Annotated in this window: 58 protein-coding genes (2 of these 58 running past the window's edge); 42 read left to right on the top strand and 16 right to left on the bottom strand. The window is 52.4% G+C overall.

The genetic code is table 11. The annotated features are described in order from the left end of the window. Positions 1 to 1,181 carry the start of a DNA gyrase subunit A gene (gene gyrA / locus JMG82_RS10325; RefSeq protein WP_201352654.1) on the bottom strand. It extends 1,300 nt beyond the left edge of the window, so only the first 1,181 of its 2,481 coding nucleotides appear in the window; its start codon is at positions 1,179 to 1,181; its stop codon lies off the left edge, out of view. Between the two features lie 198 nt (positions 1,182 to 1,379). Here gyrA and JMG82_RS10330 point away from each other — a divergent pair, with 198 nt between their 5' ends. From JMG82_RS10330 to JMG82_RS10355, 6 genes are all read left to right on the top strand, one after another. Beyond that, a complete protein-coding gene (locus JMG82_RS10330; RefSeq protein WP_201352655.1) occupies positions 1,380 to 1,979 on the top strand; it encodes a hypothetical protein in 600 nt (199 codons plus the stop codon). A gap of 157 nt (positions 1,980 to 2,136) precedes the next feature. Continuing rightward, entirely contained in the window at positions 2,137 to 3,387 is a 1,251-nt protein-coding gene (locus JMG82_RS10335; protein WP_201352178.1) for an ammonium transporter, read from the top strand. A gap of 14 nt (positions 3,388 to 3,401) precedes the next feature. Continuing rightward, the gene (locus JMG82_RS10340) at positions 3,402 to 3,740 is read left to right on the top strand and encodes a P-II family nitrogen regulator (RefSeq protein ID WP_201352177.1); all 339 of its coding nucleotides are present in this window, start codon (positions 3,402 to 3,404) and stop codon (positions 3,738 to 3,740) included. A 211-nt stretch (positions 3,741 to 3,951) separates the two neighbouring features. After that, entirely contained in the window at positions 3,952 to 5,130 is a 1,179-nt protein-coding gene (locus JMG82_RS10345) for an ammonium transporter (protein WP_201352656.1), read from the top strand. 67 nt (positions 5,131 to 5,197) lie between these two features. Then, positions 5,198 to 5,536 (top strand): P-II family nitrogen regulator, encoded by a 339-nt coding sequence (locus tag JMG82_RS10350; RefSeq protein WP_201352657.1) that lies wholly within the window; start codon positions 5,198 to 5,200, stop codon positions 5,534 to 5,536. Between the two features lie 70 nt (positions 5,537 to 5,606). Then, positions 5,607 to 7,949, top strand: a complete 2,343-nt coding sequence (locus JMG82_RS10355; RefSeq protein ID WP_201352658.1) for an HD domain-containing phosphohydrolase — start codon at positions 5,607 to 5,609, stop codon at positions 7,947 to 7,949. Positions 7,950 to 7,961: 12 nt separating this feature from the next. Here JMG82_RS10355 and JMG82_RS10360 read toward each other — a convergent pair whose 3' ends face one another. The 4 genes from JMG82_RS10360 to JMG82_RS10375 all read right to left on the bottom strand — a co-directional run bounded on the left by JMG82_RS10360 (position 7,962) and on the right by JMG82_RS10375 (position 14,232). Further along, positions 7,962 to 10,109 carry a CHASE2 domain-containing protein gene (locus JMG82_RS10360; RefSeq protein ID WP_201352659.1) on the bottom strand — a complete coding sequence of 716 codons (2,148 nt, stop codon included), beginning with the start codon at positions 10,107 to 10,109 and terminating at the stop codon, positions 7,962 to 7,964. 37 nt (positions 10,110 to 10,146) lie between these two features. Then, on the bottom strand, positions 10,147 to 11,982 hold the full coding sequence (locus JMG82_RS10365; protein WP_201352660.1) for a FecR family protein: 1,836 nt from the start codon (positions 11,980 to 11,982) through the stop codon (positions 10,147 to 10,149). 1 nt (position 11,983) lies between these two features. Next, a complete protein-coding gene (locus tag JMG82_RS10370) occupies positions 11,984 to 13,333 on the bottom strand; it encodes a tetratricopeptide repeat protein (RefSeq protein ID WP_201352661.1) in 1,350 nt (449 codons plus the stop codon). A 266-nt stretch (positions 13,334 to 13,599) separates the two neighbouring features. Continuing rightward, positions 13,600 to 14,232, bottom strand: a complete 633-nt coding sequence (locus tag JMG82_RS10375) for a DedA family protein (protein ID WP_201352662.1) — start codon at positions 14,230 to 14,232, stop codon at positions 13,600 to 13,602. 77 nt (positions 14,233 to 14,309) lie between these two features. On the opposite strand from JMG82_RS10375, the gene pyrC reads away from it, so the two are divergent. From pyrC to JMG82_RS10405, 6 genes are read left to right on the top strand one after another with little or no spacing between them, the layout of a single operon-like run. Beyond that, complete coding sequence (pyrC, locus tag JMG82_RS10380; RefSeq protein ID WP_201352663.1) at positions 14,310 to 15,320, top strand: dihydroorotase; 1,011 nt, start codon at positions 14,310 to 14,312, stop codon at positions 15,318 to 15,320. After that, positions 15,310 to 15,966, top strand: coding sequence for a response regulator transcription factor (locus JMG82_RS10385; protein WP_201352664.1), 657 nt, complete (start codon positions 15,310 to 15,312; stop codon positions 15,964 to 15,966). The genes pyrC and JMG82_RS10385 overlap by 11 nt, the downstream gene beginning before the upstream one ends. 15 nt (positions 15,967 to 15,981) lie before the next feature. Continuing rightward, a complete protein-coding gene (locus JMG82_RS10390; protein WP_201352665.1) occupies positions 15,982 to 16,860 on the top strand; it encodes a sensor histidine kinase in 879 nt (292 codons plus the stop codon). Then, on the top strand, positions 16,850 to 17,290 hold the full coding sequence (gene exbB, locus JMG82_RS10395) for a TonB-system energizer ExbB (RefSeq protein WP_201352666.1): 441 nt from the start codon (positions 16,850 to 16,852) through the stop codon (positions 17,288 to 17,290). Before JMG82_RS10390 ends, exbB begins: the two co-directional genes overlap by 11 nt. Before the next feature lie 49 nt (positions 17,291 to 17,339). After that, positions 17,340 to 17,717 (top strand): ExbD/TolR family protein, encoded by a 378-nt coding sequence (locus JMG82_RS10400; RefSeq protein ID WP_201352667.1) that lies wholly within the window; start codon positions 17,340 to 17,342, stop codon positions 17,715 to 17,717. Between the two features lie 9 nt (positions 17,718 to 17,726). Beyond that, positions 17,727 to 18,182, top strand: a complete 456-nt coding sequence (locus tag JMG82_RS10405; protein WP_201352668.1) for a hypothetical protein — start codon at positions 17,727 to 17,729, stop codon at positions 18,180 to 18,182. Positions 18,183 to 18,196: 14 nt separating this feature from the next. On the opposite strand, the gene JMG82_RS10410 is transcribed toward JMG82_RS10405, so the two are convergent. Then, complete coding sequence (locus JMG82_RS10410) at positions 18,197 to 18,598, bottom strand: rhodanese-like domain-containing protein (protein WP_201352669.1); 402 nt, start codon at positions 18,596 to 18,598, stop codon at positions 18,197 to 18,199. A 170-nt stretch (positions 18,599 to 18,768) separates the two neighbouring features. Between JMG82_RS10410 and JMG82_RS10415 the strand changes: the two genes are divergently transcribed. Then, positions 18,769 to 19,209, top strand: a complete 441-nt coding sequence (locus JMG82_RS10415; protein ID WP_201352670.1) for an HvfX family Cu-binding RiPP maturation protein — start codon at positions 18,769 to 18,771, stop codon at positions 19,207 to 19,209. Between the two features lie 246 nt (positions 19,210 to 19,455). On the opposite strand, the gene JMG82_RS10420 is transcribed toward JMG82_RS10415, so the two are convergent. Beyond that, positions 19,456 to 20,172: a YiaD family glycine zipper/OmpA-like lipoprotein gene (locus tag JMG82_RS10420; RefSeq protein ID WP_236579135.1), complete on the bottom strand. Its 717-nt coding sequence runs from the start codon at positions 20,170 to 20,172 to the stop codon at positions 19,456 to 19,458. Between the two features lie 112 nt (positions 20,173 to 20,284). Between JMG82_RS10420 and JMG82_RS10425 the strand changes: the two genes are divergently transcribed. The 3 genes from JMG82_RS10425 (at position 20,285) to JMG82_RS10435 (ending at position 26,476) form a co-directional block, all read left to right on the top strand. Further along, the gene (locus JMG82_RS10425; RefSeq protein ID WP_236579136.1) at positions 20,285 to 23,239 is read left to right on the top strand and encodes a MutS-related protein; all 2,955 of its coding nucleotides are present in this window, start codon (positions 20,285 to 20,287) and stop codon (positions 23,237 to 23,239) included. Positions 23,240 to 23,309: 70 nt separating this feature from the next. Further along, complete coding sequence (locus JMG82_RS10430; protein WP_201352671.1) at positions 23,310 to 24,290, top strand: DUF2231 domain-containing protein; 981 nt, start codon at positions 23,310 to 23,312, stop codon at positions 24,288 to 24,290. After that, the gene (locus tag JMG82_RS10435) at positions 24,290 to 26,476 is read left to right on the top strand and encodes an IGHMBP2 family helicase (protein WP_201352672.1); all 2,187 of its coding nucleotides are present in this window, start codon (positions 24,290 to 24,292) and stop codon (positions 26,474 to 26,476) included. The genes JMG82_RS10430 and JMG82_RS10435 overlap by 1 nt, the downstream gene beginning before the upstream one ends. Positions 26,477 to 26,591: 115 nt before the next feature. Here the strand turns inward: JMG82_RS10435 and JMG82_RS10440 are convergent, their stop codons facing one another. Next, a complete protein-coding gene (locus tag JMG82_RS10440) occupies positions 26,592 to 27,116 on the bottom strand; it encodes a PAS domain-containing protein (RefSeq protein WP_201352673.1) in 525 nt (174 codons plus the stop codon). Positions 27,117 to 27,294: 178 nt separating this feature from the next. On the opposite strand from JMG82_RS10440, the gene nosZ reads away from it, so the two are divergent. The 18 genes from nosZ (at position 27,295) to JMG82_RS10530 (ending at position 43,069) form a co-directional block, all read left to right on the top strand. After that, a complete protein-coding gene (gene nosZ / locus JMG82_RS10445) occupies positions 27,295 to 29,898 on the top strand; it encodes a Sec-dependent nitrous-oxide reductase (protein WP_201352674.1) in 2,604 nt (867 codons plus the stop codon). Positions 29,899 to 30,079: 181 nt separating this feature from the next. Then, complete coding sequence (locus tag JMG82_RS10450; RefSeq protein WP_201352675.1) at positions 30,080 to 30,868, top strand: cytochrome C; 789 nt, start codon at positions 30,080 to 30,082, stop codon at positions 30,866 to 30,868. 12 nt (positions 30,869 to 30,880) lie between these two features. Next, positions 30,881 to 32,125 carry a nitrous oxide reductase family maturation protein NosD gene (locus tag JMG82_RS10455; RefSeq protein ID WP_201352676.1) on the top strand — a complete coding sequence of 415 codons (1,245 nt, stop codon included), beginning with the start codon at positions 30,881 to 30,883 and terminating at the stop codon, positions 32,123 to 32,125. Further along, positions 32,115 to 32,918 carry a 4Fe-4S dicluster domain-containing protein gene (locus JMG82_RS10460; protein ID WP_201352677.1) on the top strand — a complete coding sequence of 268 codons (804 nt, stop codon included), beginning with the start codon at positions 32,115 to 32,117 and terminating at the stop codon, positions 32,916 to 32,918. The genes JMG82_RS10455 and JMG82_RS10460 overlap by 11 nt, the downstream gene beginning before the upstream one ends. After that, complete coding sequence (locus JMG82_RS10465; protein WP_201352678.1) at positions 32,911 to 33,474, top strand: c-type cytochrome; 564 nt, start codon at positions 32,911 to 32,913, stop codon at positions 33,472 to 33,474. Before JMG82_RS10460 ends, JMG82_RS10465 begins: the two co-directional genes overlap by 8 nt. Further along, a complete protein-coding gene (locus tag JMG82_RS10470; RefSeq protein WP_201352679.1) occupies positions 33,471 to 33,995 on the top strand; it encodes a c-type cytochrome in 525 nt (174 codons plus the stop codon). The genes JMG82_RS10465 and JMG82_RS10470 overlap by 4 nt, the downstream gene beginning before the upstream one ends. A 30-nt stretch (positions 33,996 to 34,025) precedes the next feature. Continuing rightward, complete coding sequence (locus tag JMG82_RS10475) at positions 34,026 to 34,937, top strand: NapH/MauN family ferredoxin-type protein (RefSeq protein ID WP_201352680.1); 912 nt, start codon at positions 34,026 to 34,028, stop codon at positions 34,935 to 34,937. Continuing rightward, a complete protein-coding gene (locus tag JMG82_RS10480; protein ID WP_201352681.1) occupies positions 34,937 to 35,587 on the top strand; it encodes an ABC transporter ATP-binding protein in 651 nt (216 codons plus the stop codon). Before JMG82_RS10475 ends, JMG82_RS10480 begins: the two co-directional genes overlap by 1 nt. Further along, positions 35,574 to 36,152, top strand: a complete 579-nt coding sequence (locus tag JMG82_RS10485) for a nitrous oxide reductase accessory protein NosL (RefSeq protein WP_236579137.1) — start codon at positions 35,574 to 35,576, stop codon at positions 36,150 to 36,152. Before JMG82_RS10480 ends, JMG82_RS10485 begins: the two co-directional genes overlap by 14 nt. 75 nt (positions 36,153 to 36,227) lie before the next feature. Beyond that, positions 36,228 to 37,055 (top strand): ABC transporter permease, encoded by an 828-nt coding sequence (locus JMG82_RS10490; RefSeq protein WP_201352682.1) that lies wholly within the window; start codon positions 36,228 to 36,230, stop codon positions 37,053 to 37,055. A gap of 128 nt (positions 37,056 to 37,183) precedes the next feature. Continuing rightward, entirely contained in the window at positions 37,184 to 37,669 is a 486-nt protein-coding gene (locus tag JMG82_RS10495; protein ID WP_201352683.1) for a nitrous oxide reductase accessory protein NosL, read from the top strand. A gap of 49 nt (positions 37,670 to 37,718) precedes the next feature. Next, entirely contained in the window at positions 37,719 to 38,879 is a 1,161-nt protein-coding gene (locus JMG82_RS10500; protein WP_201352684.1) for a nitrous oxide reductase accessory protein NosL, read from the top strand. After that, positions 38,872 to 39,189, top strand: coding sequence for a hypothetical protein (locus tag JMG82_RS10505; protein ID WP_201352685.1), 318 nt, complete (start codon positions 38,872 to 38,874; stop codon positions 39,187 to 39,189). The genes JMG82_RS10500 and JMG82_RS10505 overlap by 8 nt, the downstream gene beginning before the upstream one ends. Beyond that, positions 39,186 to 40,355: an ABC transporter permease gene (locus JMG82_RS10510; protein ID WP_201352686.1), complete on the top strand. Its 1,170-nt coding sequence runs from the start codon at positions 39,186 to 39,188 to the stop codon at positions 40,353 to 40,355. The genes JMG82_RS10505 and JMG82_RS10510 overlap by 4 nt, the downstream gene beginning before the upstream one ends. A 157-nt stretch (positions 40,356 to 40,512) precedes the next feature. Further along, positions 40,513 to 41,199: an ABC transporter ATP-binding protein gene (locus tag JMG82_RS10515; RefSeq protein ID WP_201354422.1), complete on the top strand. Its 687-nt coding sequence runs from the start codon at positions 40,513 to 40,515 to the stop codon at positions 41,197 to 41,199. 112 nt (positions 41,200 to 41,311) lie between these two features. Further along, on the top strand, positions 41,312 to 42,271 hold the full coding sequence (locus tag JMG82_RS10520; protein WP_201352687.1) for a hypothetical protein: 960 nt from the start codon (positions 41,312 to 41,314) through the stop codon (positions 42,269 to 42,271). Further along, positions 42,268 to 42,744 (top strand): hypothetical protein, encoded by a 477-nt coding sequence (locus JMG82_RS10525; RefSeq protein WP_201352688.1) that lies wholly within the window; start codon positions 42,268 to 42,270, stop codon positions 42,742 to 42,744. Before JMG82_RS10520 ends, JMG82_RS10525 begins: the two co-directional genes overlap by 4 nt. Before the next feature lie 43 nt (positions 42,745 to 42,787). Then, positions 42,788 to 43,069 (top strand): hypothetical protein, encoded by a 282-nt coding sequence (locus JMG82_RS10530; protein ID WP_201352689.1) that lies wholly within the window; start codon positions 42,788 to 42,790, stop codon positions 43,067 to 43,069. A gap of 71 nt (positions 43,070 to 43,140) precedes the next feature. Here JMG82_RS10530 and JMG82_RS10535 read toward each other — a convergent pair whose 3' ends face one another. Then, positions 43,141 to 44,346, bottom strand: coding sequence for an NnrS family protein (locus tag JMG82_RS10535; protein ID WP_201352690.1), 1,206 nt, complete (start codon positions 44,344 to 44,346; stop codon positions 43,141 to 43,143). A 45-nt stretch (positions 44,347 to 44,391) separates the two neighbouring features. Continuing rightward, positions 44,392 to 46,323 (bottom strand): bifunctional diguanylate cyclase/phosphodiesterase, encoded by a 1,932-nt coding sequence (locus JMG82_RS10540; protein WP_201352691.1) that lies wholly within the window; start codon positions 46,321 to 46,323, stop codon positions 44,392 to 44,394. 226 nt (positions 46,324 to 46,549) lie between these two features. Between JMG82_RS10540 and JMG82_RS10545 the strand changes: the two genes are divergently transcribed. From JMG82_RS10545 to JMG82_RS10570, 6 genes are read left to right on the top strand one after another with little or no spacing between them, the layout of a single operon-like run. Then, positions 46,550 to 47,299 carry an energy transducer TonB gene (locus tag JMG82_RS10545; protein ID WP_201352692.1) on the top strand — a complete coding sequence of 250 codons (750 nt, stop codon included), beginning with the start codon at positions 46,550 to 46,552 and terminating at the stop codon, positions 47,297 to 47,299. An 8-nt stretch (positions 47,300 to 47,307) separates the two neighbouring features. Next, positions 47,308 to 47,835, top strand: a complete 528-nt coding sequence (locus JMG82_RS10550) for a MotA/TolQ/ExbB proton channel family protein (RefSeq protein ID WP_201352693.1) — start codon at positions 47,308 to 47,310, stop codon at positions 47,833 to 47,835. Next, a complete protein-coding gene (locus JMG82_RS10555) occupies positions 47,832 to 48,218 on the top strand; it encodes an ExbD/TolR family protein (protein ID WP_201352694.1) in 387 nt (128 codons plus the stop codon). Before JMG82_RS10550 ends, JMG82_RS10555 begins: the two co-directional genes overlap by 4 nt. A 10-nt stretch (positions 48,219 to 48,228) precedes the next feature. Next, positions 48,229 to 48,570 (top strand): hypothetical protein, encoded by a 342-nt coding sequence (locus JMG82_RS10560; RefSeq protein ID WP_201352695.1) that lies wholly within the window; start codon positions 48,229 to 48,231, stop codon positions 48,568 to 48,570. Between the two features lie 9 nt (positions 48,571 to 48,579). Then, a complete protein-coding gene (gene dapE / locus JMG82_RS10565) occupies positions 48,580 to 49,683 on the top strand; it encodes a succinyl-diaminopimelate desuccinylase (protein ID WP_201352696.1) in 1,104 nt (367 codons plus the stop codon). A 59-nt stretch (positions 49,684 to 49,742) separates the two neighbouring features. Then, positions 49,743 to 50,162: a thioredoxin family protein gene (locus JMG82_RS10570; RefSeq protein ID WP_201352697.1), complete on the top strand. Its 420-nt coding sequence runs from the start codon at positions 49,743 to 49,745 to the stop codon at positions 50,160 to 50,162. Here JMG82_RS10570 and JMG82_RS10575 read toward each other — a convergent pair. From JMG82_RS10575 to JMG82_RS10600, 6 genes are all read right to left on the bottom strand, one after another. Continuing rightward, on the bottom strand, positions 50,137 to 51,582 hold the full coding sequence (locus JMG82_RS10575) for an ATP-binding protein (protein ID WP_201352698.1): 1,446 nt from the start codon (positions 51,580 to 51,582) through the stop codon (positions 50,137 to 50,139). The two genes, JMG82_RS10570 and JMG82_RS10575, sit on opposite strands and share 26 nt — an antisense overlap. 2 nt (positions 51,583 to 51,584) lie before the next feature. Then, complete coding sequence (locus JMG82_RS10580) at positions 51,585 to 52,778, bottom strand: amidohydrolase (RefSeq protein WP_201352699.1); 1,194 nt, start codon at positions 52,776 to 52,778, stop codon at positions 51,585 to 51,587. A 90-nt stretch (positions 52,779 to 52,868) separates the two neighbouring features. Then, the gene (locus JMG82_RS10585; protein ID WP_201352700.1) at positions 52,869 to 53,876 is read right to left on the bottom strand and encodes an LPP20 family lipoprotein; all 1,008 of its coding nucleotides are present in this window, start codon (positions 53,874 to 53,876) and stop codon (positions 52,869 to 52,871) included. After that, on the bottom strand, positions 53,873 to 54,865 hold the full coding sequence (locus tag JMG82_RS10590; protein WP_201352701.1) for a CsgG/HfaB family protein: 993 nt from the start codon (positions 54,863 to 54,865) through the stop codon (positions 53,873 to 53,875). The genes JMG82_RS10585 and JMG82_RS10590 overlap by 4 nt, the downstream gene beginning before the upstream one ends. Continuing rightward, positions 54,862 to 55,443 (bottom strand): LPP20 family lipoprotein, encoded by a 582-nt coding sequence (locus tag JMG82_RS10595; RefSeq protein WP_201352702.1) that lies wholly within the window; start codon positions 55,441 to 55,443, stop codon positions 54,862 to 54,864. The genes JMG82_RS10590 and JMG82_RS10595 overlap by 4 nt, the downstream gene beginning before the upstream one ends. A 15-nt stretch (positions 55,444 to 55,458) precedes the next feature. Next, positions 55,459 to 55,626 carry a hypothetical protein gene (locus tag JMG82_RS10600; RefSeq protein WP_201352703.1) on the bottom strand — a complete coding sequence of 56 codons (168 nt, stop codon included), beginning with the start codon at positions 55,624 to 55,626 and terminating at the stop codon, positions 55,459 to 55,461. Between the two features lie 88 nt (positions 55,627 to 55,714). On the opposite strand from JMG82_RS10600, the gene JMG82_RS10605 reads away from it, so the two are divergent. Both JMG82_RS10605 and JMG82_RS10610 read left to right on the top strand, forming a co-directional pair. Next, entirely contained in the window at positions 55,715 to 56,221 is a 507-nt protein-coding gene (locus JMG82_RS10605; protein WP_201352704.1) for an asparaginase domain-containing protein, read from the top strand. Beyond that, on the top strand, positions 56,221 to 57,208 hold the beginning of the coding sequence (locus tag JMG82_RS10610; RefSeq protein ID WP_201352705.1) for a PD-(D/E)XK nuclease family protein. Its footprint extends 1,289 nt past the window's final position; only the first 988 of its 2,277 coding nucleotides appear in the window; it begins with the start codon at positions 56,221 to 56,223; its stop codon lies off the right edge, out of view. Before JMG82_RS10605 ends, JMG82_RS10610 begins: the two co-directional genes overlap by 1 nt.

Genomic DNA, 57,208 nt, shown 5'->3' on the forward strand with positions numbered 1-57,208 from the left:
ATTTCGTCGATATTGTCCAAAGCGATGCGCAGACCCTCCAGAATATGGGCACGGGCTTTCGCCTTTTCGAGCTCGAAGATGGTACGGCGGATGATGATGGTCTTGCGGTGCTGAATGAAAAGTTTCAGCAGTTCCATCAGAGTGAATATCTTCGGCTCCTTGTTCTCGATGGCGAGCAGGATAATGCCGAATGTCGTCTGCATCTGAGTCGATTTGAAGAGGTTGTTGAGGACAATTTCGCTCATCGTGTCTTTTTTGAGCTCGATGACGACCCGGATGCCCTCACGGTCGCTCTCGTCACGCACTTCGCTGATGCCTTCGATCGCTTTGTCCTTGGCGAGCTGGGCGATGTTTTCGATGAGTCGCGATTTGTTGACCTGGTAGGGAAGTTCGTCGATGACGATGACTTCACGGTTGCCTTTTTTCTCGATATGGGTTTTTGCGCGGACCTTGATGCGGCCGCGTCCCGTTTTATAGGCGTCCAGAATGCCTTTTCGGCCGAAGATGATGCCGCCGGTGGGAAAATCGGGTCCTTTGATATGCGCCAGAAGATCCTCCAGGTCGGCAGCCGGGTTGTCGATGAGGACCAGCAGCGCATCGATCAGTTCATCGAGGCGATGGGGCGGAATGTTGGTCGCCATACCGACGGCGATCCCGTTGGAGCCGTTGAGAAGCAGGTTGGGTACCCGGCTTGGCAGGACATCGGGTTCGTTCATCGTGTCGTCGTAGTTGGGGATGAAGTCGACCGTATCTTTCTCTATATCGCGCAGAAGCTCTTCGGCCAGACGGGTCATACGGGCTTCGGTGTAACGCATGGCGGCGGGATTATCGCCGTCGATGGAGCCGAAGTTGCCCTGGCCGTCGACCAGGGGAATGCGCATGGAAAAGTCCTGGGCCATCCGCACCAGGGCATCGTAAACCGCTGTGTCGCCGTGGGGATGATACTTACCGATGACGTCGCCGACGATGCGGGCACTCTTCTTGTAGGCGGCGCGGCTTGTGACGCCCAGCTCGTGCATGGCGTAAAGAATTCGGCGGTGGACCGGTTTGAGGCCGTCGCGGGCATCGGGCAGTGCCCGGCCGATGATGACACTCATGGAGTAATCGAGATAGCTTCCCTTGATACTCTCTTCGATCGATATCTCCTGGATATCTTCGCTTTCTTTGAACAGATCGGACATTCAAAACCTTTTGCTTTGAAAAAATTAAAATTGAAGTGATTCTATCCAAAAAATACTTAAGAGCGTATCTATCATAATTAATTGAATGTGCTTGAGTGGCCGGAAAAGTTTCGGGGCGATCGCGAAAGGTTGGGAGATTTCGTTTTGTTTTAATGTATCGGTGGCTATACTTAGCGTATCAGATGAAAGGAGTCGGGTATGAAAAGAGGAAAATGGATCGAAAGAACGCTTTTGGCGATGACGGCAACCGCTTTTTTGGGTATGTCGGCGGTGGCCGACGATGTGACGGAGACGATTGACGAAGCGCTGGCAGCCTACAAACAGGGAAACTACAGCCAGGCAGTGGAAGACCTGAACTATGCGGCGGAGTTGATTCGTCAGAAGAAAGGGCAGAGTCTCCAAGCGTACCTGCCTGCGCCCCTTCCGGGCTGGAAGGCGGGCGAAGCCGAAACCCAGACTGCCGCCACGGCGATGATGGGAGGCGGAACCGTCGTCAAGCGCCAATACACCAAAGGTGACAGCAGTATCGAAGTGCAGATCATCACCGATTCGCCGATGATGCAGACCGTGGCGATGATGATAGCGAGTCCGATGTTCGTCGGCGGCGGCGCGAAAATGATTCGCATCAATCGCCAGAAAGCGATCATCGACTATGACAAACAGGAACGTTCCGGCCAGATACAGATGGTGGCAGGTGAGAGGTACCTGATTGTCGTCCATGGAAACAATGTGAGTGAAAATGATCTGACAGCCTATGCCAAAGCTGTCGATGTAAAAAAACTCAACGCTATCAAATAACCACCGAACAGATCAAGACCAAGCAAGAGGAGGGAACTTTCCCCTCTCTCTTTCTCTTACAGATTTTTCCACCGCCTAAAAAATAGGCAACATCTTCCCCAAATCACTATCCGATTTTTCTATACTTGCAGCGTACAAAACTTTCCAAGGAGAATTCATGAAGAAATGGATACTGGCACTGCCTCTGCTTCCGGCCATGGCGTTCGCGGATGAGCTTAACAGCGGCGACACGGCCTGGATGATCGTCGCGACGGCTTTTGTCATGCTGATGACGCCGGCGGGACTGGCACTCTTCTACGGCGGCCTGACACGCGGCAAGAACGTGCTCAACACGATGGGCATGAGCCTGGCGGCCTACGCGGTCGGCACACTGGTCTGGGTGATCGCCGGCTACTCCATCGCCTTCGGCGACGGCGACTTCATCGGAACCGGCAAGCTGATGCTCTCGGGCATCGGCGCCGATACGTTGAGCGGGTCGATTCCCGAACTGCTCTTCGTCGCTTTCCAGGGGACTTTCGCCGCCATCACCGTGGCCATCGCCAGCGGTTCGATGATCGAGCGGGTCAAGTTCTCCACCTTCGTCGTCTTCGCGGCACTCTGGATTCTGGCGGTCTACGCACCGGTCACCCACTGGGCCTGGGGCGGCGGCGAGACACTCAACTTCGGCGAGATCGACTTCGCGGGCGGTACGGTCGTTCATATCAACGCGGGTGTCGCGGGCTTTGTCGTCGCGATGATTCTGGGACGCCGCAAAGATTACGAAAAAGCGGCCATCAAACCCTTCTCCCCCATCTTCGTGGTCCTGGGTGCGATGCTGCTGTGGTTCGGATGGTTCGGCTTCAACGCCGGGTCCGAAGTGGCGGCCGACGGTACGGCGGCTTCGGCGTTCCTGGTCACCAACGTGGCGGCCTCTTTGGGCGTCATCGGTTGGGTGCTGGGTGAGTGGATCGTCTTCAAAAAGCCCACACTCGTCGGCGGCGCTTCCGGTGCCGTCGCCGGTCTGGTCGCCATCACCCCCGCTTCCGGTACGGCCGGAGTGGGCGGCGCGATCATCATCGGCCTGGTCGGCGGCTTCCTGGGCTTCCTGGCCGTCTCCAAGATCAAGAAGATGTTCAAGGTCGACGATTCGCTGGATGCCTTCTGGGTCCACGGCCTGGTGGGTATCTGGGGCTCCATCGCCACGGCGCTCTTCATCGCCGAGTATGCGATGCCCGAAAACTACAGCCTGGGCAGCCAGCTTGTCAGCCAGCTCGAGGCGGTCGGTCTGACCGTTGTCTACAGCGGTGTCGTCACGGCGATCGTCTACTTCATCGCCTCGGCAGTCACCGGCGGCGGACGTGTGGACGAGGAGACCGAGACGATGGGTCTGGACGAAGCGGTCCACGGCGAACGCGCGATGAACCTGTAAGCAAGGAGCGATGAATGAAAAAGATCGAAGCGATTATCAAACCCTTCAAACTCGAAGACGTCAAGGATGCCCTCGCCGAAGCGGGCATCACCGGGATGACGGTCAGCGAAGTCAAAGGCTACGGCCGTCAGCAGGGCCACAGCGAACTCTACCGCGGTGCCGAGTATGTGGTCGATTTCCTGCCGAAAGTGAAACTCGAAGTCGTCGTCAAAGCCGAAGAGGTGGAGACGGTGACCCAAAAAATCGTCGAGACGGCCCGCACCGGCAAGATCGGCGACGGCAAGATCTTCGTCAGCGAGGTGGAGAAAGCGATCCGCATCCGCACCGGCGAAGAGGACGAAGAGGCGCTTTAGGAGCAGATAGAGCGGGCTTTGCCCCTCTGCCGCTTCCCGCTTTTTGCTTCTTGCTTCTTAACTTTATACATTGCCCATTTATTCAGCAGATTTTCTTCTGCGGTTCTCTTCGTAAAACCCAAACTGATTAAAATTTAATCATTCTGGAATTTACAAAATTTTTTATTATTAATATAATTTTCATATATCAATAATCTTCAAGGAGTCAGTGATGCAACCTGCCGATTTTTCCTACGTGATCGACACCCTTTTCCTCCTCTTCGCGATGACCCTTATCATTGTGATGGTGCCGGGTTTCGCGATGCTGGAAGCGGGCATTGTACGTACAAAGAACGTGACGGCCGTTTTGACGGTCAACACGATGATTTACGCGGTGGCTTCGATGGCCTTTTTGCTCATCGGCTACCAGTTGGCTTTCGGTACCTGGGAGACTGAGAGTGTCAGCAAGTGGGCCGCGTTTTTGTTTCAGATGGCCTTCGTCGGAAAGACAGTCAACATCATGAGCGGCGGCGTGAGCGAGCGCACCCGCATCATTCCCCTGATGCTCTTTACGGTTCTGATGGCGGCGGTCATCTATCCGCTGGTGGTCAACTGGACGTGGGGGGCCAATATGCTGAAGGATTCGTTCCTGGATATCAGCGGCATGCACGATTTGGCGGGATCAACCGTAATCCACTCCACCGGTGCATGGGCGCTTCTGGCCGCTATCCTGATCATCGGGCCAAGAAAAGGGCGCTACGTGGACAATCAGGTCCGTGTCATCCCGGCTTCCAACATCCCGTTGGTCGTATTGGGAGCGCTGCTGCTTTGGATCGGATGGTTCGGATTCAACGGCGGTTCGGTCGGATCGATCGCCAGCAAAGAGAATGCCGACACGGTGGCACTGACCATCATGAATACCAACACGGCGGGTCTGGCCGGCGCCATCATCGCGGCGATCATCGTCTACTTCCAGTATAAGAAGTTCGATATCACGATGATTCTCAACGGAGCGCTGGGCGGTTTGGTCGCCATCACCGCAGGTGCGGATGTTTTTGACATATACACTCCGATTCTTGTCGGTGTCATCGGCGGGGCGCTGGTGGTGTTCGCCGTTCCTTTTTTCGACCGGCTGCGAATCGATGATCCGGTCGGTGCGTTGTCTGTACACCTGGTCAACGGCATATGGGGAACCGTCGCTGTGGGAATATTTGCCAAGGATGTCTCGCTGATGGCACAGATCAAGGGCGTCGTGGTTGTCGGAATTTTTGCCTTTGTGGTATCATACATCACTCTATTTGTAATCAACAAATTCATAAAATTCAGAGCCAGCGACGACGACCAGACACAAGGTATCGACGTAAGCGAATGTGGCGTGGAAGCGTACCCGGAATTCAAGCGGGCTTTTTGATCTCTAGCCAATGAGTTTGAGATTGTAGACGGCGAATAGAAACTGGAACTTAATGGAGGAGAAAATAATGAAAAAGATTGAAGCGGTTATCAAACCTTTCAAACTGGAAGAGGTGAAGGATGCGCTGGCGGAAGCGGGCATTGCAGGTATGACGGTCAGTGAGGTCAAAGGCTACGGCCGGCAGGCCGGCCATACGGAACTCTACCGTGGAGCGGAGTATGTGGTCGATTTCATACCCAAAGTGAAAGTGGAAGTAGTGACCAAAGACCAGGATGTGGATATGGTGATCGAAAAGATCGTCAATGCCGCCCGTACCGGCAAGATCGGCGACGGGAAGATTTTCGTTACCGATGTGCAACGGGTGATTCGCATCCGAACCGGGGAAGAGGACGAAGAAGCGATTTAACAGGCTTCTTTAAACCATGGATGGTGTCAAATTTCTGGGAGCTTTTGGCGGGAAATCCCGGAAGAGGGGCTTGGTTTCTCTCAAAATCGCTTCCGACAAGGTGATCGATGCGGGCAATCTGATCAATGCTCTCGGTGAAGATGAGCTCGCCCGTATCGATCACATTTTCCTGACCCATTCCCATCTCGACCATATCAACGATATTCCTTATCTTCTTGACAACACTTTTCATCTGCGTTACAAACCTTTGAAAATCTACGGTACGCAAAAGACGCTCGAAAATCTTCACACTCATGTTTTCTGTAAAGAGATTTGGGTCGATTACACAAAGATTCCAATCAACGAAGCGGGGGATCCGGCAGTTGAACTGAATACATTGGAATATGGTATACCCGTTCGCTTCGGTTCTTTATCGATCAAGCCGGTACCCAATGAACATATCGAAGGGAGCTGTGCTTATGTGATAGAAAAAGATGGGGACGCACTGCTTTTTTCTTCCGACACCTGTCTTGCTCCTTCTTTGACGAAAGAGATCAATGCCAATAAAAGGATTCGGGCCGCTATTTTCGAACTCTCTTTTCCCGATGGCAAGGAAGATCTTGCGAAAAAAAGCATGCATCTTACACCATCTTTGCTTGAAAAGCAGCTGGCAACGCTGCAGCGCAGTGATGTGAAAATGTATGTTCACCATCTCAAACCCTCCTTTGTTCGCCAGATAGAAAAGGACTTGCAACGCAATCCAAAGCTGAAATCACGACATGTCAGAATCCTTAACGACGGGGATATGATAAGGTATGAAAAAGGCACACTCGTTGTCACCGGAGAAAAGGAGGATGCCGAAGAGAAATTTCTCCATCTGATTCATATCGGAACGATGTTGACCGAACAGACCGATAAGCAGAGGCTTTACGATACGATCGTCAAAGCGGCAAGAGAGTTTGTCAAAGCGGATGCCGGAACCCTCTATATCATGGATGAAGCGCGGCGAAACCTGCGCTTCGAGGTGGTTCAAAACGAGACACTCGGAGTCGACAGCGGTCGTTCGGGAGAGAAGAAGCCTGACTGGCCGCCTTTGCCTCTTTATCATGAAAATGGAAAAGAAAACCTGAATATGGTTGCTGCCGCTGCAGCATTGCAAGGGCGAGTCATCAACATCCCCGACATTTACGGCGATAACCTGTTCGATTTCAGCGGAACGAAAAAATTCGACGAGATGACCGGTTACCGTTCCCGCTCGATGCTAGTGATTCCACTGAAAGACCATGAAGAGAGAGTCATGGGTGTTCTTCAGTTGATCAACCGGATAGATGAGTCGGGTGAGATCGTTCCCTTCAGCAGGGAAGATGAAAAAATAGGTTTCTCACTGGCGTCCCAAGCCACCCTTTTGATGCGCAATCAGATTCTGATTCACGATCTCGAAGAGATGTTTTTTTCGTTTCTGAATGCCCTGGCCAATACACTGGACAACAAATCGGCTTTCACGGGCAGGCATATCGAGAGGATGGTTGATGTGACGATGGAAATCGTCAGAGCCATCCAAAACGACAGCAAAGGGATGTTCAAAAACCTCAGTTTCAGCGAGGATGAGATAAAACAGATCTATTTGGCCGCTCTTGTCCACGATATAGGAAAGATTGTCACCCCTGACTATCTTGTGGAAAAAAGTACGAAACTCGAAACGGTGTATGACCGTGTCGGGCTCATTCGACTGCGTGTCGAACTTGCCAAAGCGCAGAAACATCTTGCCCTTTACAGGGAGTTGTGTGAAAAAAATGGTCTAAAACATGATGCAATGGACGAAATAGCCGATTGTTACGCCGGCGAACTCGACAACTCGATGGCTTTTATAGAGAGAGCAAACAGCGGCAGCGAATATTTCGATGAGGATAAGATACAAAAACTTCACGCGATCAATGCATCCGGTTCGATTCGCATCGGGGCGGAGGAGAGACCTCTTATCGAGCCTGACGAGATGGAAGCTTTGTCGGTTCAAAAGGGAACGCTCACGGCGAAGGAGCGTCGAATCATCATGGATCATGTCAAAGAGACCAAAAGAAACCTGAGTCAACTGATTTTTCCGGAGAAATACCGCAGAATTCCTGAAATTGCCGGGGCGCATCACGAAAAACTCAACGGCAAGGGATACCCTGACCGATTGCGTGCCGAAGAGATATCTCTCGAAGCGAGGATACTGGCGATCGCCGATATTTTCGAAGCACTGACGGCTTCGGATCGTCCATACAAAAAACCCAACAAGCTCTCCGAAGCGATGAAGATTCTCTATTATATGGCCAAGGATGGCGAACTCGACTACGATATCGTGAAATTTTTCTACGAAGAGGGAGTCTATCTCAAATATGCACGGAAACATCTGCATGACGAGCAGATCGACGAGGTTGACCTGACTTTTTAGAGCTCCAGCGCACTATTTTGTTTCGAATACGAAAATACCATCGAAATGCTGCGGCGGATTCAGTGCATACGTGTGGCATCGGGATATATAGAGAGCATAAAGAGGATGGGGGTTTTTTTTCTGAAGATGCCGGAACTTCTCTTCCGCGGCCACGAAATTTCCATTTTTGTACTCTTCGAGTGCGTGATGGTACTCTTCGAGCTCTTCGTGTAGTTGCTTTGAGGGTTTTCCCGTCTGAAGAAGTTCATAAATGGTGACCGGCTTCTTTCTTCCTTTGACGCGAACGGTATCGAGTTCTCGGAAGGTATAGTCCTCTTTCAATCCTCTCTTGGTCGATTCGGAAATGATCAGGCGAGAACCGTAAAATTTGTTCAATCCCTCGATACGGGATGCGAGATTGACATTGTCACCCATGATGGTGTAGTCGCTTCGTCCCGCCGAACCCATCTCTCCGACGGTGACAAGGCCCGTATGGATGCCGATGCCGATATCGAGCGTCGGAAGGCCCTCACGAGAAAGTGTGTGATTGAGTTTTTTCAATGCTTCCAGTTGCAGCAGGGCGCTTTTTGCCGCTGCGTCTTCATGGTTGGGATGCTCTTTCGGTGCATTCCAGTAGGCCATGATTGCGTCGCCTATGAATTTATCGATCGTGCCGAACCGGTCCATGATGATGTTTGCCATCGGTGTCAGATAGCGATTGAGAAGATCGACCAGCTGTTTCGGATCGCCCAATGCTTCGGAAATGGATGTGAAGGAGCGGATGTCGCTGAAAAAGATCGTTACCTCCTTCTGCTGCGTCTCGAATGCGTCCGATATGCCATTTTGAAGCAGCGCGTCCACAACCTGCGGCGAAACCTTTTTTGCGAATTTCTCACGTATTTTCTCTTTGACACGGGTCTCAAAGAGGTAATTGAACATACTCAGTACCAGGAACAGGAGGATAATCAACAAAGTTGGGAAAGCCATGTTGAGCAGAATATGACGGTTTGCAAAAAGGTAGTAATCGAAACCGAAAAATGCAACAAAAAGAGAGAGACTCAAAAGAACGGTTGCCAATGGAGGCGCGTAGGAGAAGATCAAAATCGTAATCAACGCCAAAGCGAGCAAAAGTGTCGTATCGGCCGCTTCGACCCAGTCAGGCACCGTGACGAAATCGCCGTTGATCATATTGTCTATGGCTGTCGCATGGACCTCCACGCCAGGAAATGTGCTGTCAAAAGGCGTTGCCCGAAGATCGAGAAGCCCTGATGCCGATGTGCCGATCAAAACGATTTTTCCACGAATTTTTTCTGCATCGAAATTTCGATCGTAGATGTCGGCAGCCGAAAGATAGGTATAACTTTTACCCGGACCCCGGTAGTTGACCGTCAATCGTCCAAATCTGTCTGTGGGAAGATGCAGTGTGCCCATACGGATACCGGCCACGCCCGATTCCGAGTAGTCGATATCGATACGGCCGGATTGCATCATGGCGCGGACCATTTCCAGGGAGATAGATGGGAAAAGCATGCCGTCGTAGCGTATCAGGAGGGGAACGCTGCGGACGATGCCATCAAGATCGGGCAGGGTGTTGAAAAATCCGCTGGAGTAGGCACTGTTTTGAATGACGGGAATATTGGGAACGATCCTTTGCGCTTCCAAGATGAATGAACGCTTCATCGGCTTGTTGTGTTCGATGAAGAGAGCCGGAATCTCCGGTATATCGCCAGGCTCGCTCCCTTGTGCTTCAAAATCGAAAAAGAAACCGAGTATCGTGGGACTTTCGGAGACCGCCCGTGCCAGCAACAGATCGTAATCCGGAACGTTTCTGTCATGGATTCCATAGGCTTCGAAGACCCGTTTGGGCGAGCTGTTGTCCGGTTCGGAAAAGACGATATCAAAACCTATGACAGCGGCTTCGGCTTCGGCAAGGTTGCGGAGGATTCTGGCTATCTTGATCCGGGGCCAGGGCCACTGACCAAGCGCATGGAGGCTCTTTTCATCGATATCGACGATAACGATGTCGTCGCTTGCGGGCTGAGGACCACGTATTTTGAAAAGTGTGTCGGTCAGCTTTTTGTCAAAAGGCAGAAGCGTCTCATTGTGATAAAGGTATCCCCATAAGACGCCCATGACAACGATAAGAGCGATAAGAAAGATGAAAAGCCGTTTTTTTCTCATTCGTAAAATGCCATGAAAAAAATCCGTTGTTCCAGCACTATTGCATCTTGCCGCCGAAAACCCCTTTGGCACTGCCATGGTCGGGACTCGTCAGCTCGAACGTTCCTCCGATTTCATCGGGTGAAATCGTTCCATAAAAGTCTCCCTTCAGGCTTCCGCCGATATTGTCGACTTCGCTGTCGGGCGCGGCGGTGACATGGGGGTCTTCAAAATGGCCGGAATCGATACCACCTTGGATGTTGACGGACCATTTTGGTTCGCCTTGGGCCTGAAAATACATGGAGCCATCGAATGTCTCTTGCCAGAAATCGACATTCATATTGATCTCTCCATCAGCTACTTTGTCGTTCGTAATCGCGGTCACTCCGCCTTTGTAGGTGGCTTTTGAACCAAAGAATTTTTTAGTCATCATAACGAATGACGTTGTCTTGTTTTCACCTTCGAACCAGGTATCGGTCGGACGATTGTCGCCGTTTAACCAATATCCGTAAGAGACATTGTCATAGCTGTAGGTTGTGATTTTTCTTGGTTCGGAAGGCACGCCGTTATTCTCCCCGGAGGGGGCGTTCGTATCGGGTGTATCTGTATCCGTCATATCCGTCCCCGGCACATTCTCATCCGCAACTCCACTGTCGGAAATGCCTGGAGCGGGCATATCGTTTTGCGTTTGCGTCTCTTCTTCTCCGCTATTTGGCAGATCTGTTTCGGGAACATCGCCACTCTCTGGTATCTCCGTGGTTGGTACATTCTCACCGACCGTCCCGCTGCCGGGAATGTTACCGGAGGAGGGAATATTGGCACCTTCGTTACCCGGCATCCCTGCATCCGGAATGTTCATGGAAGGAGTATTGCCCTGAGGTGTTCCAGAATCGGATGGGGCGGGATTTTGTGAATTCCATGCGCCCGATGTGGCATCATCCGTGGTCGAAGGTGGCGTGGTCGGTTGATTCTGGCTATCTGTGCCGCTGCCAGGGCTGTCCGTGCCGGGAGCGCCCCCTGCTTCCGGCCTGTCCGATTCCGATGGAGAGGATGTCTGTGATGCATCGGAGGATGTCGGGTCGTTTGAGGACGGGGTATGCGGAGACGGGCTTGTATCGGGCGAGTTGCCCATTTCTCCCGAATCGGTAGAAGGAGAGTTTCCGGGTGTTCCTGTCATAGCCGGCTTTTCAATCTCTTCTACCTCCTCTTCCGTTTTATTCTGCTTATTGGTATCCAGCGCCTCGTTTTCGTAAGTCTTGATGGCGGCAGGCTCCCTTTTGGTTATTTCGTCATGTTTCATCATCGAAACGATGAAGCCGCTTTTTTCAATCGGAATCGGTTTTGTCGGGGGCATCTCGGGCCTAACGAAAATCATGTTGCCGGCATCCACATCGATCGATTTTTTCATGTGTGCCGAAAGAACATAAATACGCCCCCTCGTGCAGGCGATTTTATCTCCATTGGCCGGGTCGGCTTCGATGACGATTTCGGTGCCACGGACACCGATTGTCGCGTTTTCGGTATGGAGTTTGAATTTTTCGGGAACGATTTTTCCTATCTTCCCGGTGATGGAACGGAAAAATCCTTTCGGCATATCAAACCGGGCGTGGGAAGCCTCGCTCGCGTCGTAAAAATAGTTTTCGACAGAAAACCGGCTTCGACTTCCGAGGGTGATGACTGTCCTGTCGTTGAAAGTGAGCTGTACTCGGGTGTTCGCTGCCGTGGTGATGGTATCTTTCTCTTCCAGCGTCTCCCCGAGCCGAAGGGGTAGCCGCCCATCACCTCGTAAGAGGGTCGCCTCTCCCCTCAAAGCGGAAACGACGCCGACACCGGCAGCCAGATATCCGGCGAAAAAGATGGAAAAGAAGACGAGAACGAGGCTTTTTTTAAACATTTTAGAACTCCTTGACGAGATTGACGTTGGCGTAGAATTTTCTGTATTCATAGGTATCGAAATCGGAATGGTTGTGGGTATAGCCCACCGAAGTCTCCACTTTGAAATAGTTTTGGAATTTTTTGGTGAATGTTATGACAAGATTGGCATAGATGTCGTCACGTTTTTCGAGAAAGAAAAAATCGATATCGGTATAGTGGAGTTTTTTTACAATCAGATCACCGCTTAGGCTCTTGTCAGGCGCAATTCTGTATCGGCTCCAGACCCGAAGCATTCCCGCATTGTGATTGACATTGGTGAGGGAGGAATCGATTTTTCTCTCCTTGATAAGGCTGAAGGAGGGTTCAATGACCCAGTCCTTGTTCAGCAGCCAATGCACCAGGATGGTTCCCATGAGATAGTTGGCATCCCGTCCCTCATTCAAAGGGCTGTCACTCTTTTTTCTCTGAAAGGTGAGTGTCAGTTTGGAGAAATTGACTGATGAGTGCATGTAGAGCAAAGAAGGCATGAAGTAGTAAGTGTGCAGATAGGGATCGGAACCGTAGAACATTTTATCGAAACCTACAGCCAGATTGAGAAGAAAATTTCCGGTGGAATAAGCCAATGCCGGTGTATAGTTGGCATAGAAGATATTTTTGTCGGAGTGTTTGCTCATCGTCTGAAAATAGATGGATACGTCGTTTTTCAGGGCAAATCCGCCCCGCTCACCAAAGTCATAGAGATGGTTGAGATCGATCATCTCCTGATGGTAATAGTCGTCATCGTCGATGACGGCATTTTCGACCCTGATTTGATAGGCGGGAAGAAAGATTTCATCGTACCGCGCACGATTGTAAACGTTGGAATCGTAACCGATGCCGGCCATGATGGAGCCGTGGAAAAAGCTTCTGGTTCGATGCTGTCGTATATGAGAGAGATAAATTTGTATTTTTCTTCTGATGGGAGAGGGAATATTCTCTTTCAAAATCTCTTCAAAAAGCTGTTGCGCGTCGGCGTAGTTTCCCATGGCGTAGTAGCTTCGTGCCATCTCGAGTTTCACCAACTGGTCGTCCGGCCTGGCGATAAGAACCCTTTCGAATGCGATGACTGCATCTTCGTAGTGTTTTGTTTCATAGGCGCATCGGCCCAGATAAAACTGCACACGCAGATTTCGCAGGTGTGTCAGTTCGAGCTTTTTGAAAAGCCGGTAGGCTTCTGTGTAGGCTCCCGCTTTGTAATATCTTATCGCCTCTTCGATGCTTTCTTCATCTTTTGGCGTTTTGGTCTGTGGGTTTTGGGCATGATTTTCCGTCGGGAGATTCCGGGCGATTCCTTGTGGTCCCCATAGAAGCAAAAGGACAGTTCCAATCAACAGACGACCCCATAGATGTTTCAATGCCGTGTTTTCCTTGTTGTTTATTGGAAAAATATATCGGCAGAATTTATCATGTGTTTATTCACCGCTTTTAGCAGGAAGTGTTAAAACATTCTTTCAAATGATGATATTGAAGAAAAAAGAGGCAGTGGAAAAGTATGTATCCTCTCATTTGCGGAGGATTGCAAACCTACTCACATTCGGGCATTTTCATGTTTTTAGCAGCGCATGGCGCGATCGTTTTATAAACGGAAATGGCGGTCTCACCTCTGCTTTTCCAACTCTTCGATAAACTCTTCTTCGATTTTTTTGTTCTTCTTTCTGTAGTAGTAGAAGACAGCGGCGACCATCAGAATGATGGCGCCGATGAGATAGTGAAGCACCGACTCTATCTCTTCTTCGTGCTCTCCGAAAATGTAGCCGAGGCTCAGCAGGACGGCACACCAGATGCCTGCTCCCAAAAAGGTGTAGATGCTGAAGCTCAGCAGATGCATCTTCCCGATGCCCGCGGGGAGGGAGATGTACTGGCGAATGCCGGGAAGCAGGCGTCCCCAGAATGTGCTGGCGGGCCCGTATTTTTCGAAAAACTCTTCGGTTTTGTCGATTGTTTCGGGTTTGATGAAAACGAATTTTCCATATTTTATGAGAAAAGGACGCCCCAGTTTGTGGCCGAGAATGTAGTTGAAGATGGCACCGGCCAGCGATCCTCCGGCCCCGGTGAGGAAGGCTGCGACAAGACTCATCTCGCCCTTGCTTGCGAGGTATCCTGCGGGAATCATGGCGACCTCGCTGGGAAAGGGGAAAAAGGAGCTCTCAAGGAACATCATGATGAATATCCCCAGATACCCCATGGCTCCGACGGTCTCTACAATCCAGTTGACGATTTCGTGCAGCAAATTAACATCCTCATAACATGATGGCGGTATAATAACATCAGTTGAGTAAAACAACCAGTAAAAAGAAGGTTCGCATCATGGTCATTTCACTTCATTCTCCTCTTGATATGCATCTGCATCTTCGGGACGAAGAGATGCTCGACATCGTCGCACCGCTGAGTGCCCGGACCTTTGCGGGAGGGCTTGTCATGCCCAATCTCGTGCCGCCCGTGACGACGGCGGAGGATGTTGCACGATACCGCGGGAAGATACGCAAAGCGCAGGGGGAGAACCGTTTTGTGCCCTACATGACTCTCTTTTTCAAATCGGACTATACCCCGGAGTTTCTCGAGAGTGTCCGGGATGAGATTCTCGCCATCAAGCTCTATCCGGCGGGCATCACGACCAACTCCGAAGGGGGTGTGAGCGGTTTCGATCTCAAAGAGCTTTCGCCGGTGCTGAGCGTCATGAGCGACCTGGGCATCCCGCTGTGCGTCCACGGGGAGACGGGCGGCTTCGTCATGGACAGAGAGGCGGAATTCATTCCGATCTACGAGAGGCTTGCCGAAAATTTTCCCGATCTGACGATTGTCATGGAGCATATCACCACCAAGGAGGCGGTCGAAGCGCTGGAGCGCTACGAAAATCTTTATGCGACGATCACGCTGCACCATCTCTACATCACCCTCGACGATGTGGCGGGGGGACTGCTGCAGCCCCACCTTTTCTGCAAGCCGATCGCCAAGCGGCCCGAAGACAGGAGCGCACTTCTCAACGTGGCGCTGGAAGCCCATCCGAAAGTGATGTTCGGGTCCGACTCGGCCCCCCATCCGCGGGAGAAAAAGGAGGCGCCGGGATGCGCCGCGGGCGTCTTTACGGCACCCATCGCCCTTCAGGGGCTCGCCCAGCTTTTCGACAGACACGGAGCGTTGGAGAATCTGCAGGCTTTCGTCAGTGACAACGCCCAGCGTATCTACGGTATTCGACCTTTGGAAAAAGAGGTGGTTCTGGAAAAAACAGCGTGGCTGGTACCCGAAATCTATGAAGGAACGGTGGTCCCGATGTTCGCCGGAGAGAGCCTGGAATGGAGAATCGTGAGTGCAGGCTAAAGTGCTGCTTCTTGAAGACGACCGGCTCTTCGGAGAGACGCTTGTCGATTTCCTGGAAGGAGAAGGATACGAGGTCGAACATTTTCTTGCGGCGAAACCTGCGATCGAAGCGGTATACGAGTATGACGGATTCGATCTCTATCTGTTGGATGTCAATGTGCCCGATCTCAACGGGTTTGAGCTTCTGAAGCAGCTGCGCGAAAGCGGTGATATGACGCCGGCGATCTATATCACCTCCGCCAGAGATAAGGAGGCGCTGGCAAGAGGGTTTCACAGCGGGGGCGACGACTATATGAAAAAGCCGATCGACCTGGATGAACTGCTGCTTCGGATCGAAGCGCAGCTTCGCCGCCGGCAGGGCAGCGGGAAAATAGAGGTGGGGAAGTATCTTTTCGACATGGAGCGGCTGGTGCTCTACCAAGACGGCGAGCCGGTACAGCTTCCCAGAAAACTGGCGGAACTTCTCGGGCTTCTGCTGAAAAACCGGGGCGAGGTCGTGCAAACGGAAGAGATCCTTCGGGAGATATACGGCGAAGAGAACCCCGGAACGGGTGTGCTTCGGGTCTATATCACCAAACTCAAACAGCTTTTCGGAAAAGAGAGCATCAGAAACATTCGGGGTGTGGGTTACTGTTTCGATGCATGAGAACGGAAATGCCGCATGAAACGCAGGGAGATCACGAAAGTCCTCCTCTTCTATGTCGTGACATTCGTTTCGATGGCGGTGCTGATGTGGGTAGTCTTCGAAAACTTCGGATACAGCAACGAGAATTTTCTGATCGTCACACTGATGCTTCTGCCTCTTTCGCTGCTTTTCGGATATATCCTCTCCAAAGTGGCGCTCGAACCGCTCTTTATCACCAACGATCTTCTCGACAAACTCCTCAAAGACACCCTTCACGAACTCAATATCCCCCTATCTACGATCTTTGCCAACGTTGCCATGCTCAAACGCCGGGAGGAGGACCCGAAAAAGGTGACGCGCCTGGAGCGAATCGAAAAGGCGGCGGAAAATCTGGGAGAACTCTACGAGGATCTCGACTACTTCATCAAGAAAGAGATCGGCACCGTGGAGCGGGAAACTTTCGATCTGGATCGCGTGATTGAATCGGCCATCCTCAAGATGGAGGAGATACGGGGCGATATTTCGATACAATACACTCCGACAGGCTACGTTGTAAAAGCCGACAGGCGCGGATGCCAGAAGGCTGTGGACAACCTGCTTTCCAACGCCATCAAATACAATCGCAAAAAGGGGCAGGTGGAAATTTCGGGCGAGAACGGGTGGCTCGTGATCCGCGACAGCGGTATCGGCATGGACGAAACGACCCTCTTCAACATTTTCGACCGTTACTATCAGAGCGATTTGAGCGCATCGGGATACGGCATAGGCCTGCACATCGTCAAAACCTTCTGCGACGAGCACGGCATCGAGATCAAAATCGATTCGAAAGCGGGAGAGGGGACCACGTTTCGGCTCAATTTCGCAGCGGCCTTCCCGAAAACGGATGTGACAAACGAGGAAAGAAATGAAAAGTGATACGATAACCGATCTGGTCGACTACGGATTTATAGGAGTACTGCTTCTTATGAGCGTCATCGCGCTCTGGCTGATTCTGGAACGCTATTTCTATTACCGGCATGTCGATCTTCGAAGTTTCAAAGAAAAAGAGGAGTTGGAGATCGCACTGGGAGAGAACCTGACGATGATCGCCTCGATCGGGGCGAACGCCCCTTTTATCGGTTTGCTGGGGACCGTTGTCGGCATCATGGTGACATTCGTGACGATCGGGCAGAGCGGTCTGGTGGAGACCAAAGAGATCATGGTGGGGCTCGCACTCGCCCTCAAAACGACAGCGGGCGGCATACTGGTGGCGATTCCTGTCGTATGGCTCTACAATATGCTGGGCAGAAAGGCCGAAATTCTCGTGGCACAATGGGAAATGATGAAACGCAGAGGGGAAATTTGATGGTCCATCGAATTGTCGGAAATCGGGAAAAAGTTTCTATTCGGACATCATGAAAATCAAAAAATTCGATCAGATCAACGTTCTGCCTTTTATCGACATCATGCTGGTGCTGCTTGTCATCGTCCTGACCAGTGCTTCGTTCGTTTCCAAAGGGACCATTCCCGTCGATCTTCCCGAGGCGAGCAGTACGAACGCGCCGATTGAGAAAATGCAAAGCATCGTCATCGACAAGGAAGGCAATTTCTATTTCGAAGAGAAAAAGATGAGTTTTGATGCACTCAAAGCGAAAATTCTCTCTCTCGATCCGAAAAAAGATGCGCTCATCATCAAAAGCGATGCGAAGAGTCAGTTTCAGAATTTCGTCAGGGTGATCGACCTTCTGAAGTCAAAGGGATTCGAAAAAATCAGTATCGAGACCAAACAGTAAAGGAAAAGTATGAAAGTTTCGTGGGGTGTGATGCTCCTTCCGGCGATGTTCTCGCAGCTCATCGCCGCCGATGCGTCGTGCAGGGGATGCGGTGCCGGCAAGCTGATGCTGCAGTGCGATGTCTATGTGGCACGCCAGGGGGACCTGAGCAGGCAGCATGTTTGCGAGGAGTATGCCAAAATCGTCGATATCGACGGAGCTTCCGCCAAAGCGGCCTGGTACTATCTGCTTGCGGGAAAACCGGAACGGGCGGTGGATGCGGCGCAAAGAGCTCTGCATCAGGGACAGACGTTTGCCGCCGGCTATCTGGCAGAGGCGTATGCCATTTTTGGGAAGCATGAGGAAGCGAAAAAGTATATGGAGCGTTTCAGAACATTGAAACAGCAGGGAGGCTATATTGAAAAAGAGATAAAAACACTCAGAAAGATCTACCCCTCCGCCGACTTTTCAGCGCTGAAGGAGTAGATCGGAAAGCGATGCTATTTCGTGTGTGCCTTGTGGGCCGCGATCAGGTCCTCGATGTTCGCACCCAGTACGTAGACATTTTCATATCCCAACGCTTCGAGGTACCCCATGACACGGTTGGCGAACCACCCTTTCAGGCAGGCAACGAGAATCGGTGTCGTTTTGTCCTGGGGAAGAATGTCGAGATAGTCGGCAAACTCCGTATAGGGAGTGTAGTAGGCATCCGGAATGTTCGCTTCTTCGGCATTTTCACCATTCACCTTGGCAGGGGGGCGGACATCAAGAAGCACAGCCCCGACCTCACGGATCAGTTCGATCCCTTTTTCCATACCGACATTTCCAAGTTCGGCCTTCTCTTTGTTCCGCCGGATGGCCGATTCGATACGCTCAACGATGTTTTGATCCAATGTCGCCATGATCTTCTCCTTCTGAATGGGATTGTTTAGTCGATCTGTGCAGAAATTCTATATCAAAGAGGCTTAAAAATCAAGATCTTATCGCACTAAATATTGGCGCTTGCACACGATTTGCACATTCCGGTGATAGTGTAGGGTACAGGTCCAGACAGGGACGGAAAGGATTGCCAATGCAACTGCGTAGATTCTATGCCGAATATTCCCGGGCGGCAGGCTATCTCAAATCGCCTTCCCTCCTTTTTATGCGCCTCATTTTGGCTCACGGTTTCTACGAACCGGCCATGATGAAATGGAACGATATCGCTGCCGTGAGCGAATGGTTTGCATCGCTTGGAATGCCGATGCCGACACTCAACGCTTATATGGCGGCTGCAACGGAATTGATAGGAGTGGTACTTCTGACACTGGGGTTCATGACCCGATTTATTGCGCTGCCGCTTATTGTCGTAATGGTTGTGGCGATTGCCACAGTGCATCTGCCCCACGGATTTTCAGCCGGAAACAACGGGTTCGAGATACCTCTTTACTACATGATCATGCTTTTTGCGCTGATGGCGCACGGAGCGGGCCGATTCAGCCTGGACCGCCGGCTCTTCGGAGAGGATGCCTGAAAGGCAGGCGATGTGGAGATGTCGGAATTTATCCGACACGGTGATCTGCCGCATCCGTCTATTCCGGTGTTTTTGAAAAAGGCGGTTTTTGCCTTTCTCATCCTCTTCCGGTTGCCTGTGGGGGTCTGCGACCGTTTCGGCCAACACAATCCGCTTTTGATCGACTATCCTCCAAACAAAAAGCCCCGCTGCTTCTTTTTTCCAATCCGTGACTCGAGCCTTTGGAGATGAAGCCTCGGAAGGTCTCTACAAACAGGCGTCGATGACCGACGCTTCGTTGGGATAGAGGTAGATCTCTACCCGGCGGTTGAGAGCCATATTTGTGGGTGTGTCGTTGGGAACCAGCGGTTTACTGAAGGAGCATCCCCGTGCGTAGATGGGATTTGCAACTCCCAGACTCTTGAGCAGATTCGCTACACTGAAAGCACGTTTTTGCGAGAGTTTGAGATTGTAGTCGTAAGATCCCCGACTGTCGGTATGGCCGACCACTTGTACGATCGTGGAAGGGTAGTTTTTAAGGACATCGACAAGCCGAGTGATTTTCTCCCGTGCGGCGGGTGTCGGATCCGCGGCATCGGTCTCGAACATCATGGCGCTTTTGAAGGTGATTTTGACATATTTGTCCTGCTTTGTGACGATGATATCCTGCGTCTTCGCGGCCTCTTTTTCATCCTGGCTGACCGTCGTGTTCATCGAATCGGCCACCTCCTGTGCCTGTTTGTCCAGGTTGTAGCCGATAAGGCCACCGACGGCCGCTCCGGCCGCCGCGCCTATCAGTGCACCCTTTCCGCGGTGTCCCTTGCTGACCGCAGCACCGAGCGCGGCACCCGCCAGTGCTCCGATAACGGCACCCTGTCCGGTTTTCTGCCCGCGGTTTGGCATCGGCTCTTTGGAAGCGCACCCGCCCACCGTCAAAGCGGCTGCAATGGAAAGTGCGATGACTTTTATCGGGATATTTTTCACTTTTCACTCCTTTGGAAGACTTTTTGAAATGATATCAATCAAGTGTGAACTCATCGTAAATGAAAAAGGGATTGGATATAATTATTTTATTGCTACAGGAAGGTGACGACGGGTGCAGATCGAAGCGATCAACGAGCTTTTGAATGACAAGAAACGGCTTTTGACCGATATCTATTTCGAGCTTCAGAAGCGTTTCGAGGAAAAGTACGGTCCGGATACCGTCGTCGTGATGGAAGTGGGCACTTTTTTCGAAGTGTATGAAGTCAACAACGACACTCTTAAAATCGGCAAGGCCAAAGAGATCGCCGAACTGCTCAATATCCAGTTGACAAGAAAAAACAAGACCATTCTCGAAAACTCCGTCGCCAATCCGATGATGGCGGGCTGGCCTTCGGTCTCGCTGGACCGGTACCTTTCTCGTCTCGTTCAGAGCAAAAAATACACCATCGTACTGGTTCGGCAGAAAGGCGTGCCGCCCAAAGTCAAACGCTATATCGGCAACATCCTCTCGCCGGGAACCAATTTCGACTATCTCGTCGAGCCGACCGAAAACTATCTGGTCAGCCTGATCGTCGATATCAACAACGGCATCTACTCCTGCGGTTACAGTGCCATTGATGTGAGCACCGGGAAGACCTGGCTTAACGAGATACACGGTACCAGGGAGGACAAGACGTACGCCCTGGACGAAGTCTTCAATATGCTCCAGAGTTACAATACCTCGGAACTGCTGCTGACACTCAACGATGCCTCGATCGATGCGGAATGGATCGTGCGCTACCTCGAAATCGAAGGGCATATCAGCTACACCGTCGGAACCACTCATCACAAAATCGCCTACCAAAACGAACTGTTCGCCAATGTCTACGGCATACGTTCCTTTCTGAGCCCCATCGAATATCTCGACCTGGAACGCTACCCCTATGCCTCCGAATCGCTTTCTTTGTTGATCGATTTCATCATCGAGCACGATGCCGCACTCATCGAAAAGATGAACCGTCCCGTGTTTCTCGGTGGCCAGCACTTCGTCTACCTGGGCAACAATGCCCTGGAACAGCTCAATATCATCAGTCGGGACCCTGACGAGATGACGCTGCTCAAACTGATCGATATGACATCCACCGCCATAGGGAAGCGTCTTTTCAAGGAGCGGCTGCTCAATCCCATCTGCGACGAGAAGGAGCTGCGACGCCGCTACGATCTGGCCGAAAAGGTGGCCGACCATACCCAGAACTTCGCCAATACGCTCAAAGAGGTCTATGACCTGGAGCGGATTTTGCGCCGTATCAAACTGGGCAAGCTTCACCCCTTTGAGATCGTCTATCTGCACGATTCACTCAAAGCGCTCGAACAGCTGGTCTGGGAGGCACAAGGGATCGGAATCGACGTGGAAGAGGATCTGCGGGTCCGGATCGAAGGGTTCGTGAAGGAGCTGGAGAGGACTTTTTTGCTGGATGAGTGCGCCAAATACCGCCGTGACCAGATTGAGAGCAACATTTTCCAGCCCGGCATCAATCTCTTTGTCGATCAGATTGTGGAAGAGAACAGAAAACAGATGCAGAGGCTCGAAGCAATCCGGTTGCATGTCGAAAACTTTTTCGAGCGCGGTGAAAGCGATACCGAATATGTCACCCTCGGATGGCTGGAGAGCGAGGGCTATTTCCTCACCATGACCCGAACGCGCTTCGGCATGATCGAAAAAGATCTGATGGAGAGTTTTCTCCTGCTGGACGGCAACCATTATTTCCTGCGGGATTTCACTTACAAAAAGCTCAAGAACAGCGTCAAGATCACGTCGAAGCTCATCGACGAGATCTCCAGGGCGGTCATGGCGAACCAGTCCCGCATCGTGGCGCTCATCAAACAGAGCTATGTCGAGTCACTCGAGCTGCTCGAAAAACGGTATGCGCAGCTTCTGGAGCAGATCATCGCATTCGTTGGCCGTTTCGACGTGGCGATCGCCACGTCGCGGGCGGCGAAGCAGTTTAACTATGTTCGCCCCGAAATACTCACCCGAAGAGAGAACGGGGATGAGCATACGCTGGAGTTCATCGGACTGCGCCATCCTCTCATCGAATCCCGGGAAGAGAACGGTATCTACATACCCAACGATCTGATGATGGGCGATCTGCCAAAAAAGGCGGTGCACGACCATGTCACTCTCCAGGCGAGCGACAACAAGCCGGTTAGAGGCGTGCTGCTTTACGGCATCAACTCCAGCGGCAAGAGCTCTTTGATGAAAAGTGTCGGCATGGCGGTCATCATGGCGCAGGCCGGCTTTTTCGTTCCCGCCGCCTCGATGCGTTTTCACCTTTTCGACAAGCTTTTTACGCGCATCGTGAGCAAGGACAATCTCTACAAGGGGCTCAGCACCTTCGCCATCGAGATGATGGAGCTCAAGAATATTTTCAACAGAGCCGGCAGGCATTCGCTTGTCCTGGGTGATGAGATAAGCCACGGCACCGAAACCGAATCGGCTCTGGCCATTGTCGCCAGCGCGGTAAAAAGGCTCCACGATCTTGGGACCCTTTTCATCGTGGCGACGCACCTGCACAAACTGACCGAACTGGAAACGGTGACGGGGCTGGATGGGGTCGTTTTCCTGCATCTGGCGGTCGAATACGACGAAGCGGAGGACAGGCTGCTGTATAACCGAAAACTGATGCCCGGTTCGGGCAGTACCCTTTACGGGCTCGAATTCGCCCGTTCCCTCCATATGGACCGACGTTTCATTGAGACCGCCTACACGATCCGCGAATCGCTCAGCGGAAACGAAGAGAGCATCAAGCGGTTGAAAAAGAAGAAGCGAAGCCGCTACAACAAAGAGCTTTACCTCAGCAGCTGCGCCCTCTGCGGCGCACCTGTGGAGGAGGTGCACCATATCGCGCCCAGGGCAAAGGCGGATGCGGAGGGAAAGATCGGCCACTTCCACCAGAACCACCGCTACAATCTCATTCCCCTTTGCAAAAGGCACCATCGGCTCGTCCACGAGGGCAAAGTGGTCATTCACGGATTTGTCATGACCGATGAGGGGCTTCAACTGCGATATATCGAGAGATCGGAATAGACTCTCTTTCTTTAGCTTTTTTTATGTATAATCGTTCAAATTCACAAATCCACTGAATCAAGGAGAACCCATGAGCCTGCCTGTCATCGACATTCCAATCAAGCTGCCCTTCGAGGTGCCGCTGCTTGTGCACCCGATCTTCGTCCATTTCGCCATAGCGATTCCCGTGATCGTCTTTCTGCTCGAAATTGCCAACATCAAAGCAAGAAACCGTGCCGTCAGCGTGACATCGCTCTTTTTGATGACATTGGCGCTTCTGGTCTATGCCGGAGCATTCTTCGCGGGAAAAGCCGACGGTTCGAACGCCTTCGCGCTGCTCGCTCCGGAAGTCCAGGAGGAGTTGAAGTTCCACAAGCTGCTGGGAACCTATCTGGTTTATGCGATCGGGGTGCTTTTCGTACTGAAGCTTTTGGCGATGCTGGTCAAGAAGCCATGGGCGCGGGACTTTTTCCTCGCGATGCTGCTCATCTTCATCGGTGTCCTGTTCAAACAGGGCAAAGACGGCGGAGAACTGGTCTATAAATACGGCGTAAACGTCGAAGCGGTGAACCAGCTGCAGGACAAAGTCGACGAGATGGAGTACGAGATAGAGGATCTCAAGAAGGCCAAGGAGGCTCCCGCCGGCAAGGCAACCGAAACGCCCGCCGAATCCCACGAAGCGGCTCCGGCGACAGAAGGCGCTTCCGAAGCTCCCTCCGGGGAGCAAGAAAGCGGTATGAAAGAGACCGCTCCCGCCGAAGAATCGCATGGAACGGCTCCTGCTATGGAGCATCATGAAGCCGTGCCGGGCGAAGGTTCTCAAGAAACCGCCCCCGCGGAAGAGTCCCATGAAGCGGCACCAGCCGAACACAAAGAGGAAACATCGATGCAAAAGGCTGCACAGGAAGCGGCGGAGGAAGCCGGTACGGCTCTGCATGAAAAAGTGCAGGAGGCTGCCGAAGCCGTTGGGGAAGCGGCAGAGGGTGCTGTGGAGGAATCCGCGGAAGCTGCGCATGAATCCGCCGAAAGCGAGTCGGCAGCGGAGAGCAGCACCGAACATACCGAACCCTGATGCCCCCCAAGCGACCGCTTCCTTTCGTCCTGCCCGCCTCGCTCGATGCGCGGAAACGGTCCGCTCGGCTGCGTCGCCACAAAATCAAACCCTCCAATATCGCCCGTACCTTCGAAGGGGACGGGTGGATTCTCTATATTCCCACAAAAAAGAGTTACTTCAAACTTCCCAAAGAGATGGTTCCCAGCCGGGAACTGGAACACCGTATCCGAAAGATTCACGACTACATCGAAGAGTACAAGGCGCTGATCGATGTGGAACGGCATGCCGAGATGCAGGCGCGGCTGCGCGAGATTCGTTCCATCAGCGGCAGGGAGCGTGAAATCTACGGCCGCGCGATTTTGGGACTCAAAGGGCGTTCGGCCGGACAGAAGTTCGACTTCTATCTGGTGCGGTTCAGTCGTGACCGGATCATCGAAACGGAGATCGGCAGCGGCGATATCGTTCTGATATCCCGGGGAGAACCTCTCCGAAGCGAGCTGACGGCGACAGTGATGCAGGTGGCCAGAAATTTTGTCGAAGTCGCCTTTTCGCAAAAACCGCCCCCGTGGGTCAAGGAGGCCCAGATCCGTCTTGATCTCTATGTCAACGACATCACCTTCAAGCGCATGGAGGCCAATCTCGAAACGATGCGCCACATGCCGGCGCCCTACAGCAGGATGCGGGACATCGTTTTGGGCCTTGCGGACCCGATGCCGGCAAAAGCGGTGCCTTTCGATCCAAAAAACCGTCGACTGAACGCCACACAGCAAGAAGCGGTGGCTTTGGCACTGGGCAGCGGAGATGTCGCTTTGATTCACGGACCGCCGGGAACCGGCAAGACGACGGCGGTTGTGGAGGCGATCTTGCAGTTCGTCGCGAAAGGGAAAAAGGTACTCGCCGCCGCCGACTCCAACGTCGCTGTGGACAATATGCTCGAAAAACTGGCCGAATCCGATACTCTCGGGATGGTGCGTATCGGTCATCCGGCGCGTATCGGGGAGAAACTGGAATCCTACTCGCTTTTCGCACAGGTCGAACGGGACGAGAGAAGCAGGAGAGTCAAAGCGATGCTTCAGGAGGCGCAGAAACTGGTGGAAGAGAGGAACCGCTACAGCAAGCCGACATCCGCGAGGCTCAGAGGCATGTCGAAAGAGCGCGTCAAGACGTTGGCGGCGACGGGAAGAGCCTATCGCGGGGTGGATGTCAAAACGATCCAATCGATGGCCGCGTGGATCCGGGAGGATGAAAAAGTCGAGCGTTTCTACAGTGCCATTCGCGAGTTGGAAGCCGCCATCGTCCGCGATATCATCGCCAAAGCCGATGTGGTGCTTTCGACCAACGGCATGATCGGTTCGGAGGTGCTCGAAGGTGTGACCTTCGATGTCGCTGTCATCGACGAAGCGAGTCAGCAGATGGAGCCTTCGACCCTGATGCCGATGCTGCGTGCGCCCAAAGCGGTGCTGGCGGGTGATCACAAACAGCTGCCGCCGACCGTGATCAGCAATCTTGACATACTCGGACATTCTCTTTTTGAACGGCTGATGGAAAGAAACGGGGTGCCCTCGGCCATGCTGAAGGTGCAGTACCGGATGAACGAAACGGTCATGGATTTCCCCAACCGCCTGATGTACGGCGGTGCCCTGAAGGCCGATGCTTCGGTCGCCGGCAGGAGGCTCGCCCTCGCCGAGCTTTCGGCAGATAGACAGATTGCCTCCTTGCTCGATCCCGAAAAACCGGTGGTGTTCGGCGACACTTCCGCTTTGGATGCCGACGAGGTGCTGCAGGTACGCTCGACCTCCTATGAAAATCCGATCGAAGCGGAGTGGATAGGCAGAATTGTCAGGTCACTTTCCGAAGGAGGCGTTTCGCCCGAAGAAGTGGGTGTCATCACGCCCTACCTGGCCCAGGTCAAACGGATTCGCCAATGGATGGATGAGGAAGGTTTGGCCTGCGAAGTCAAGAGTGTCGACGGTTTCCAGGGGAGAGAGAAGGAGGTGATACTCATCTCGTTCGTCCGGTCGAATCCGGCGAAAGCGATCGGGTTCGTCAAAGACCGTCGACGACTCAATGTGGCGATGACCCGTGCCAAAAGCAAACTTGTCATGATCGGTGATGGGGGAACGCTGGAGCCCAACGAACCTTTTACCGAGCTTTTTGATTGGCTGCGGACGTATGGTCGGATTGTGCCACTTCAAGAGGGGTGAGAGCGCCGCTGCGCACCGGTGAAAATGGCGGAGAGTTAATGGGAAACCGAAGCATGCCGCGTCTCCCAATCACCGATCATCGATGATCGAATCGGCCACGGTTGCCGTGCCTAAATCAGTAGAATCGATGGATCTCTTCGAGAAGATTGTCGAAAGTGACATCCTCTCCCGCTTCGTGCAATACTTCGTTGAGGTACTTTTCGCTGGCCTCCATACCGCCCTCTTTTTCGATTTCCGTCAACTTTCTGTAGAGCGGGTCGAGGACATCCTTGACATGTTTTGAGACCGCTTTGCGATAGGCACGGTATCCTGTAATCTCCTTGGTGTTGATGTCACGGATGATTTCGAAGTGGGTGAACACCCAGTAGTAGCGTCCGTCCTTGGCCAGGTTCTTGATGGCGACGTTGATGTTCTTGCCCGCTTTCAGACGGTCCCACAGGAGTTTGAAAGCGATTTTCGGCATGTCGGGATGACGGACGATACTGTGGGGCTGACCGATCAGTTCGTCCCTGGAGTACCCCGATATTTCGCAGAAATAGTCGTTGACATCGGTGATGATCCCTTTCGTATCCGTCTGGCTTTCGATGTATTTGGTATTGTCGAGTTGAATCTCTTCGTTTTTAGGTTCCGGTCGCTTCATGGAATGCCCCTTTTTCATTATTTTAACTGATTTATACTATAAATGATTTTGCAAAAAATTGACATACGTCAAGAAAAATTAACGTTAAATTAACTATTATTTTAACATGCAGTTTGGGTTTTTCATTTAATTGAAAAACTCAGCCTGTAATTTCAGGAAAACTTAAAAAGGAGGCAGCATGAGTTCGATCGTCAAGAAGCTATCGATGATAGCGATCGGTACTCTGGTAGGTGTGTCGATGGCCTCCGCCAGTTCAGAGCTTGAAAAAGTGATGAAAGAGCGGGGACTGACGCAGCAGGATCTGCTGGCGGCAGCCAAAACCTACACACCCAGCGGCGGACGGGACAAATACATCGTATTCAGTTCCGGTGGACAGTCCGGACAGATCATCGTATACGGTGTACCGTCCATGAGAATTTTGAAGTATATCGGTGTCTTCACGCCCGAGCCCTGGCAGGGATGGGGATATGACGATGACACCAAGAAAGTGCTGGCCCAGGGTAAAATTCGCGGTAAACAGATCACCTGGGGTGACACGCACCACCCGGCGATTTCCGAAACGAATGGCAAATACGACGGCAAGTGGCTGGTCATCAACGACAAGGCCAACCCGCGTCTCGCCGTGATCGATCTGAGCGACTTCGTTACCAAACAGATCGTCGTCAACCCCGTTTTCAAATCGGACCACGGCGGGGCTTTCTTTACGCCCAACAGCGAATATATCCTCGAAGCGTGCCAGTACGGTGCACCGCTTGATAACAACTACCATCCGATGGATGAGTATGCCGAGAGCTTCAGAGGTGGTGTCACTGTCTGGAAATTCGACCATAAACACGGAAAGATCCTTCCGGAAAAATCGTTCACGATCGAAATGCCCCCCTATATGCAGGACCTCTCCGATGCCGGTAAAGAGGCGAGCTACGGATGGGGTTTCACCAACTCTTTCAATTCCGAAATGTATACCGGTGGTATCGAAAAGGGGCTTCCACCGTTTGAAGCGGGAATGAGCCGGAACGATACCGACTACCTGCATGTCTATAACTGGAAAAAACTGGCCAAACTGGCGGAAAATCCCAAAAACGTCAAGATCATCAACGGTCACAAGGTCATTCCGATCGATGTCGCCGTCAAAAACAATGCCCTTTTCCTGATTCCTGAACCGAAATCTCCACACGGTGTCGATGTCAGCCCGGATGGCAAATATATCGTTGTCTGTGGCAAGCTCGATACCCATGCGACGGTTTACAGCTGGGATAAAATCAAAAAGGCGATCGACAGCAAAGATTTTGTCGGCAAAGATCCCTACGGTATTCCGATCATCGACCTGAAAAAAGCGGCGCACTGTCAGGCTGAATTGGGCCTCGGACCCCTGCATAACCAGTACGGACCGAAATGGAAAACGGAAGGGGAGATCTATACATCTCTCTATGTTGACAGCCAGGTTGTCAAATGGAACTACCTGAAATGTAAAGTCGAAGACCGTGTCAACGTCAACTACAACATCGGCCACCTCTGCGGTATGGAGGGCAAAACGGAAGATCCTCAGGGCGAATATATCATCGCGCTCAACAAACTGGCGATCGACCGCTTCAATCCCATCGGGCCTTTGCATCCGCAAAACCACCAGCTTATCGATATCCGCGGCAAGAAGATGCAGCTTCTGTACGATATGCCTCTGCCTCTGGGTGAACCCCACCAGGCTGTTGCGATCCGTGCCAGCAAGCTCCATACCCATGTTCGCTACAAGATGGGCACCAACCCCTTCACCGGCAAAATCCATGAAGGCAAGACTCTGGCGGGACAGGAGAAAATCGTTCGCAAAGGCAACCATGTCTATGTCTACGGTACCGTTGTACGTTCGCATATCAACCCAGAGCATGTCACTGTCAATCTGGGAGATACGGTCACCTTCTACCTGACCAACCTGGAGCGGGCGGAAGACGAAACCCACGGATTTACTGTGGATGATTACAATATCCATGCCTCTCTCGAGCCTGGCAAAACGGTTGCATTGACATTCAAAGCCGACCGCGAAGGTGTCTTCCCATACTACTGTACAGAGTTCTGTTCGGCGCTTCACCTGGAGATGATGGGTTATCTGCTCGTCAAAGATCCGAACAAGAAATATGTCTCCGCGCATAAACTGAAAATGGCGAAAATGTCTCCCGAGCAGCTGAAAAAAGAGTATGAGAAGATCGTTGCGACCAATGCGGCGACCGACAAGGTCATCCAGAGTGTCGTGAAGTTCCTCAAAGAGAACCATTACGAAAAATATCCGGTCGTCAAGCAGCTCGTCGAGGATGCCCTCGATCAGTACGGCAAGATTCCCGAGCAGAAGAAGAAAGCTGACGAATATCACAAAAAAGGTGATCTTGAAAAAGCGATTCTGTTTGAGAACATGATCTGGCAGTACATGGTCAAAACGGCGGACGTCGGCATTCGTGCCCGAGACTTGCTGATCCGCAAAATCGCGACACCGATGAGCGAAGCGGCCAAACGCGGTGAAGTCGCCTTCAACGAAGGTGGATGCGGTGGTTGCCATGTTATCGGCAAAGTTTCGTCCGGACCGGATTTGACCGGTGTTCTCCAGCGACACGAAAATGGTGAAAAATGGGTAGCGGAATTCATCAAAGATCCGAAATCCAAATATAACGATCCGTATGTCAAATCGATGATCAACTACTTCAATCTGCGCATGCCGAATCAGGGTATGAGCGATCAGGAGATCAAGGATATCATCGAATACTTCAAGTGGGTGGATGAAAACGCCAACCTCTTCTAATTCCTGACAGGCCGGGATTTTTCCCGGTCTGCTTCCTCTTATCCCACTATCGATTTTATTATTATAATTATTCGTCAATTTTATTGAAATCATCAGTAATTTCTATTATTTGACCTGTATCAAATAATAGATAGACAATTTAATGTATAATCAACCCAACTTTATTCATAAGGACAGAGCTATGAAAAGTTCATTGACCAAGGCGAGAATATTTACATTCATCGCGTTTGGGCTGCTGATGTACTATTTTGTCATTCCGGCAGTGTTTACCCACGATGTGATAGAGCTGGTACGTGCGGGAAAGGCCGACAAGATTCCTCCCGTAGCCTACAAGGTGTGGAACTACTACGCGAAAAACATATACGTCAGCCCCTCCACACCCAAAGAGGCGGTAGGCGATCTAAAGAAAATGATAGAAGAGGATGCAGAACTCTCTGTCGTCTCCGCCCCTATCTGGTATGTGGCGCTTGAAGCGCCCAACTACCCCAAAGAAGCCTTCCCGGAAGGGATTCCCGTCTATTACCACTTCGACGGATTCAGTGGTGACGTGCACGAGATGAACACGATCAACCATTATATCGGTATGGATCCGATGGAAAGGGGAGCACCCTATCTGCGCGCGCTGGCGCCCTATGCCCTTGTGCTCGTGGCACTTTTAATGATCTATTACATGGTGTATGACAGCAAAATCCTGGATTTGCTGATGCTGCTTCCCGTTGTACTGCCTGTCATATTTTTGGGATTTTATGCCTACTGGCTCTACTGGTTCGGCCACCATATGCACGAGTGGGGAGCTTTCAAAATCAAACCCTTCATGCCCACGGTTTTCGGTGACGGCAAAGTGGCCCAGTTTACGACCCATTCCTATCCGACGACGGGCTTTTGGATACTGCTGGCCATCAGTGCATTCAGTCTGTTGGCGATCATTTCCAAGAAAAAAGCGCGCAAACTGGCTGCGGCAGAGGCATAATCAGGCAGGTTGATGCGAAAAGCGGTGATGATGATGGCAACGGCAGCGGGGTTGATGGCGGCCAATGTACTGCAGGAAGCCATCGACCATGCCGAACCCGGTTCCAGGCTGGAACTGCCGGCGGGCGAATATCACGGGAATATTTTCATCGACAAGCCGCTGATTATCGATGGCGTCGACCAGAAGGCAAAAATAGTCGGAGATGAGAACGGAACCGTCATAAAGATCCGAAGCGACTATGTCACTATCAAAAACCTGACCATTCTTGGCAGCGGAAGCGAACATGAAAATGTCGACGCCGGCATTTCGATAAAAAACGCGAAGCATGTGACGGTGGATCACTGCAGGATCGATGACTGCCTTTTCGGTATCGACCTGGAGCAGGTACACGAATCGCAGCTGACACACAACTGGATACGCTCGAAGCCCTTTTCGCTGGGCTTGCGGGGCGATGCGATACGTCTTTGGTACAGCAACGACAACAACGTGAGCTACAATACGATCACCCATTCACGGGATATGGTGGTCTGGTACAGCCACGGCAACACGATCGCCCACAATTTCGGGGAGTACAGCCGCTATTCGCTCCATTTCATGTATGCGGGAAAGAATGACGTTCTCTACAACACCTACGAGCATAATTCGGTCGGCATCTTTTTCATGTATTCGCAGGATACCGTGGCGATCGGCAACGTCATCAAAAATTCGCTGGGTACGACAGGGCTTGGAATCGGTCTAAAGGATGCCAGCAACTTTACGCTGATCGACAATACGCTGATCTACTGCGCGCGGGGGCTTTACATCGACCGTTCCCCGTTTCAGCCCGATATGAACAACACGATCAAGAACAACAGGATTCTCTACAATTCGGAGGGCATCCATTTCCATTCATTGAGTGTCTCCAACAATATTGTCGGAAACATATTCAAAGGCAATATCGACAATGTGGTTGACGATGACCAGGTGATGCTCCATTCGGTCAAGAATTTCTGGGACAGAAACTACTGGGATGACTACGAAGGATTCGACAAAGACGGCGACGGCATCGGCGACACGCCGTACCATCTTTTTTACTATGCGGACCGCATGTGGATGCTCAATCCCAATATCAAGTTTTTCTATGCGTCGCCCATCGTTTCGATAATGAACTTTCTGGCCAAGCTGGCTCCGATTTCCGAACCGGTGATGCTGTTGAAGGATGACCATCCGGTGATGTTCGAAAAAGATTTAGAAAGGGAGTTCTCCAATGACACCTGAAGAGAAGAGAAAACGCAGAAAATTCATACAGCAGATGACAGGGTTGGGTGTTCTCGGCCTTGCCGCGGCCGGTGGTATCCTGAGTGCCCCCTATCTGAAAGCGGCTCCAAGCAGACTTCGTCCACCGGGGGCGGTACCCGAAGAAGAATTCATCGGCCTGTGTATCAAATGCGGCCAATGCCTGCAGGTATGCCCCTACGATTCGATACTGCTGGAGGATATCGACGGAAAAGTGGGCGTGGGGATGGCCTATATCGAACCTCGTGAACGCGGATGCTATCTCTGTGAGGCATTTCCCTGTATTCTCGCCTGTCCCAGCGGTGCGCTCAACCATGAGCATGACAGCATTGAGTATGTTCATATGGGTGTCGCCGTGGTCCATAACCCGGAAGGGTGTCTTGCCAAAGTCGGCAAGCCCGTACCCGACAGCGCCATCGACCGCATTTACGAGCATACGAAAGTGCTGACAGAAGAGGAGAAGCGTTCGAAAAAAGTGACCGTCGATCCCAACGATCCGGAAAAAGTCCAACTGCAGAAAGAGCTGCTTATCAAACTGGAAAAGCATCGCGGTGAGAAATCCTGTACGATTTGCGCCGATATGTGCCCGTTCCATCCCGACCACACACTGGCGATCGGCATGGTGGATGCGGCGGGCGGAGGCATGCTTCCGGAAATCAGGGAGGCGTGCAACGGCTGCGGCGCGTGCGTGGAACTTTGCCCGACCGATGTGATCAAAGTGATACCGCGCAAAAGCTATACCGACATTTACGGGGGAGGAAACAACAATGCGTAAAATAGTGACAATGGTACTGACAAGTGCCCTGATACTTGGGCTCGCCGGCTGCGGTGACAAAAAAGAGAAGAAACAAGAGGCACAAAAAAGCGCTCCCGGAGAGATCAAGGTGACGAAAGGCGCAGTGAAAAAGAGTGGTGCCGAAGAGAAATCGAAAGAGAATACGGGCCAGTTCTACTACTCCTACAACAAAGAGAAGAATGCGACGGAAGAGAAGAGCAACCGCCGAACGACACTCGATGCCTACCTCAATATCCGTTCGCCTTATGAAAGAGTGCAGATCGAACTGATGATCAAAAAGCTGAGCAAGGATTTCGTCATCCGATGCTCGCCGTGCCATGACGATTACGCCAACGGGGTTATCGGACCGTCGCTTCTGGGCAAGGATGGCGAGTTTATCTATAAACGGTTGATCGCCTTCAAAACGGGCGAAAAGAAGAATGTACTGATGAAACAGCTCGTCGCGCAGATGGACGACGCCAAACTCAAAAGCATCGCCGACGAAATCGCCGAATTCAACAAACAAATCCAGGAAATGAGAAAGGGTAGACAATGATTCGACACATTATCGCTGCAATCGCCACACTTCTGGCCATCTGGGCAATGGTTTTCATGTATCAGCTCGATCGGGAATCGGAACGCTTCAAACAGATTCGGGACATCATCGAAAAAACGAAGATGGAGGTGCCCCAGGCCAAAACTTCCACCCCGCCGATTCAGCAGATTGAGGAACCGGTAAGTGTCGAGGAACAGATGAAGAAAGAAGAGGATGAAGTCGCCAAAAAACTCAAGTCGCTGCGCGAGCGGGCCGGAAGCGCCATGGCGTTCAAAGTGAGCCCCATGTACAAGCAGAAGTGCTCTTCCTGCCACGGTGTCAACGGGGAAGGTGCGGTCGGGCCGAAACTGATCGGCAGGGATCAGGCTTACGTCTATCAGGCATTGATGGACTTCAAATCGGGCAAACGTAAAAACTATGTCATGTACGGACTGCTGATGAAGATGAGCGACGAGGACCTCAAAGCGCTCAGTAAAGAGATAGGTACGTTTGAAGAGAAAATGAAAGCGGCTGCGGAGTAAACCGTTGCCACAACTTTGCAAGGAATAACGATGGATAGATATAACAGCAGCATACGTGATATCATCCGAGCGCCTTTCTGGTCCACCTTCTATTACAGGACACACAAAGGGGGCATCCGGCCAACGTGGCGTTTTTGGCGGTGGATTAGTGTTATAGTGATCAATATCGCTTTTTTCATCTCCTACCACGTAGATGTGCAGCTGCTCGAAGGAACGATGAACGGATCCCGGCTGCTGGGATTTCACCTGATCGATCTTTTTACGGCGATCGAAACCTGGGCGGCCACCCATGTGATCCATACCAATATGATTATCGGTTCCGTGACGATCGCCTTTTTCTACATTCTTTTCGGTGGAAAGAGTTTCTGCGCTTGGGCATGCCCCTACGGTATTTTGAGTGAAATCGGCGAATATTTTCATCAAAAACTGGTGCGCAAAAAGATCATCAAAGAGCGCAAATGGGATCCGCGCATCCGATTCGCATTTTGGGCCGTCATTCTCATCGTCACTTTCGTCGACGGTTTTCTGGTGTTCGAAGTGATCAACCCGATCGGTATCATCAGCCGCCTCATTGTCTACGGGTGGAGCCTTGCGGTTGTCTGGGTCGTTGTGATCTTGTTATTCGAGATTTTCTATTCGCGCCGCATGTGGTGCAAATATATCTGTCCGGTCGGCACCACTTACAATTTTTTGGGCTGGATCACCGCGACCAAAGTACAGTGGGACATGGACAAATGCGACCATTGCGGGGCCTGCCTGGATGCCTGTTTCGAAAACCATGTCATCGAATTCACCAAGCCGAAATATGACAAAGAGCGGAAGGAGAAGGGTGTGAGCAAGCAGTTGGTCGTCAACGGTGACTGCACGCTGTGCGCGCGTTGTTTCGATGTCTGCCACACCGACGCCTACAATTACACATTCCGACTGAAAGATCTGGTCTGATGGGCAGCATTGTCGTCGAAGCGAAAAACGTGACGAAAACTTTCATGGGAGTGCGGGTGCTCGACAATGTCTCTCTCTCCATCGCGCTGGGTGAGAGGGTGGCCATGATGGGGCCAAACGGTGCAGGAAAGACGACATTCGTCCGAACGGTTCTCGGTTTTTACCATATCGATGGAGGTTCGCTCAGGGTCGAGGGATTCGATCCTGCAAAAGAGAGGACGAAAGTTTTGCAAAATATCGGTTTCATCCCTCAGCTGCCCCCGCCGGTGAAGCTGAGCATTTCCGAACTTCTGACCTTTGTGCAGCGGAGTACCGGCAGCCCCAAAGAGGCGATCGTCGCCCAGGCGGAGGCGATGGACCTGGACATTCGCAGCCATCTGCACAAACCCTTTTTCAAGCTTTCCGGCGGCATGAAACAGAAGCTTCTTATCGCCATCGCTTTGGCGAGACGAAGCCGTCTTCTCATTTTTGACGAGCCGACGGCCAACCTGGATCCAAAGGCGCGGGAGCACTTCTACCGTCTCCTTTCGTCGATCGACTACGAGCACTCGACGATATTCATCACCCACCGTATCGAAGAGATCGAGGGGTTGGCGAACAGGCGAGTCTATATGGATCTTGGCAAGGTAGTGGAAGATGAGAGACTATAGGTCGCGAAGCGGCTCGCTTCCTCAGATGATCGGTGGTTTCAAGGAAGTGGACGCTCATCGCTCATCGGTCGGGGGAGGCGTGCTTCGTGCGCCGATTCGCGATTTCGGGTTTTTGGTTTCCTTTTCCCGTTTTCTGTTCTCTGTTCTTTTTGTCTCCATGACCCTCTTTGTGACAGGATGTGAAAAAAAAGATTGGCACCAACCGGAGAAAATCCATTGGGACAGAGATATGTGCGAGCGGTGCAAAATGGCCATCAGCGAACGAAAATACGCCGTGGAAGTGATCGATCCCAAAACCCGCAGACACTACAAATTCGACGATATCGGCTGCGCGATCCTGTGGTTCAAAGAGGAACATCTCGATTGGGGCGATGAAGCGATCATCTGGGTCAAAGACGGCAAAACGGGAGAGTGGATCGATGCTAGAAAAGCGTGGTATTCGACCAATAAAATCACGCCGATGGGATACGGATTCACGGCCTACAAAACCAAAGACGAAGCCGGTGGCGGTGAAGTGATCGATTTCGAAGAGGTCAAACGGCGTGTCATCAAGATAGGACGATGAAACGGAAATGAGAAATTTGGAATCGGAAAACGGAAACAAAGCGGTATTTCCCGGAACGAAAGAAATGGAGATTTTATGAAAAATCTTGGATTGGTGGCCTACCTGGATATCAGAGAGAGCCTTCGGGCGAAGTGGTTCTATGTCTATGCCTTCGTATTCGGCGGTCTGATGGGACTCTTTTTCATCAGCGGCATCACCGATTCGGTGGTGATGGGGTTTACGGGTCTTAGCCGGCTGCTGCTTGTTTTCATTCAGGTAACGATCATCATTCTGCCCATTTTCATTCTCATCACGACGGTCAAGTCGATCGCCGCGGACCGGGAGAGCAATGTCTTGGAGTATATGCTCTCCTTTCCCATTTCCCTCGCTGAGTATTACTGGGGCAAATTGTTGGGGCGGTTCATGACCGTCTTTTTTCCGGTCATCGTCGCCCTTTTTATCGGGGTTGCCTGGGGCCTTAGCCAAGGAGGGGAGATGCCCTGGGCAATGATTTTTCTCTATTCGGCGCTGATATTTTCCATCTGTATCGTTTTTCTGGGAATCGCCTTTTTCATTTCAACCCTGGTCAAGTCCCACGATGTGGCGCTGGGGCTCTCTTTTACGGTATGGATCGTGCTTCTGGGCTTCATCGATGTGGCTTTGATCGGGCTGATGATGCAAAACAGAATCTCCGACGAAGCGATTCTGACGATCGCCATGCTCAATCCGCTGGAAGCGTTCCGTATCGGGGCGATCGCGCTGTTTGATCCGGAACTGACCGTCATCGGCCCGGTGGCCTACTATCTTCTGGATACGCTGGGGCACACTTTTTTGATGCTTTATGCCGTGGTCTATCCGATCGTGCTGGGAGGGATATTCGCCTTTCTCGGGTATCTGGCGTTTCGAAAACGCGATCTTCTGTAATAGTTTTTCAAGACGGCAGATGGCAAAATGATTCTGCCGGACCGTTCGGGGCTGCGAAGGAGATGGAAGCGAAAGCCCGTTCGGTTTTCATGATTTGACAAAACGAATGCAAAGGGGGAATAGAATAGATGAGACGATTGCTGTCGGTATTGATGGTTGTGGCCCTGGGACTTTTCGCGGCACAGAATCAGAAGGTGAAAGAGGAAGTGGCGTTCGACCCGGTCTACGGTCTGCCGATTGGAAAATATCCGAAGTTCGAGGCGGACGTGATTCTCAAGGACGGCCGTACCATCCGTTTCTGCTGCGTCAAAGCGATGCTCGATTTCTACTATCGCCCCTGGCTCTTTCCCGAATTCAAGGTAAGCCGTGACAGAAAAGAGATCGAAAGGATGATCGTCAGAGACTATCTCGACGGCACGAAAACCGAGGCGGAAAAAGCCTGGTACGTTTACGGCAGCCGGGTTGCCGGCCCCCACGGTGACGACCTGATTCCGCTCGGTTCGAAGGTTCGTGCCGAACTCTTCGTCAAACGGTACGGAGGCTCGCGTATCATGGATTTCAAGACGGTGAAGCAGAAAGGTTTCGGCCTGATCGATTTCCTCGACTCTCCTTAACAGAGAGTTAATGCCTCTTCGGTATGATAGTAAAAAAGAAGGAGAGACCATGAAGCGTCTGATTGCAGCCTTGTTGCTTGGTATCGGGCTTTTCGTCTATGCCGATGCGGCGGCGTTTGGCAAGATGGCCACCAAAAAACCGGAACTGATACAGCAGGGACCCCAGAAGATGTGGTGTTCGGTGTGCGGGATGAATCTGAAGATGTTCTACAAAACATCCCACGCGGTGATCCTTGAAGACGGTACGAAAAAGCAATACTGCTCCATCCGCTGTCTCGCGGCAGACTGGCCGAATATCTCCCAAAAGGTCAAGAAAATCCTGGTCGTCGATGCGGCGACGGAAAAACTGATCGATGCGAAGCGGGCCCATTATGTCGTCGGTTCGAAAGTCAAAGGGACCATGAGCATGACCAGCAAGATCGCTTTCGGGTCGCTGGAAGATGCCCGGGATTTTCAGAGAAAATTTGGCGGAAAAATCGTCGATTTCGACGAGGCGTTCGCGATGGCACGGGAGAGTCTCGCCAAAGATTCGATGATGATAGCGAAGAAGAAAGAGAAAAAGATGTATCCAATGGGTGAGAGAATCTACAAAAAGATGTGCCGGCCCGTGGATGTGTCGAAATATGCCCGCATCAACGAACTCAAAGCGGCAATCAAAACGGAAAAACTCTGCAAACCGATGAAAGAGAAGCAGCTTCAGGCCGTGGCGCTTTACCTGTGGGACATCAAAGGAGGACACGTCCCCGCATCGCCAGAACGTACCGCAAAGCATCATGGGAAGAACGAAGGAAATATGCCCGAAGTCGGCAGAGAGGAGAAGTGTCCGGTCTGCGGCATGTTCGTTTACAAGCATCCCAAATGGGCCGCTTTCATCTACTACGAAAAGAACGGCAGGCTGGCCCACCTGGCCTTTGATGGTGTCAAAGACATGATGAAATTCTATTTCAACCCCGGCAAATGGGGCGATTACGGCGATATCAAAAAGCATATCAAAAAAATCGTCGTCCGCGACTACTATACGCTCAAGCCGGTCTGGGCGAAAGAGGCGTGGTATGTGGTAGGCAGTGATGTCTACGGCCCCATGGGCAACGAGCTGATTCCTTTCAAGGAGAAAAAAGCGGCGGAAAATTTCATGCGTGACCATCACGGCAAGAAGCTGCTGCGATTCGATCAAATCACCCAAGAGCTTGTCTACAAACTGGATGAATAGAAGAATACGATATTTCGTGCTCATGACCGCCGCCATGGTGGTGGCCTTGGCGGCTGAGATCACCGGTTTCACTCTCGCAAAAGGTGTGACGGGCGCAGAAAAGAGGCAAAAAAGAGAGTTTGTGGCATGGGTGCAGCTGCCCGATCTCAGTGTTGCGACGGAGGCGCGTTTTATACGGTTCCGCACCCTGGCCGATGCCTACGCGCCCTTTAACGAAAGTCCCGAACTTCTGGACTATTTCCCCGCCTCTTTCACCTACGCACCCGCCGACAATGTCGCCAAAATACCTTCGAAGATCGTGTTGAAATGAAAAATCTCTTCGCCTTCGCACTGAGTTCTTTGATGCGGCGGGGGAGCAAAAATCTTTTCATTTTCGTCGTTTTCACGGTGATGATCTTCATTCTCGCTTCGATATTTTCGATTACCCATGCCCTGAAGGCGGAGATGTTCACGACGCTCGAGGCGCTTCCTGACATTACGGTACAGCGGATCGTGGCGGGCAAGCAGACCGATATCGATGCGGGGCGAAGCGAGAGGATTGCGCAGATTTTCGGTGTGACCGATGCGCTGCCGAGGGTCTGGGGATACTACTATTTCCCCCGGGCGGGGGTCAACTTCAGCATTGTGGGGGTGGAAGCCTTCGGAACCCAGTACAAAGCTTCTCTTGAAAGCGTGGCCGACATCTACGCCGACAGACTGGCCTCCGGCGATACGATGATCGTGGGCAAGGGGGTCGAAGAGACGCTGGCACGCAACTTTTTCAAGGGCTATTTCTATTTCGTCAAACCCGATGGCGATTTGAAAAAAGTGACCCTCGCCGGGGTCTTCAAACCCGCCACCTCTCTTGAGAGCAACGACATCATCGTCATGGAAAACGGACTGGTTCGGGAGATTTTCGGAATGGATGAGGAGGCGGCGACCGACATCGTCGTCCATGTGGCCAATCCCGACGAGGTGCGCACCGTCGCCCGGAAGATCAGTGAACTCTATCCCGACACCCGGGTCATAACCAAGGAGGATCTGAAAATCAGCTACCAGAATGTTTTCGATTACAAAAGCGGCATTTTCCTGGCGCTGTTCATCATCGCGATTTTCACCTTTTTCATCATCATCTACGACAAGGCGAGCGGACTGAGCAGCGAAGAGAAACGGGAGATCGGCATTCTCAAGGCGCTTGGATGGAAGATCGGCGACATTCTACGGGTCAAGTTCTTCGAGGCCATCGTCATATCGATCGGCGCCTATCTGGCAGCGGTCCTACTGGCACTCGGCTACGTTTTCGGTTTCAACGCGCCCCTGATGCGCAACCTCTTCATGGGATATTCGGTGCTCAAGCCGCCTTTCGATCTTCCGTTCTCGCTTGATGGCGGAACACTGGCGCTGATCTTTTTCACGACGGTACCCGTCTATATCGCCGCGACACTGATTCCTTCCTGGAAAGCGGCGACACTGGAGGCGGACGAGGTGATACGATGAATTCTGTTGTTGCTCGTTGGTCGTTGGTCGTTGGATTTTCGTTATTGGGCATTGGGCATCGGGCATCGGGCATCGGGGGCCGTTTCGCGGCCTCTTTCCTTTTCCTCTTACCGGTTTCTAATTTCCGATTTCCTTCATGGATGGAGGAAAACCCATGCTGATCGAAGTAAAAAACGTGACGAAGGTGTTCAATCCGGGACGTCCCAACGAGATGACGGCACTGGAAAATGTCTCTTTCGGAATCGAAAGGAACGAGCTGGTGATTCTCAAAGGACCCAGCGGCAGCGGAAAGAGTACGCTGCTCTCTCTCATCGCCGCGCTTCAGAAGCCCACATCCGGCGAGGTGGTGGTCGACAACGAGCGGGTCTCCAAACTCCCCGACGATTTCGCGGCGCTCTTTCGCCGTCACAAAATCGGGTTCATCTTCCAGAAATTCAATCTCATTCCCACACTCAGTGTCTTCGAGAATATCATCACCCCCCTGATGCCCGAAAAGCTGGCAGAAAAAGAGCTCGAGGCCAAGGCCGAACGGGTCATGGCGGAGTTTTCCATCGCGCACAAGCGCAACGAATTGGCCAAAAACCTCTCCGGCGGCGAACAGCAGCGTACCGCCATCGCCCGGGCACTCGTCAACGATCCGCCCATCATCCTCGCCGACGAACCCACCGCAAACCTGGATGAAAAGCTGGCAAAGGCGTTTTTGGAGTATGTGGGGCGCATCAAGGAGGAGGGCAAAACCATCGTTATCGCCACCCATGATCCCCTCTTTTTCGGGCTCGACATGACCGACAGGGAGATCGGGTTGCATAACGGGAAAATCGTATCGGTGAAAAGTGGAACGTGATAGGTGAATCGCTGAAATATTCGTCGGCTTCGCCGATGGAGTCATGCAAGAGTACTGGGGAGCAAGACGACCGGTCGGCCCCGTTTGTTCTCGGCTTCCAAAGGATGCCGGTATGCTGAATCCCGATGTCATCGCCATTGTGATGCTCGACGCCATCCTTTTTCTCTTCGCTTTGACGGCATTGGCCATTTCGGTGCAGATTGTGCGCAGGTGGGATTCGGCGGCCACGACACCGCTGCAGTACAGGCTCGAGAAACGCGCCTATCTCGTTGCGACGATCATCAAATTCATCTTCTACCTCAAGCTGCCGCTCTTTGTCTATTTCATCTATACGCTCGACCTGCTTTCTGCTATCCTGCCCGGTGCCATGTGTGCGGCGGGAGTGACCAATGCCACGGTCTACGGCATGCCGCTTTTTGTCGTCAAAATCCTCGACCTTTACCTCTTCGGTCTCTGGATCGTCGTACACACGATCGATATGCACAAACCGGACTACCCCTTCACGAAGATGAAATTCTGGCTTTTTATTCTCATTTTCCCCTTTTTCGCCCTGGAAGTAGGGCTTGAGGTACTGCATTTTAAAGGCATCAATCCCCATGTCATTGTCAGCTGCTGCGGGACCCTCTTTTCTGCGGCGAAAAGTTCTGCCGCATCGCTCTTCATCACTCTGCCCGTGCCGGTGATCCTGGCGCTTTTTTACGGCAATTTCGCTCTGATTCTCATGGCGTGGCTGCTGAAACGCCCGGGGCTGACGGCGTTTTTGAACCTGCTTTTCGTACCGGTGGCGATCGTTTCGCTGATCGCCTTCTTTTCGACCTATGTCTACGAATTGCCTCACCATCACTGCCCCTTCTGCCTGCTTCAAAGCGACTATCACTACGTCGGCTACCTGATGTATACCGCCCTTTTTGCAGGAACTTTTTTCGGGATCGCCGCCTGGGTGGGAAAAAAGCTGGGGTATCCGGCGGCAAAACGGTGGACGCGATGGTCACTGATTGGGGATATTTTATATGTTGCTCTGGTATCATTCTATCCGATCGCTTTTTATCTCAAAAACGGAGTATGGCTTTGAGACGGTTTCTGATAACGCTTTTAGCGCTTTTTGTGGCAGGCTGCAGCGGTTCGGGCGGCGGCAGCGGTCTGAGCAGTCCGGATGGCGGACCGGTCGCTTTCAAACCGGGCAGTGTCACCTGCCCCCAATGCCACATGGATGTCAAATCCCTGACAGACAGCACAGAGCTGATCGACGACAACGGCAGGGTGACGGTTTTCGACGATCCCGGATGCATGGCGCTCTGGATGGATGCCCACGGCATCGATCCCTCCTCGGCGAAAATCTATGTCTATACACGCGACACCCATCGGTGGATCGATGCGGCAAAAGCGCACTATTCCCAAACCGATCCCACGCCGATGGGGTACGGCTTCGGAGCCTACGAGAAACCGGCCGAAGGGCGTATTGCGTTTAAGGAGATGCGGCTTCGGGTTCTGCAGGGGCTGACCCTCAAAGACCCGAAAATCAGGAAAAAACTGCTTGGATATTAGCGCCAAAGGCGCCATAGAGACAACATACGAAAAAAGGAAAAACATGGCATACGAACCCGAATTCAAATCGATGATCAAGGCCAAACCGTTGGGCGGATGGTATATCGAACTGACCGAAACAGCCACAGGCGAAACGGTAGTCTGCGACAATCTGGACGAATATATGCACAAGATAGAGGAGATGGGACAGGAGTACGGTCCGGACATGCAGGTCGCCTGGAGTGTGGATCCTACCGTCGACAGGAAAATCATGGATGCCTATATCCTGGAGATACGCGGTTTGATGCGCAAATACCAGGAAGAAAGCGGCGTCGGCGGCGAGTAGCCAGGGCCATGGAAAACGCGGGATGAATCATAAGAGCCGGTAAAACCGGCTCGCGGAATACGAGACTCTCTTTATCTTTTCCCAAATATCAGCGTCGGGCCGAATTTGACTCCCCATGCGAGAAAAAGCGCCATCCAGAGTGTCGCGGACAGATCGAAGAGCCAGGCGAGGTTAAGGCCAAGACCCGTTGCCATCGAGTAGAGAAATCGCGCCAGTACCACCACCTGCGTAAACCAGAAGAGAGCGATGGAGATTCTGTCCGCATGGGGGACCTGGCCGGAATGGCCCAGTGTGACACGGGTGCCGAAACCGATCAGAATCGTCGTAACAAAACCGATGGCCACAAGATGCAGGCCCGCGTAGAGAAAGGAGGTCTGCATCCATATTTCGGCCAGACACGTCAGGGCATCTATCGCCAGGGCGACGGGTAGCCAGAAGAGTCCCAGATGCAGAACCCACAGAATCGCCGCGGATGTGAAAACCGGGAGTTTCCATCCGAGAAACTCTTTTAGCAGATAGCCTGCCAGCAGAAGGGTGAGGACGATTTCAAAAAGAGCGAAACCGAAGGCGAAAGCCGCCACCTTGAGTGCGAGCAGTCCGAACACGATGGGTAGAAAGCGTCGGGGCTTTGTCACGGCCACATGGCTGAAAAAGGGGACCATCCTCTGTGCCACGACAAAAGTGAGAAAGATGAGATAGAGGTAGACGCCGATTCCCATGGCCAAAGGCTGCCATGCGAAATCGATACCGAAAATGCCGAAGGTGATACCCGTGACAAAGATGAGGTGGGCGACAAGACCCGATCCGTGGGCGACGAGCAGCCAGAGGGGATCGCTCTTTTCCGGGGAGCCTCCGACCAGATAGATAAGCCGGAAATTGCTGACGGCGAAAAGGTTGCCGGCAAAAAGCGTAAGTGCCCCTGCGACGGCCAGCGGCGGGAAAAGGAGAGAGCCGGCCGCGAAGAGGAGCGCTCCTGTTTCATACAGAAAAAAGAGCCGGGTATAGATCGTTTGCGGGACCGGCTGTGTCATACAGAATCTGGGAAACGTCGTCAGCAAAAATCCGTGGAAAAAGTGGCTGAAGACGACAAAAAGCATCGCGTAGCCGTGAAAGACCGTTCCGTCGATCTTCAGGGGAATGCTCCCGCGGTATCCCAGCATGAAAAGCAGCACGAAAAGCACCGCCCAGAGGATTCCCGCCAGAAAGAAAGGCTGATGGGGCTGGGAAAGAAAATAGCTCCATGCCGATGATCGATTCTGTGCCGTCTGAAAATTCATGGTTGTGCTCCTGAAAGGTTTCAAAGCATGTATTGTATCAGAATGTCAAAGGGGATTGGAGTGTCGCAGAATCCTTTCCAGGGGTTCTGGCTGATGGAGGTAATACCCCTGTATGCTGGTGATGCCGATATCCCGGACAATGTTGTAGATAGCGTCGTTGGAAACAAACTCCGCCACTGTATCGATGTTGTAGTTTTTCGCCAGGTTGTGGATGATTTCGACGAACTCCCGGGAGTCGGCGTCTTCGGCAATACGGCTGACGAAAGAGCCGTCGATTTTGAGGCTGTCGATTTTGAGTTTGAGAATTTTCGCGAAATTGGAGTAACCCGACCCGAAGTCGTCGATGGCGATTTTCACACCGTAATGTTTGACCCGCTCGATGAAAGCGCTGATATCTTCGTAGTTTTTCGCCTCTTCCGACTCGAGAAGTTCCAGGGTGATATGATCGCTGTATTTGGACATGGCGATACGGTCGATGATGTAATCTCGGGTGGGACGGTGATGGATGTCGTCGGCTGAGAGGTTGATGCTCAGAAAAAGGCCGTATTTTTCGACGGCATCCATCGATTTTTTGAAAATGATCTTGGTGATTTCGGAATAGAGACGAATCTGTTTCGCCAGAGGGATGAACCGGATGGGTGGGTAGATTTTCCCTTTCTCGTCCTCCAGGCGTGCCAGCACCTCGTATTTTTGTATCTTTTTTGTCCGGGTATCGGCGATCGCCTGGAAGTAGGGAACGATACGCTCCTCTTTGATGGCGGTCGTGAGCTCTTTGGTCATCATGATGTTCTCAAGATAGTGCTGCGGTTTGATCAGGCCATCGGAGTAGATAACCATGTTCTCGCTGGAGTGCTTGGCGTGTTTGAGCGCCATGTCCGCTTTGATCAGCGGCTGAGGCTGGTTGATGGCGACACCGATGGAGATCTGCAGGACGAACTCTCCGTTGGTGACCATGAAAGGAAATTCGCTGGCTAATTTCGCTGCCTGTGTGATCATGGAGAAAAAGGTGGCGGAGGATTTTTCGTTCGTCTCCAGGATGGCGAATTCATCACCCTGCAGATGGTAGATTTCATAAATATAGGGGATGACGGATCGAAGATAGGCGGCATAGTCCTGGATGATTTTATCACCGACATTGGAGCCGAAAAGGTCGTTGTAGGACTGGAAACGGTCGATATTGAATATCGCAACCGACGCAGCGGGGAGATTTTCTATCTTTTCGATGAAGCTCAAACGGTTGGGGAGTTTTGTCAGCGGATTCTTTTTAAGATGGTCCAGTGCCTCCTCGGTCCGTTTTTTGACTTCGCTCTCCAACTCTTCCGAATAGCGTGCCAGTTCTTCGTTGGCTGTCGCGAGCTCCTTTTGAAAATTCTCCCTCTCCAGAAGATAGGTTTTCAGCTTCCGATTGAGGGAGTTGACCTCCATCAGGAGAAAGAAGAGAAGTGTCAGTGTCGCAGCGGCGAAAAAGAAGGAGATATAAAAAGTCGCCTGCAACCTCTTTTTTTGATCTTCCGTAAATCGTTCGAACGTTTCGATGTAGCTTTTTCGCAGGGAGTGCAGATGCCCTCTAAGGGTTTCAAACGCGGCAACGAGCTTTTGCGACGGCGTGTCGGAAGCGTACGCGACAAAGGTTTCTATCTCCTTTCTAAGACGCTCGCACTCTCTTTCGATGGTATAGGATTTCAGGGTTTTTTCATTGTATCGGCAGATCGTGCCCACCAGTTTGCTTAGCTGCGTCACGGCCACTCTCTTTGTTGCGCCAGGAACCCGGGAGCCGGAACGATTGGCGATTCGCTGCAAATGGATCTTTTGAAGCGTTTCGGAGAGATCGTCGATCGGAACCAGTACACTCTGGTCGAAATGTTTGTTCTCTTCGTAGAGTTCCAGCGCCCCTTTGAGAGTAAATAGAAGCAGAACACCGGCAATGAAAAAAACGAAAAAGATGGTCAAAAACCGGAGAGTGATATTTTTAATCATGGTCGCTTCTTTCCAAAATCCATACACGAGCCGGCCGGCTCCTTTGGATAAACTATCGGTACAAACGGCCATTACTTTATGTTTTGGTCTCTTCATGGGCGTGAATTGACGCGTATTAACGTTTTTCCTACCTGAATTTGACTATAATCGCTCCATTGAATTTGTGCAAATCCGATAAGATGACACGACTTTGCGTCGTGGCGGTTTTGTCCAGTGGCAGGTGGATGTGTTTGACGAAAAATATGTAGGTCGCTATCTTTTCTTTTCGATCCTCATCACGGTCGTCATCGCCGAAGCGCTGATTCTGCTTTATGTCCACCTCGAAGAGCCTTCGCCAAAACCCGAAAAACAGGAACGCATGGTGCGTGTCCACATCTCCCACCCCGTTGCCAAACCGCCGGTGCGCAAAGTGACCAGACCCCATCCGAAGCCGGCCAAGAAAACTGTTGCGAAACCCAAACCCAAACCCAAACCCAAGCCGAAACCAAAACCAAAACCAAAGTCCAAACCCAGGCCAAAAAAGAGAGTCAAACCCCTTCCTGCGCCAAAACCACTCCAACAGCCCAAACCGGCCCAAAAGGTGGAAAAACCCCCCAAAATGCAGCCTCCCGTGCCCGAAAAGTCGGTTCGCGAACCGATCAAAAAGCGACCGGCCACGCCCCCTCGGGATTTCGAAAAAGCCGCGCGAGCCAAGGCGCTTTATCTGCAGAAGGTGAGAGAGAAGATCGAAGCGAACAAATATTATCCCAGACGGGCGAAAAAACTTCGACAAACGGGCCGGGTTGAGGTACAATTTGTGATCCGAAAAGATGGCTCCGTCTGTTGTGTCGAGGTGGTGGGGCGATCCCGCCACAAAATCCTGAACCGTGCGGCGGTGCGGACCATCGAGAAGATCGGCCGGTTCGAACCGCTTCCGGCGTCGATGAACGTGTCGGAGCTGAAACTGACGGTGCCGATCAACTACAGACTGAGGTAGGATATTTTATGAATCTGATGCACTATATCGAATCGGGCGGCGTCATCATGGAGATACTGATCGCGATGAACACGATCGGTATCGCCGTGATGGTGACCAAATGGATTCAGTTCTGGCGGTACAACCGGCAAAAAAAACTCCATGCCGACCAGATCGTCGAGGAGTTCGGGGGCCTGGGATCCAACGACAGAGATACGCTGCTGCTCATCATCAAGGAGCTGTTGCAGAGCCGTCTGAAAAAGCTCGAAAGCGGCATGCCGACGATCAAGATTATCGCGACGACCGCCACCCTGTTTGGACTGCTCGGGACCGTCGTCGGTGTTCTGATGGCTTTCGAGGCGATCGCGAAGATCGGAATGGGAGATCCCTCCGTTTTTGCCAAAGGCATCTCGATGGCACTGGTGACGACGGTGGGAGGGCTTATCGTGGCGATTGTCCATACGATTGGCTACAACTATCTCATCGCCTATCTCGATTCGATCGAAGCCAATATCGAAGCGGAACTGCTGGTCCGTTATTACGGGGAGAAAGCGTGAGACGACGGGAGTCGCTGACACTCGACATGACCCCGCTGGTGGATGTCGTTTTTCTGTTACTGATATTTTTTCTGGTCACTTCCGTTTTCAAGAAGGACGAATTGGCACTTCTGCTCAACCTTCCCGAAGGCAAAGAGGGCGGACAGATGGTCAAGAGAAAAGAGGTCATCATCGAAATGGGGGAAGATACGCTGGCCTACAACGGCAGGCCGATCGATTTCAAAACCCTCGACAAAGAGCTGGGGGCGATCGTCGAGAAGAGGCTTCCGGTAATCATCCGTATCGACGAGAAGGTCGAATACGGACGGATCATCAAGCTTTTCGACATGCTCAAAAAACATCGATTGAGCAATATCGCACTGGTGGAAAAAGCGAAAAAGTAAGGAGGAAAAGATGAAAAAATGGTCACTCCCCATGCTTGCGGCGATACTTCTGTGGCTTGGCGGATGCACCCAGGAGACGCAGAACCGGCTGGGACGCGCCGTACAGAACTGGACCGGTGCCAACGGGGTGCTCGATATCTACGAAGGGGGCAAACTGGTGATGCGTTTCATCGGCATCGACAAACTGACCACCGCTCTGGGCACCACCGACGGAAAACCCCGAAACTACAGGTACGGGTACGGCTATCTGGACAAAAACTTCAACTACAAAAAAGACCCGGGCGAAAAGAAACTCTATTTTGAAATCAGCAACTTCACCCCCTACATTTTCTACGAAAACCCGGAAAGCTAAAGGAAGCGCGTGCATAAACTCGATACGATCGAACTTTTCATAAAACTCCTCTCGTTCAGGTCGGTGACACCGGACGATGACGGTGCTTTGACTTTCATCCGCGACTATCTTGGCGATTTCGAGGCGGAGTGGGTCAACCGTGTGAATGTCAAAAACCTCTTTCTTTACAAAAAATTCGCAGACGGCCCGCACCTCTGTTTCGCGGGCCATATCGACGTCGTTCCGCCCGGCGAGGGTTGGGAGAGCGACCCTTTCGTGCCGAAAGCGCAAAAAGGATATATCTACGCCAGGGGGGCGCAGGATATGAAAAGCGGCGTGGCGGCGTTCGTGCAGGCGTGCCGGGATGTCGAAGATTTCAGCGGTACCCTCTCGCTGTTGCTGACCAGCGACGAAGAGGGGGAGGCGAAACATGGCACCGTCGAAGTGCTTCGGTATCTCAAGGAGAAGGATTTTCTGCCCGATTACGCGGTCGTGGCCGAGCCGACATGTGAGAAGGTTTTCGGAGACGCCATCAAAATAGGCCGTCGCGGCTCGATCAACGGCACCATCGAAAAGATTGGCAGGCAGGGGCACGCCGCCTACCCGGAAAAGGCGCTCAACCCGATTCACAAAGTGGCCCAGGTGCTGCCCCACATCGCCGGCGTCGATCTGGACGAAGGGGATGAATTTTTCGCCCCCAGCAAATTCGTCATCACCGATATCCGAGCCGGCATGGAGGTGACCAACGTGACGCCGGGTCGACTGAAAATGATGTTCAACGTACGCAACAATACAAAAACGACGAAAGAGGATATCGAGGCCTTCGTCGACCGCTATTTCAAAGATATGAACTATATGCTCACGATCTCCCAATCGGCGAAGCCCTTCATGACCGACAAGGATTCGAAAATCGTCGAGGCCCTTGGCTGCGCGATAAGGAAAGTGACGGGTCTCAAAACGAAGTACTCCACGGCGGGCGGAACGAGCGACGCACGTTTTTTTGCGGAGTTTGGCGTCGACGTGGTGGAGTTCGGCGTACGAAACGACACGATCCACGCTCCCAACGAACGGACGACACCCGAGGAAGTGAAGGCACTTAAATACGTCTTTGACGAGGTGATTAAAAGCTTCTGATTAGAGAATGCGTGATAAAAATTAATTATAATTCAATCAAAAACGGAAAAAGAGCCTTCATGCTGAAAAAAAGTGTTGCCCTCATTCTTCTGGCATCGTCTCTTTTGATGGGCGAAATTCTCTGGCAGCCTTCCTACCGCCAGGCGAGAGAGGAGGCGGTGAAAACGAAGCGACCGATGATGGTCATTCTGGTCTCCCACACATGCCGATGGTGCCGAAAGCTCGAAAGCCGAACACTCAACAATCCGCAGGTAGTCGATTTCGTCAACGACAATTTCGTGCCGGTCATCGTCTACAGGGAAGAGGGGAACTATCCGCAGGAGAGGATTCATTCCCCCTATGTGCCGGCCACCTTCTTTTTAACGCCTGATGGGAAAGAGATCATGAAACCGACGGTGGGGTACTGGGAACCCCACGATTACATGAGCGATCTCGTTATGGCGGCAAGAAAATTCAAAACGCTTCGATCTCCCCGTTGATTCTGTGCAGCAATTCGCTGCAGAAATCGGTGTGGCAGACGATCTGTTTCGTCTCCACATTGTCGCTGTTGGGCATCTGGAGCCGCAGATAGTCATCTTTCCCTTTCCGATAGAAGAGCACCCCGCTGAAAGCGAACCCCTCCTCTTTAAGCACTTTGACCACCTCGTCGATACAGCCGCACTTCATAAGATTGATATCGGCGAAGATCATGTCCACATGCTTTCTGTAGAGGATGTGCAGATGATGGCGAACGACATGGGCGAAGTCTTCCGACACCCAGTCGATCACCAGTGTTCCGCACTGTGTGTATTCGCTGAGTTCCCATGTGATGCTGTTGTATTCCCGGGGTTTTTGCATTTGGGCCTCTTCGATCCGAAGTTCGTTGTTCGCATAGATGAGGCGTACAAGGTCCCGATAGTCTGACGGCAGGAAAATTTTCCGTTTTTTGACACCGTTGAGAATTTTGTAGCCGATCAGGACGGCGGCCCGTTTCTGTGTGCGGACGGCATTGGGATCGGTCAGCGAGACAGTATTGGGAACTATTCCAAGAAGCAGGGCGCTTTCACCGAATCCGTGACGGAGGTTGGCGCGCTGGCTGAAAGGGTGAAGCATCAGCGCCTCTCCGAAGATCGCGTCGAGCTTCAGTTCCCTGGCACGCTGCTGGACCCGATCGAGCATGGCGTTCATGATGCCTTTGCCCTTGTAGTCCGGATGCACCACCGCCACGCCGATCTCCGCGATGTTGGCATCGGGGATCATGACGAGAGCGAAGTGGCCGACGATCTTCCCTTCTCTCGTTTCGGCCACGACCGACGCGATCTCTCCGTTTTCGTTGAGTTCCCGTATTCTCCTCGGATAGTAGAAGAGTGACTTGTAGTAGCTGTAGGTATAGTTGTTGTAGATGAGACGGCTGATCGACTCTTCGTCGCCGCATTCGTAATCTCTTATCTGGATCGATGCGGGTTTCAGTGATGCCGGCGATTCGTCTTCGAGGTCGGAGTAGGGCTGGAAGGTGATGTCGTCGAACTCCATGGGATGCGATTTGAAAATCGTGAAGGATTTGCCCTTTCGGCCAAGATTGGAGAAGCGAAGCTCGTCCACATAGTCCACGATCCGTTTGAGACCTCCGGTACGCTCCGATTTCATGTAACTGTCGAAATCGAAGGGCTGCCCCATGTCGTGGACGCTGATCTGGATACCGTGGGGATGGAAGAGGATATCGATGTCGATCATCCCGTCGAGGTTTTTCGGGTAGGCGTGGCGGATGGCGTTGAAAAGCAGTTCGCGGCTCGCCGCCACGATGTCGACAATCTCTTTCTGGCCGATTTCCGCGATATGCGCGGCCTCCTCGATCACATGCATCGCCATCGGGAGATATTTGATATTGTTGGGAATGCTGAGGGTGATATTCTGCTGCATGGCTATCCCTTCGCTTCCCTGAGCGCTTTGACGGCGCTGAGGCATAGAATTTTCATGCCGATCGTCAGCGCGTCGTCGTCCACGTCAAACCGCGTATTGTGCTGCGGAACGCAGGTTCCCTTCTCCTCGTTGCAGACGCCGAGCCGAAAGAAGGCGCCGGGAACGATCTGCAGGTAGCGGGAGAAGTCCTCCCCGCCCATGACCGGATCCACCAGATCCACGAGTCCTTCTTTTCCCACCACCTCTTCGGCCGCGGCTTTGACGATATCCACCATGTGGTCGTTGTTGGTCAGTTCCGGCGGGCCGAATTGGTAGTTGAAGTGGTATTTGGCATCCATGGCGGTACAGATTCCCTTGATCGTCGTCTCCATCATTTCGGGAATCTTTCTGCGTACCGACTCGTTGACGGTACGGACTGTGCCGGCGACCGTGACGAAGTCGCAGATAATGTTGGGTGCGTTTCCCCCTTCGATTTTTCCCATGGAGATGACGGCCGGGTGGAGGGGGTCGATGCGCCGGCTGACGATATGGTTGAGGGAGTTGATGACCATGGCCGCCACCAGCACCGCGTCGATGCCTTCGTGGGGCCTGGCACCGTGGGCCGTCTTGCCATAGATGTCGAAGCTGAAAGTGTCGGCTGATGCCATCATCACGCCATATTTGTAACCGATCTGACCTGTGCGAAGATAGGGGTAGACATGCAGGCCGAAGATGGCGGAGACACCCTCCAGCGCTCCGTCTTCGATCATCTGGTTGCTGCCCCCTTCGAGAATCTCTTCGGCGGGCTGGAAAATGATGCGCACGTTGCCCGGCAGCTTCTCTTTGATGCGGTTGAGTACCAGGGCGCAGCCAAGAGCCGTGGCGGTATGGGCGTCATGGCCGCACGCATGCATGATCCCCTCTTTTTTCGATGCGTAGGGTTTGTCGCTGTTTTCGGGCATCGGGAGCGCGTCCATATCGCCCCGAATGGCGACCGTGGGAAGAGCGGGATCTTTGACGATGTCAGCCACGAGGCCGTAATGGTTTTCGAACCTTTTGAAAGAGATGCCCTCCGCCTCCAATATGGAACGCAAAAGGAGGTTGGTCTCTTTCTCTTTACCGGAAAGCTCCGGATTTTGGTGAATATCGTGGCGAATGTTCACGATTCGCTCAAAAAGTGTGTCCACCTCTTTTTTGATCTGCTCATTGATGCCCATGATCACTCCTTTCCGATGGAACTTGTCCCATACTCCATCATAGGGCAGAGCAACTTATAATTTCGTTATTTGGCCGGTATTGAGTGCGTGTCAGGGGAGAAAAAATCTCTTTTCGAGACTCTTTTCGAAAGATTTCGACGCTTGAAGAAGTGCCGCTTTGCGGCTTTTGGATGAGACGCCTTTGATGGGATATCGCATCCCTTCTTCCACCGTTTTTTCGCCGCCATTGGAAAGTTTCAGGTCGACCGTGCCTTTGACGATGTAAAATCCATGGATTCTGTCGTAAGAGAGGGTGGGGTCGAGGGCTACACGAAGAGCCCCATTCGGGCAGGGAGGCTTCTGCGTGAGGGCAAAGCCCCGTTGCGCGAGAGCGGCCGCCACCGTTTTGGCGAAAGGGAGAAAATCGCTGTTTCGAACCGGCTCGATGCAGAACCGTAAGTGCTCTTTGGCCTCTTTCTCTTTGCGGATGAAAAAGAGTTTGCGTTCCGTCACGTTTCGATAGAGCGGCTCATAGGCAGGGTCCAGGGCCGCGAGTATCATCAGTTCGGGGAGAATCTTTTCGTACATCTCTTTCAAGCGTTTTGCCTGTTTGAATCGCGACAGCCCGCTGGCGTCGTTTGGGGCGTTCCAATTCGCTTCGGCTTCTTTGATCTGCCCGGAAACCTCCTTCAGAAGCGATTTTGTAAAATCATCGCGATGGATTCCGACCTGGGTGATGTAACGGTTCCAGGCCAGACGTTCGCTTCGCAAGGTTTCATAATGTGTCACAGGCACTTTTTCGACCGTCGTTTCGATGTCGTAGGTGCTCTCTTTGAAGGTGTGTTCATAGACATCCCGGTGGGAGTATTCCCGCGATCTGTAGGTGGAGGAGACGGTGACCCGGATGCGTGCCAGGAGGTTCGAAAGAGCGTGTCGTGTCGCCTCTTCCATCGTTTCTCCTTCGCCGGTGCCGTAGAGCCACTCCCGGTTGTTCGGCGGAGGGTTGAGATACCACACCGGAGCGGTGAGCGGTTTTCGGGCGGCTCTTTGGTGTGTGTGCTCGGCGCAGCCACCGAAAAAAAAGAGTGCGACAAAGAGGAAACAGGCGATTTTTTTCATTGGTTCATCTGCTTCAGGGCACTCTCTTTCGCACGGATCGACTGTTGGATACGCACAATCGCCGCGTCGATCGTTTCGTTGGGTTCCGGGCAGTTTCTGTCGGCCAGGAGATAGAGTGAACGCGCCGCTTCGAGCTCTCCTTTTGTCTCCTTCACCACGCCGAGATCGTACGCTGCGACATAGCTCTGTTCCCCCGTACTGCGCAGCAGTTCGCCGAGCAGCTGTTCCGCTTTGTCGTAACGGCCGTGTTCGATAAACGTCAGAGCGTTTTTCAGAAGCTTTTTCTCTTCGGCGGAATAGTCGATGTCCGGTTCCTCCAGAAGTTCGACCTCGTGATAGGTGTAATGGGGCGTCAGGCGCTGAATGAAGTGATCGGCGATTTCGTTCGCAAGCAGATCGAGCGCTTCACCTTTTGTTGGAATGTGCGTGCTGGAGTCAAAACAGCGGTTCCAGTGTCTGGAGCGTTTCAACGTATCGGCGAAGAGGACTTCTCCTTTGGCGATGTCCACCAGACGGATATGCGCGGAGACCACGGCGCTTCGCTCCATGCAGGAGACATCGAAGATGTTGTATTCCTTGCACTTTTTGTCGAGACATTCGAATCTCTTTTCGGTGTAGTAACTGTCTTCCGCATCCGCAGCGGTGACCGATCCGGTAATGAGCGCGGTGGCACCCAGCAGCTTCCCGGCCTCGACCACCTGTTCCTCGTCGGCGAGTCCCGACTCCTGCAGACGTAGCTCTTCGAGAATTTTGCTGAGGTCGCCGCGGCTTATGACGGTAAACCATGGCTTGCCGTCCACCCTGGCGGCTGCCGCTTTCGTTTCGATTTTTTCCGTCAAGCCGACCGTGTCATGCCTGAATGTGTACACCGCAATCCGCTTCGCGCCGGCGGCCCGGTCGATCTCGGCCGGCTGCAAAGAGGCGATACGGACCGTTTTCGAGCATCCTGTGAAAACAAGAAACACGAGAGCGAGAGCGACAAGCTTCATCGATTTTCTGGGAACTCTTTATCAAGCTCTTTGAGCGCCTGTTTGGCCTGGAACTGCTGCCAGAGCGCATCGTTGTTTTTGTAGCTGCTGATGATCGCCTGGCGGGCGGCTTCGTCCACACTCTTTTTGTCCACTTTCACAAGCACATAGATCGAGCCGTCTTCGGGATGCTCCCAGTAGGCGGCCTGCTGTGAATCGTGAAGGGTTACGCGGGAGACCTGTTTCGAAACGTTTTCGACGACACGTTCCACCGTCTCTTGTTCACCGACCCCTGTCGATCGGGCGAACTGTGTGGTTCTGGCTTTCACATCCAGAATGATCTGATGGGCCAGATTGGAGCGGGCATCGGCCAGTGCTTCTTTGCGGGCGAAACCGAAACCGAGTTTGCCGATCTGCGCCGTACCGACCGCCGCATAGTATGCATCGTCATGATGCAGTCCGCATACCCATTTGGGTGCCTCTTTGCCATGGATCGTACATTCGCTCTGAATCTGTTCCGGTTCGGGTTTTTTGGAACTGCATCCGGCAAAAAATGCCAGAACGATCATGGTGGCGATTAATGGTTTGGCATAACGCATCGTTTCTCTCCTTTGTTATTTTGAAAATTCTCTATCCAGCGAATCGAGTGCATCGTGTGCCTGTTTCTGCTGGTACTGCGCGTCCTTGTTTTTATATGCGGGCAACGGCTCTTTGGAACCGCAGCCGCCAAAAAGAGAGAGTGCCAGGATCGTATACACTATCGTCCGAGCCCACCTTGTCATGCATCCTCCTCTTTCGTTTCAACCGATTTTAACATATTCGTTATAAACCGATTGTGGAGGTGTTGCCGATATGGGTATAATCTCTTTTATGGAAAGAGTACGGATTATCAATACGGGCGGGACCTTCAACAAGCGGTACGATCCGGTGGCCGGCCGGCTTTTCGTTCCGGCGGACGACCGGGCGGTGGAAGCGGCGCTGGCCTCTTTGCGAGCCAACCGGACGTTGTTTCTTGGCGGAGCGATCTACAAGGACAGTCTGGAGATGGACGATGCCGACCGTGATCTGCTGTGCGAAATGGCCGCGGAAACGAAAGAGGATGCCATCGTCATCGTCCACGGCACCGACACGATGAAAAAAAGCGCCGAAGCGCTGGCCGGATGGCCGGGAGTCGCCGGGAAGAAGCGGGTGGTGCTGACAGGGGCGATGGTCCCTTTTTCGATCGATCCTACCGAAGCGACGGCCAATCTCGTCTCGGCCGTGACGGCGGCGGGATTTCTCGACCCCGGGGTCTACATCGCGATGCACGGATTGGTGCTTCCATGGCGGAAGATACGGAAAAACCGTGAAGCGGGACGTTTCGAAAGGGTCGAGTGATGGAGTGCATCGTCTTTTCGACCCACCGCCGGATACGCGATTTTGTGGCGGCGCACGACAATACGCTGCTGCCGAAACTCTACACGATGGATGAATTTCTGCGGCGGACGGTCGTGGTGCCGGGCCGGGTGTTCGTGGATGAAGCGAGCCGGGTGCTCTACCTCTACCGGGCCATCGAAACCCTCGACATTTCCCGGCTCGGCTTCGATAAAAATTTTCTGAGCTTCGTAAAAAATTCGGAGTTCGTCTTCCGTTTTTTCGAGGAGCTTCATGCCGAACAGGTGCCGATCGAAAAACTCAAAGAGGTCGATCTTTATGCCGAATACGAGGAGCATCTGCAGATTCTGCAGGCGATTTTCCAACGGTACACGACCCTGTTGGAGAAAGAGGGGCTCGTGGACAGGGCGGCGGTTGGCGCCTATCGGCTCAATGAAAAATTTCTGAGGCAGTTTGAGCGGATCGACATCCATGTCGACGGCTATCTGAGCCGGTTCGAGACGGGGGTGCTGGAGCGGATCGAAACGCCTCTGTTCCTCCATTTCGTCACCACCCCTTTCAATAGCAAGCTGATTGAACGTCTCGGTCTTGAAGAATCTGTGGCGACGAACCGGCGCTGCACCCTCGACTGGCGGCGAAAAGTGATCGTCGAAGAGGAGAGGCTTCCGGCGCTTCGAAGCGATGCGATCGATCTGGCCGCTTTCGAAGAGCGGATTGACCAGGTGGCTTACGTGCTTCGGAAGGTGGAGGCTTTTATCGAAGCGGGCGCCGACCCCGACCGGGTCGCCGTCATTCTGCCCGACGAGGATTTTGCCGAATATCTGAAGCTTTTCGATCCGCTGAAGAATTTCAATTTCGCCATGGGGACCCCCTTTGTACAGAGCCGCTACTATCGCAGGCTGGCGGATCTTTATGATGCCCTTGCGGACCGGAGTGCAAGCGCGAAGGAGAAAATGGCCAAAGACGAGCTGACGGAAGCTTTTTCACGGG

The organism is Hydrogenimonas urashimensis (assembly GCF_016593255.1).
Classification (GTDB): Bacteria; Campylobacterota; Campylobacteria; order Campylobacterales; family Hydrogenimonadaceae; genus Hydrogenimonas; species Hydrogenimonas urashimensis.

What these genes read in the sequence shown, in the direction of transcription:
- JMG82_RS10330 (WP_201352655.1), top strand. Translation starts at nt 1,380, where the DNA reads ATGAAAAGAGGAAAATGGATCGAAAGAACGCTTTTGGCGATGACGGCA.
- JMG82_RS10335 (WP_201352178.1), top strand. Translation starts at nt 2,137, where the DNA reads ATGAAGAAATGGATACTGGCACTGCCTCTGCTTCCGGCCATGGCGTTC.
- JMG82_RS10340 (WP_201352177.1), top strand. Translation starts at nt 3,402, where the DNA reads ATGAAAAAGATCGAAGCGATTATCAAACCCTTCAAACTCGAAGACGTC.
- JMG82_RS10345 (WP_201352656.1), top strand. Translation starts at nt 3,952, where the DNA reads ATGCAACCTGCCGATTTTTCCTACGTGATCGACACCCTTTTCCTCCTC.
- JMG82_RS10350 (WP_201352657.1), top strand. Translation starts at nt 5,198, where the DNA reads ATGAAAAAGATTGAAGCGGTTATCAAACCTTTCAAACTGGAAGAGGTG.
- JMG82_RS10360 (WP_201352659.1), bottom strand. Translation starts at nt 10,109, where the DNA reads ATGAGAAAAAAACGGCTTTTCATCTTTCTTATCGCTCTTATCGTTGTC.
- JMG82_RS10365 (WP_201352660.1), bottom strand. Translation starts at nt 11,982, where the DNA reads ATGTTTAAAAAAAGCCTCGTTCTCGTCTTCTTTTCCATCTTTTTCGCC.
- pyrC (WP_201352663.1), top strand. Translation starts at nt 14,310, where the DNA reads ATGGTCATTTCACTTCATTCTCCTCTTGATATGCATCTGCATCTTCGG.
- JMG82_RS10390 (WP_201352665.1), top strand. Translation starts at nt 15,982, where the DNA reads ATGAAACGCAGGGAGATCACGAAAGTCCTCCTCTTCTATGTCGTGACA.
- exbB (WP_201352666.1), top strand. Translation starts at nt 16,850, where the DNA reads ATGAAAAGTGATACGATAACCGATCTGGTCGACTACGGATTTATAGGA.
- JMG82_RS10400 (WP_201352667.1), top strand. Translation starts at nt 17,340, where the DNA reads ATGAAAATCAAAAAATTCGATCAGATCAACGTTCTGCCTTTTATCGAC.
- JMG82_RS10405 (WP_201352668.1), top strand. Translation starts at nt 17,727, where the DNA reads ATGAAAGTTTCGTGGGGTGTGATGCTCCTTCCGGCGATGTTCTCGCAG.
- JMG82_RS10410 (WP_201352669.1), bottom strand. Translation starts at nt 18,598, where the DNA reads ATGGCGACATTGGATCAAAACATCGTTGAGCGTATCGAATCGGCCATC.
- JMG82_RS10415 (WP_201352670.1), top strand. Translation starts at nt 18,769, where the DNA reads ATGCAACTGCGTAGATTCTATGCCGAATATTCCCGGGCGGCAGGCTAT.
- JMG82_RS10430 (WP_201352671.1), top strand. Translation starts at nt 23,310, where the DNA reads ATGAGCCTGCCTGTCATCGACATTCCAATCAAGCTGCCCTTCGAGGTG.
- JMG82_RS10435 (WP_201352672.1), top strand. Translation starts at nt 24,290, where the DNA reads ATGCCCCCCAAGCGACCGCTTCCTTTCGTCCTGCCCGCCTCGCTCGAT.
- JMG82_RS10440 (WP_201352673.1), bottom strand. Translation starts at nt 27,116, where the DNA reads ATGAAGCGACCGGAACCTAAAAACGAAGAGATTCAACTCGACAATACC.
- nosZ (WP_201352674.1), top strand. Translation starts at nt 27,295, where the DNA reads ATGAGTTCGATCGTCAAGAAGCTATCGATGATAGCGATCGGTACTCTG.
- JMG82_RS10450 (WP_201352675.1), top strand. Translation starts at nt 30,080, where the DNA reads ATGAAAAGTTCATTGACCAAGGCGAGAATATTTACATTCATCGCGTTT.
- JMG82_RS10455 (WP_201352676.1), top strand. Translation starts at nt 30,881, where the DNA reads ATGCGAAAAGCGGTGATGATGATGGCAACGGCAGCGGGGTTGATGGCG.
- JMG82_RS10460 (WP_201352677.1), top strand. Translation starts at nt 32,115, where the DNA reads ATGACACCTGAAGAGAAGAGAAAACGCAGAAAATTCATACAGCAGATG.
- JMG82_RS10465 (WP_201352678.1), top strand. Translation starts at nt 32,911, where the DNA reads ATGCGTAAAATAGTGACAATGGTACTGACAAGTGCCCTGATACTTGGG.
- JMG82_RS10470 (WP_201352679.1), top strand. Translation starts at nt 33,471, where the DNA reads ATGATTCGACACATTATCGCTGCAATCGCCACACTTCTGGCCATCTGG.
- JMG82_RS10475 (WP_201352680.1), top strand. Translation starts at nt 34,026, where the DNA reads ATGGATAGATATAACAGCAGCATACGTGATATCATCCGAGCGCCTTTC.
- JMG82_RS10480 (WP_201352681.1), top strand. Translation starts at nt 34,937, where the DNA reads ATGGGCAGCATTGTCGTCGAAGCGAAAAACGTGACGAAAACTTTCATG.
- JMG82_RS10485 (WP_236579137.1), top strand. Translation starts at nt 35,574, where the DNA reads ATGAGAGACTATAGGTCGCGAAGCGGCTCGCTTCCTCAGATGATCGGT.
- JMG82_RS10490 (WP_201352682.1), top strand. Translation starts at nt 36,228, where the DNA reads ATGAAAAATCTTGGATTGGTGGCCTACCTGGATATCAGAGAGAGCCTT.
- JMG82_RS10495 (WP_201352683.1), top strand. Translation starts at nt 37,184, where the DNA reads ATGAGACGATTGCTGTCGGTATTGATGGTTGTGGCCCTGGGACTTTTC.
- JMG82_RS10500 (WP_201352684.1), top strand. Translation starts at nt 37,719, where the DNA reads ATGAAGCGTCTGATTGCAGCCTTGTTGCTTGGTATCGGGCTTTTCGTC.
- JMG82_RS10505 (WP_201352685.1), top strand. Translation starts at nt 38,872, where the DNA reads ATGAATAGAAGAATACGATATTTCGTGCTCATGACCGCCGCCATGGTG.
- JMG82_RS10510 (WP_201352686.1), top strand. Translation starts at nt 39,186, where the DNA reads ATGAAAAATCTCTTCGCCTTCGCACTGAGTTCTTTGATGCGGCGGGGG.
- JMG82_RS10520 (WP_201352687.1), top strand. Translation starts at nt 41,312, where the DNA reads ATGCTGAATCCCGATGTCATCGCCATTGTGATGCTCGACGCCATCCTT.
- JMG82_RS10530 (WP_201352689.1), top strand. Translation starts at nt 42,788, where the DNA reads ATGGCATACGAACCCGAATTCAAATCGATGATCAAGGCCAAACCGTTG.
- JMG82_RS10535 (WP_201352690.1), bottom strand. Translation starts at nt 44,346, where the DNA reads ATGAATTTTCAGACGGCACAGAATCGATCATCGGCATGGAGCTATTTT.
- JMG82_RS10540 (WP_201352691.1), bottom strand. Translation starts at nt 46,323, where the DNA reads ATGATTAAAAATATCACTCTCCGGTTTTTGACCATCTTTTTCGTTTTT.
- JMG82_RS10550 (WP_201352693.1), top strand. Translation starts at nt 47,308, where the DNA reads ATGAATCTGATGCACTATATCGAATCGGGCGGCGTCATCATGGAGATA.
- JMG82_RS10560 (WP_201352695.1), top strand. Translation starts at nt 48,229, where the DNA reads ATGAAAAAATGGTCACTCCCCATGCTTGCGGCGATACTTCTGTGGCTT.
- JMG82_RS10570 (WP_201352697.1), top strand. Translation starts at nt 49,743, where the DNA reads ATGCTGAAAAAAAGTGTTGCCCTCATTCTTCTGGCATCGTCTCTTTTG.
- JMG82_RS10575 (WP_201352698.1), bottom strand. Translation starts at nt 51,582, where the DNA reads ATGCAGCAGAATATCACCCTCAGCATTCCCAACAATATCAAATATCTC.
- JMG82_RS10580 (WP_201352699.1), bottom strand. Translation starts at nt 52,778, where the DNA reads ATGGGCATCAATGAGCAGATCAAAAAAGAGGTGGACACACTTTTTGAG.
- JMG82_RS10585 (WP_201352700.1), bottom strand. Translation starts at nt 53,876, where the DNA reads ATGAAAAAAATCGCCTGTTTCCTCTTTGTCGCACTCTTTTTTTTCGGT.
- JMG82_RS10590 (WP_201352701.1), bottom strand. Translation starts at nt 54,865, where the DNA reads ATGAAGCTTGTCGCTCTCGCTCTCGTGTTTCTTGTTTTCACAGGATGC.
- JMG82_RS10595 (WP_201352702.1), bottom strand. Translation starts at nt 55,443, where the DNA reads ATGCGTTATGCCAAACCATTAATCGCCACCATGATCGTTCTGGCATTT.
- JMG82_RS10600 (WP_201352703.1), bottom strand. Translation starts at nt 55,626, where the DNA reads ATGACAAGGTGGGCTCGGACGATAGTGTATACGATCCTGGCACTCTCT.
- JMG82_RS10605 (WP_201352704.1), top strand. Translation starts at nt 55,715, where the DNA reads ATGGAAAGAGTACGGATTATCAATACGGGCGGGACCTTCAACAAGCGG.